The 57423-nt window shown below is 67.8% G+C and carries 45 protein-coding genes, 1 tRNA gene and 3 pseudogenes (1 of these 49 only partly in view); 23 read left to right on the top strand and 26 right to left on the bottom strand.

What is annotated here, in order from left to right:
• The 5 genes from J2W14_RS05525 to J2W14_RS05505 form a co-directional block, all read left to right on the top strand.
• Positions 1–154 carry the final stretch of a DUF202 domain-containing protein gene (locus tag J2W14_RS05525; protein WP_307459579.1) on the top strand. 203 nt of this gene lie to the left of the window's left edge, so 154 of the gene's 357 nt are visible here — the last part of the coding sequence; its start codon lies off the left edge, out of view; it ends in the stop codon at positions 152–154.
• 72 nt (positions 155–226) lie between these two features.
• Complete coding sequence (locus J2W14_RS05520; protein ID WP_307459576.1) at positions 227–1237, top strand: MIP/aquaporin family protein; 1011 nt, start codon at positions 227–229, stop codon at positions 1235–1237.
• 73 nt (positions 1238–1310) lie between these two features.
• Positions 1311–2489, top strand: a complete 1179-nt coding sequence (locus J2W14_RS05515) for an exonuclease SbcCD subunit D (RefSeq protein WP_307459573.1) — start codon at positions 1311–1313, stop codon at positions 2487–2489.
• Positions 2486–5587, top strand: coding sequence for an AAA family ATPase (locus tag J2W14_RS05510; protein ID WP_307459569.1), 3102 nt, complete (start codon positions 2486–2488; stop codon positions 5585–5587). The genes J2W14_RS05515 and J2W14_RS05510 overlap by 4 nt, the downstream gene beginning before the upstream one ends.
• Before the next feature lie 136 nt (positions 5588–5723).
• Positions 5724–7127, top strand: coding sequence for an MFS transporter (locus tag J2W14_RS05505; protein WP_307459567.1), 1404 nt, complete (start codon positions 5724–5726; stop codon positions 7125–7127).
• 80 nt (positions 7128–7207) lie between these two features.
• On the opposite strand, the gene hpaD is transcribed toward J2W14_RS05505, so the two are convergent.
• The 3 genes from hpaD to J2W14_RS05490 form a co-directional block, all read right to left on the bottom strand.
• Complete coding sequence (hpaD, locus tag J2W14_RS05500) at positions 7208–8281, bottom strand: 3,4-dihydroxyphenylacetate 2,3-dioxygenase (protein ID WP_307459565.1); 1074 nt, start codon at positions 8279–8281, stop codon at positions 7208–7210.
• 88 nt (positions 8282–8369) lie between these two features.
• Positions 8370–9875 carry a 5-carboxymethyl-2-hydroxymuconate semialdehyde dehydrogenase gene (gene hpaE, locus J2W14_RS05495; RefSeq protein WP_307459562.1) on the bottom strand — a complete coding sequence of 502 codons (1506 nt, stop codon included), beginning with the start codon at positions 9873–9875 and terminating at the stop codon, positions 8370–8372.
• A gap of 113 nt (positions 9876–9988) precedes the next feature.
• Positions 9989–10705, bottom strand: a complete 717-nt coding sequence (locus J2W14_RS05490) for an IclR family transcriptional regulator (protein WP_307459559.1) — start codon at positions 10703–10705, stop codon at positions 9989–9991.
• A gap of 169 nt (positions 10706–10874) precedes the next feature.
• On the opposite strand from J2W14_RS05490, the gene J2W14_RS05485 reads away from it, so the two are divergent.
• The 3 genes from J2W14_RS05485 to J2W14_RS05475 all read left to right on the top strand — a co-directional run bounded on the left by J2W14_RS05485 (position 10875) and on the right by J2W14_RS05475 (position 14451).
• Entirely contained in the window at positions 10875–11411 is a 537-nt protein-coding gene (locus J2W14_RS05485) for a flavin reductase family protein (protein ID WP_307459556.1), read from the top strand.
• Positions 11412–11447: 36 nt separating this feature from the next.
• Positions 11448–12902, top strand: a complete 1455-nt coding sequence (hpaB, locus tag J2W14_RS05480) for a 4-hydroxyphenylacetate 3-monooxygenase, oxygenase component (RefSeq protein ID WP_307459552.1) — start codon at positions 11448–11450, stop codon at positions 12900–12902.
• A gap of 193 nt (positions 12903–13095) precedes the next feature.
• Positions 13096–14451, top strand: coding sequence for an MFS transporter (locus J2W14_RS05475; RefSeq protein ID WP_307459549.1), 1356 nt, complete (start codon positions 13096–13098; stop codon positions 14449–14451).
• Between the two features lie 134 nt (positions 14452–14585).
• Here the strand turns inward: J2W14_RS05475 and J2W14_RS05470 are convergent, their stop codons facing one another.
• The 6 genes from J2W14_RS05470 to J2W14_RS05445 form a co-directional block, all read right to left on the bottom strand.
• Positions 14586–15242 carry a phosphoribosyltransferase gene (locus tag J2W14_RS05470; protein ID WP_307459546.1) on the bottom strand — a complete coding sequence of 219 codons (657 nt, stop codon included), beginning with the start codon at positions 15240–15242 and terminating at the stop codon, positions 14586–14588.
• 24 nt (positions 15243–15266) lie between these two features.
• A complete protein-coding gene (locus J2W14_RS05465) occupies positions 15267–16094 on the bottom strand; it encodes an alpha/beta fold hydrolase (RefSeq protein WP_307459543.1) in 828 nt (275 codons plus the stop codon).
• Positions 16095–16098: 4 nt separating this feature from the next.
• Positions 16099–16428, bottom strand: a complete 330-nt coding sequence (locus J2W14_RS05460; RefSeq protein ID WP_056426240.1) for a biotin/lipoyl-containing protein — start codon at positions 16426–16428, stop codon at positions 16099–16101.
• A complete protein-coding gene (locus J2W14_RS05455) occupies positions 16421–17464 on the bottom strand; it encodes an alpha-ketoacid dehydrogenase subunit beta (protein ID WP_307459539.1) in 1044 nt (347 codons plus the stop codon). The genes J2W14_RS05460 and J2W14_RS05455 overlap by 8 nt, the downstream gene beginning before the upstream one ends.
• Positions 17457–18491 (bottom strand): thiamine pyrophosphate-dependent enzyme, encoded by a 1035-nt coding sequence (locus tag J2W14_RS05450; RefSeq protein ID WP_307459536.1) that lies wholly within the window; start codon positions 18489–18491, stop codon positions 17457–17459. The genes J2W14_RS05455 and J2W14_RS05450 overlap by 8 nt, the downstream gene beginning before the upstream one ends.
• A gap of 137 nt (positions 18492–18628) precedes the next feature.
• Entirely contained in the window at positions 18629–20041 is a 1413-nt protein-coding gene (locus J2W14_RS05445) for an amino acid permease (protein ID WP_307459533.1), read from the bottom strand.
• A 176-nt stretch (positions 20042–20217) separates the two neighbouring features.
• On the opposite strand from J2W14_RS05445, the gene J2W14_RS05440 reads away from it, so the two are divergent.
• From J2W14_RS05440 to J2W14_RS05415, 6 genes are all read left to right on the top strand, one after another.
• A complete protein-coding gene (locus J2W14_RS05440) occupies positions 20218–20691 on the top strand; it encodes an Lrp/AsnC family transcriptional regulator (RefSeq protein ID WP_307459530.1) in 474 nt (157 codons plus the stop codon).
• 209 nt (positions 20692–20900) lie between these two features.
• Complete coding sequence (locus J2W14_RS05435) at positions 20901–21611, top strand: NUDIX hydrolase (protein WP_307460573.1); 711 nt, start codon at positions 20901–20903, stop codon at positions 21609–21611.
• Positions 21608–22909 (top strand): quinolinate synthase NadA, encoded by a 1302-nt coding sequence (nadA, locus tag J2W14_RS05430; RefSeq protein WP_307459527.1) that lies wholly within the window; start codon positions 21608–21610, stop codon positions 22907–22909. Before J2W14_RS05435 ends, nadA begins: the two co-directional genes overlap by 4 nt.
• Positions 22906–24654 (top strand): L-aspartate oxidase, encoded by a 1749-nt coding sequence (nadB, locus tag J2W14_RS05425; protein WP_307459524.1) that lies wholly within the window; start codon positions 22906–22908, stop codon positions 24652–24654. The genes nadA and nadB overlap by 4 nt, the downstream gene beginning before the upstream one ends.
• Complete coding sequence (nadC, locus tag J2W14_RS05420; RefSeq protein ID WP_307459522.1) at positions 24651–25655, top strand: carboxylating nicotinate-nucleotide diphosphorylase; 1005 nt, start codon at positions 24651–24653, stop codon at positions 25653–25655. Before nadB ends, nadC begins: the two co-directional genes overlap by 4 nt.
• Entirely contained in the window at positions 25652–26809 is a 1158-nt protein-coding gene (locus tag J2W14_RS05415; RefSeq protein ID WP_307459519.1) for a cysteine desulfurase family protein, read from the top strand. Before nadC ends, J2W14_RS05415 begins: the two co-directional genes overlap by 4 nt.
• A gap of 127 nt (positions 26810–26936) precedes the next feature.
• Here J2W14_RS05415 and J2W14_RS05410 read toward each other — a convergent pair whose 3' ends face one another.
• Both J2W14_RS05410 and J2W14_RS05405 read right to left on the bottom strand, forming a co-directional pair.
• Positions 26937–27449: a GtrA family protein gene (locus tag J2W14_RS05410; RefSeq protein ID WP_307459516.1), complete on the bottom strand. Its 513-nt coding sequence runs from the start codon at positions 27447–27449 to the stop codon at positions 26937–26939.
• Positions 27450–27453: 4 nt separating this feature from the next.
• Positions 27454–28128 carry a DUF1684 domain-containing protein gene (locus J2W14_RS05405; RefSeq protein WP_307459514.1) on the bottom strand — a complete coding sequence of 225 codons (675 nt, stop codon included), beginning with the start codon at positions 28126–28128 and terminating at the stop codon, positions 27454–27456.
• A gap of 249 nt (positions 28129–28377) precedes the next feature.
• Between J2W14_RS05405 and J2W14_RS05400 the strand changes: the two genes are divergently transcribed.
• The gene (locus J2W14_RS05400; protein WP_307459512.1) at positions 28378–29250 is read left to right on the top strand and encodes a hypothetical protein; all 873 of its coding nucleotides are present in this window, start codon (positions 28378–28380) and stop codon (positions 29248–29250) included.
• A 74-nt stretch (positions 29251–29324) separates the two neighbouring features.
• Complete coding sequence (locus J2W14_RS05395; protein WP_307459510.1) at positions 29325–30131, top strand: transglutaminase-like domain-containing protein; 807 nt, start codon at positions 29325–29327, stop codon at positions 30129–30131.
• Between the two features lie 20 nt (positions 30132–30151).
• On the opposite strand, the gene J2W14_RS05390 is transcribed toward J2W14_RS05395, so the two are convergent.
• Entirely contained in the window at positions 30152–30610 is a 459-nt protein-coding gene (locus tag J2W14_RS05390) for a MarR family winged helix-turn-helix transcriptional regulator (protein ID WP_307459507.1), read from the bottom strand.
• Positions 30610–31740 carry an LLM class flavin-dependent oxidoreductase gene (locus tag J2W14_RS05385; RefSeq protein WP_307459504.1) on the bottom strand — a complete coding sequence of 377 codons (1131 nt, stop codon included), beginning with the start codon at positions 31738–31740 and terminating at the stop codon, positions 30610–30612. The genes J2W14_RS05390 and J2W14_RS05385 overlap by 1 nt, the downstream gene beginning before the upstream one ends.
• Before the next feature lie 231 nt (positions 31741–31971).
• On the opposite strand from J2W14_RS05385, the gene J2W14_RS05380 reads away from it, so the two are divergent.
• Together J2W14_RS05380 and J2W14_RS05375 are read left to right on the top strand one after the other, a co-directional pair.
• Positions 31972–32991 carry a M20/M25/M40 family metallo-hydrolase gene (locus J2W14_RS05380; protein ID WP_307459501.1) on the top strand — a complete coding sequence of 340 codons (1020 nt, stop codon included), beginning with the start codon at positions 31972–31974 and terminating at the stop codon, positions 32989–32991.
• Between the two features lie 230 nt (positions 32992–33221).
• Positions 33222–33735 (top strand): annotated as a pseudogene (locus tag J2W14_RS05375) (aminotransferase class III-fold pyridoxal phosphate-dependent enzyme); the annotation flags it as partial.
• A gap of 149 nt (positions 33736–33884) precedes the next feature.
• Here the strand turns inward: J2W14_RS05375 and J2W14_RS21200 are convergent.
• The 7 genes and pseudogenes from J2W14_RS21200 to sbnA all read right to left on the bottom strand — a co-directional run.
• Positions 33885–34106 (bottom strand): annotated as a pseudogene (locus tag J2W14_RS21200) (hypothetical protein); the annotation flags it as partial.
• Positions 34027–35151, bottom strand: a complete 1125-nt coding sequence (locus J2W14_RS05370; RefSeq protein WP_307459498.1) for a LuxE/PaaK family acyltransferase — start codon at positions 35149–35151, stop codon at positions 34027–34029. The pseudogene J2W14_RS21200 and the gene J2W14_RS05370, both read right to left, overlap by 80 nt.
• A 51-nt stretch (positions 35152–35202) precedes the next feature.
• Complete coding sequence (sbnB, locus tag J2W14_RS05365) at positions 35203–36273, bottom strand: 2,3-diaminopropionate biosynthesis protein SbnB (protein WP_307459495.1); 1071 nt, start codon at positions 36271–36273, stop codon at positions 35203–35205.
• Positions 36270–37274: a TauD/TfdA family dioxygenase gene (locus tag J2W14_RS05360; RefSeq protein ID WP_307459493.1), complete on the bottom strand. Its 1005-nt coding sequence runs from the start codon at positions 37272–37274 to the stop codon at positions 36270–36272. Before J2W14_RS05360 ends, sbnB begins: the two co-directional genes overlap by 4 nt.
• Positions 37274–39742, bottom strand: a complete 2469-nt coding sequence (locus J2W14_RS05355; protein WP_307459490.1) for a non-ribosomal peptide synthetase — start codon at positions 39740–39742, stop codon at positions 37274–37276. Before J2W14_RS05355 ends, J2W14_RS05360 begins: the two co-directional genes overlap by 1 nt.
• A gap of 143 nt (positions 39743–39885) precedes the next feature.
• On the bottom strand, positions 39886–43011 hold the full coding sequence (locus J2W14_RS05350; protein ID WP_307459487.1) for a Pls/PosA family non-ribosomal peptide synthetase: 3126 nt from the start codon (positions 43009–43011) through the stop codon (positions 39886–39888).
• Between the two features lie 2 nt (positions 43012–43013).
• Entirely contained in the window at positions 43014–44090 is a 1077-nt protein-coding gene (sbnA, locus tag J2W14_RS05345) for a 2,3-diaminopropionate biosynthesis protein SbnA (protein WP_307459484.1), read from the bottom strand.
• Between the two features lie 467 nt (positions 44091–44557).
• Between sbnA and J2W14_RS05340 the strand changes: the two genes are divergently transcribed.
• Both J2W14_RS05340 and J2W14_RS05335 read left to right on the top strand, forming a co-directional pair.
• Positions 44558–44677, top strand: a complete 120-nt coding sequence (locus J2W14_RS05340; RefSeq protein ID WP_307459482.1) for a ParA family protein — start codon at positions 44558–44560, stop codon at positions 44675–44677.
• Between the two features lie 983 nt (positions 44678–45660).
• Positions 45661–46155 (top strand): annotated as a pseudogene (locus tag J2W14_RS05335) (Pls/PosA family non-ribosomal peptide synthetase); the annotation flags it as partial.
• A 279-nt stretch (positions 46156–46434) separates the two neighbouring features.
• Here the strand turns inward: J2W14_RS05335 and J2W14_RS05330 are convergent.
• The 6 genes from J2W14_RS05330 to bcp all read right to left on the bottom strand — a co-directional run bounded on the left by J2W14_RS05330 (position 46435) and on the right by bcp (position 55004).
• Positions 46435–49677 (bottom strand): efflux RND transporter permease subunit, encoded by a 3243-nt coding sequence (locus J2W14_RS05330; protein ID WP_307460570.1) that lies wholly within the window; start codon positions 49675–49677, stop codon positions 46435–46437.
• A 69-nt stretch (positions 49678–49746) separates the two neighbouring features.
• Positions 49747–51252, bottom strand: coding sequence for a malate:quinone oxidoreductase (locus tag J2W14_RS05325; RefSeq protein ID WP_307459480.1), 1506 nt, complete (start codon positions 51250–51252; stop codon positions 49747–49749).
• A 79-nt stretch (positions 51253–51331) separates the two neighbouring features.
• A complete protein-coding gene (locus tag J2W14_RS05320; protein WP_307460566.1) occupies positions 51332–52951 on the bottom strand; it encodes an ABC transporter substrate-binding protein in 1620 nt (539 codons plus the stop codon).
• A gap of 361 nt (positions 52952–53312) precedes the next feature.
• Complete coding sequence (locus tag J2W14_RS05315) at positions 53313–53987, bottom strand: fasciclin domain-containing protein (protein WP_307459477.1); 675 nt, start codon at positions 53985–53987, stop codon at positions 53313–53315.
• A 230-nt stretch (positions 53988–54217) separates the two neighbouring features.
• Positions 54218–54299: transfer RNA gene (locus J2W14_RS05310), tRNA-Leu, on the bottom strand.
• 231 nt (positions 54300–54530) lie between these two features.
• Positions 54531–55004 carry a thioredoxin-dependent thiol peroxidase gene (bcp, locus tag J2W14_RS05305; protein ID WP_307459475.1) on the bottom strand — a complete coding sequence of 158 codons (474 nt, stop codon included), beginning with the start codon at positions 55002–55004 and terminating at the stop codon, positions 54531–54533.
• A 117-nt stretch (positions 55005–55121) separates the two neighbouring features.
• On the opposite strand from bcp, the gene J2W14_RS05300 reads away from it, so the two are divergent.
• The 3 genes from J2W14_RS05300 (at position 55122) to J2W14_RS05290 (ending at position 56565) form a co-directional block, all read left to right on the top strand.
• Entirely contained in the window at positions 55122–55595 is a 474-nt protein-coding gene (locus J2W14_RS05300; RefSeq protein WP_307460564.1) for a MarR family winged helix-turn-helix transcriptional regulator, read from the top strand.
• A 142-nt stretch (positions 55596–55737) separates the two neighbouring features.
• Positions 55738–56343, top strand: a complete 606-nt coding sequence (locus tag J2W14_RS05295) for a cysteine hydrolase (RefSeq protein ID WP_307459472.1) — start codon at positions 55738–55740, stop codon at positions 56341–56343.
• A gap of 81 nt (positions 56344–56424) precedes the next feature.
• A complete protein-coding gene (locus J2W14_RS05290) occupies positions 56425–56565 on the top strand; it encodes a hypothetical protein (protein ID WP_307459469.1) in 141 nt (46 codons plus the stop codon).
• Positions 56566–57423 lie beyond the last annotated feature (858 nt).

Here is a 57423-nt window from a genome sequence, read left to right as displayed (position 1 = left end):
GGCCACCGTGGTGCTGTGCCTCTGTGTCCTGGCCCGGGCACGGCAGCTCCGCCACTCCTCCTACGCCCCGCCGCGCTCGCTCATGCGCTGGGCCGCCGCCGGGGTGGTCGTGCTGGGCGGCACTGCGGTCGCCGCGATTGCGCTGGGACGCTGAGCCCCGGTCCAGCCAACGTCCAGACTCCGCTGGCAGACTGCTCGCTGACTCCAAGCAAAGGAACCCCCGCACATGATCACGCCTGCGTCAGCCCCCGCGTCACCCGACCGGCCGGCCGCCACCTCCGACCCGGCCCGTCCCGGGCTTTTGGGCCGGCTGTCCGCCGAGGCCTTTGGGACCTTCTTCGTGGTGGTCGCCGGCCTGGGCGTTCCGCTGTTCACGATTCCGCAGTCGAACGCGCTCTCCGCCTCGCTGGCTGCGGGGCTGGCGCTGACGGCCGCGATGCTGGCGTTCGGGTACCTCTCCGGCGGGCATTTCAATCCCGTGGTGACGGCCGGAACCGCCATTGCGGGCCGCCTCCGGCCCGCTGACGCCGCGGCGTACGTGGGCGCGCAGCTGGTGGGTGCGCTGCTCGCCGGGGTGACACTCTTCGCGATCCTGAGCACCGTCCCCAACATCGCCGACACCAGGACCGCCTTTGACACGGTGACCGCCGGGTTCGGCGAGAATTCGATCATCCAGGTGCCGCTGGCCGGTGTGCTGCTCATCGAGGTGCTCGGCGCCGCCCTGCTGGTGGCCGTCTACCTGGGCACCACTTCGGCCCGGAACCCGTCGCGGCTCGCGGCACCGTTCGCCGTCGGCCTGACCATGGCGGTGCTCCTGCAGTTCGGCCAGGCGGCCGGCAACACACCCTTCAACCCGGCCCGCGCCACCGCGTCGGCGCTCTTCAGCAGTCCCGACTCGCTCGGGCAGCTGTGGCTCTTCTGGGTTGCCCCGCTGGTGGGCGCGGCCCTGGCCGGACTGGTGTTCCGCGGCTTCGGCCTGCTGGCGCCGGCCGCGGTTCCGGCGCCGGATTCGGCGGGCACACCGGGCACACCGGGCACGGCTGATGCGGTGGACGAGGACGGGGCCCTCCTGGCCGAGTCCGGCGTGGACGAGTCCGAAGCCGTGGCCGCGGCACCGGCGGGCACGACAGCCACGGCAGCACCCGCAGGCCGCACGGCCGGCGACCGCACGGCCGGGGAGGCCCGCAATGCCGGCGAGGACGAGGCCCGAGACTTCTTCGACAAGCGCGGCGACTAGCCCGCACCCCGCGCCGGTTGCTGTCCCGGTGCGGTGGCGCAATCCTGTCGGTGCCAGCCGATACCGTAGGAGCATGCGGTTATTGCACACATCGGACTGGCACCTGGGCCGGTCGTTCCACGGCGTCGGGATGCTCGATGCCCAGCGCGCGTTCATCGACCAGCTCGTCACCTTCGTCCGGGACGAGGCAATCGACGTCGTCCTGATCGCCGGCGACGTCTACGACCGCGCCCTGCCCGGAGTCGACGTCGTCCGCCTGCTCGACGACGCCCTCGTGGGTCTGACCGGCGCCGGCGCCAAGGTGGTGCTGACCAGCGGCAACCACGACTCGGCCATCCGGCTCGGCTTCGCCTCCCGGCTGCTGGAGCGCGGGGGAGTGCACCTGCGCACCCGGCTTACCGAGCTGGACCAGCCCGTGCTGTTCCCGCTCGACGCTGCTGATCCGGACGCCGGAGCGGTACTCGCCGTCTACGGCATTCCCTGGCTGGAACCGCGGCTCGTGGCCGAACAGCTCGGTGTCGACACCGCCAGCCACTTCGAGGTGACCCGGGCCGCCACCGCCCGGATCCGCGCCGACCTTGCGGCCCGGGCCGGAACCCGGACCGTCCATTCCGTGGTGCTCGCGCACACCTTCGCCAGCGGCGGCATCAGTTCCGACAGCGAGCGGGACCTCAGCATCGGCGGCGTCGGCGCCGTCCCGCTGGACCTCTTCGACGGCTTCGGCTACACGGCACTGGGCCACCTGCACGGCCGGCAGGCACTCTCTCCCGCCGTCCGCTACTCCGGTTCGCCGCTCGCGTACTCCTTCTCCGAAGCGAAGCACAAAAAAGGCAGCTGGCTCGTGGACGTCGATGCGGCCGGCGTCGGAGAGGTCCGCGAGGTGCTGTGGGAGGCGCCCCGGACGCTGGCCGTGCTGCGCGGCAAACTGGAGGAACTGCTCGCGGCCGAGGACCATGCCTGGGCCGAATCCGCGTACTGCCAGATCACCCTGACCGACGCCCAGCGCCCGGCGCAGGCGATGGAACGGCTGCGCTCGCGGTTCCCCGACACCCTGGTGCTGGGGTTCGACCCGGAAGGTGCCGGCGCCGCCGCCAAAACCAGCTACAGCAGCAGGCTTGCCGAGGCCGAGGACGACCTGTCCGTCTGCTGCGGTTTCCTGGAACACGTCCGCGGCCGGGCCGCCGACGACGGTGAGGCGGCGGTCCTCGCCGAAGCCCTGGAATCCGTGCGCCTGGAAGGAATTTCGCTGTGAGGATCCACCGTCTCGAGATTTCCGCTTTCGGACCCTTCGCCGCCACCGAACACATCGATTTTGACCGGCTGAGCGCCCACGGGCTGTTCCTGCTGAACGGTCCCACGGGGGCCGGCAAGACCAGCGTCCTGGATGCCATCTGCTTCGCGCTCTACGGTTCCGTGCCCGGGGCGCGGCAGGACGGCAAGCGGCTGCGCAGCGACCACGCCGAGGCCGCGGCCGAGCCCCGCGTCACCTGCGAGTTCTCCGCCCGCGGGCGGCACTTCGAAGTCTCCCGTTCCCCCGCCTGGGACAAGCCGAGTGCCCGGGGCCGGAACGGGTTTACCGTCCAACAGGCCAACACCCTGCTCCGCGAACGCGTCGACGGCGAATGGATAGAAAAGTCCGGACGCAACGACGAAGCCGGCGCCGAGATCACCGACGTCCTGGGCATGAACCGGGACCAGTTCACCCGCGTGGTGATGCTCCCGCAGGGCGACTTCGCCGCCTTCCTGCGCTCCAAGGCCGCCGACCGCCTCGAACTGCTGCAGAGCCTCTTCGGCACCCAGCGTTTCGAGGCCGTGGAACAGGAACTCGGCCGGAAGGCCCAGGCCGCCCGCACCGAGGTCGCCAGCCTCAATAATCAGCTCGAGCTCCTGCTAGCCCAGGCGGAATCCGAAACTGCCACGCTGGAGCTCGATACGGCCGCAGCCCCGGACCGGACCGACCCGGATGCCTTCCTCTCCTGGCTCCAGGTGCAGGCCGGCACCGCCGCGGAGCAGCGCCGCGCCGCCGCGCTGGAGGCCGAGGTGCTGCGGGCCGGCCGCCTGTCGGCCCGGGACGCCGAGACAGCGCGTGCCGCCCGCCAGGCCAAGCTGGCCGCGGCGGAACGCCGTCGCGCCGAGGCTGAGGCCGCCGCCCCCGCAGCAGCCGCAAAGAGCGGACAGTTGAGGCTGCACCGCCAGGCCGAAGTCCTCAGCGGCCAGCTGCACGCGGTGGATAGCGCCGGCGCGGCCGAGGCCCTGGCTGCCGCTGCCATGGCCGCCGCCGCGGAGGACCTGCGCACCGCGGCCCTCACCGACCCCGAACTCGCCGCGCTGCGGAACGGCGCCGCCCTGGGCGGCACCGCGGATCCGGAGCCGGACAGCCCCGGCAAGACCACCTTCGACGGCTCCACTTTCGACGGGGACGCTCTGCGGTCCGCGCTGCGCGGGTTGCGTTCACTGCGCGCGGTGCTGGACGAGCGGCTGCCCGACGAGGCCAGGCTCGCCGGACTAAGGAGCCGCACCGCCCAGCTGCGCCTCAGCCTGGCGCAGCTGGAAGAGGGACGGACCTCCGGGGCTGCGGCCCTGGCCGCCCTGCGCGGGGAGTCCGACGCCCTGGCCGCCGGGTTGCGTCCGCTCGAAGAACTCGCCGCCGAAGTGCAGCTGCGGACGAAAGAGGCCGCCGCCGCGGAGGAACTGGTGGTCCTGGTCCGGCGCTACGCCGCGGCCGGGAAGAACTGCGGAGCCGTCGCCGAACGCCACGGCCGCGCCCGGGAGGCGTACCAGGACCGCCGCCAGCGGTGGCTCGATCTCCGCGAGGAACGGCTGGCCAACGCTGCCGCGGAACTCGCGTCCCAGCTGGAGCCCGGCGTCCCGTGTGCAGTCTGCGGCAGCCCCGAACACCCGGCACCTGCCCCGGCCGCGGCCTCCGCCCTGACCGTGGCCGAGGCCGAGGAAACCGCGCAGCAGGCTTGCGAGGTGGCGGAAGCCGCGCTGGTGGCGCTCGACCGCGAACTCTCCGAGGCCCGGCAGGCCGTCGCCGTGCTGGCGGCCCAGGGAGGCGACACCGAGCCCGAGGACGCCACCTTGGAGGCCAGCCTGGCAAAGGAACGTGCCGCCGAGGCGCGCCGCGCGGCGGCGGAGCTGGCCGCCAGCCGCGCACGGCACACGGAACTGGAGGAGGAGATCGCCGCCGCCGAACAGGACCAGGCAGCCGCGGCGGCAGGCATCGCCCAGACCGAATCCACCCTCACGGAAGTCCGGGACCAGGCCGACTCCCTCGAGCAGGCCCTCGACAAACTCCGGGCGGGCCACCCGGTCCTGGCCAGGCGCATCGCAGCGCTGGACGGTACCGCCGCCGTGCTGGAACGCGCCGATGCGGCGCGGACCCGGCTGGAACAGGCCACGGCCCGTTCCGGCGAAGCCCGGCTGCAGCTGGAGCTGGCGCTTCCGGGCACCGGCTTCGAGTCCGCGGACGCGGCCCGGGCCGTGCTGCTCCCGGCCGCGGACGCCGCGGCACTGGAGGCCACCGTCCGCGCCGGCCAGGACGAAGCGGCCCGGATCGAGGAACTCTTCGCCAGCGAGGAGCTTGTGCTGGCCTCCCGCGAGCTGGAAACGGAGGGACCTCTCGTCGAGGGGCTCGTGGACCAGCTCCGCGCAGACGCCGCTGCGGCGGAACGCTCAGCCCGGGACGCGGACCTTGCAGCCGGCCTGGCGGAAAAATCCGTGCGGACCCTGGGGGCCATCGCCGCCAACTACGCGCAGCTTGCAGAGTCCGGGCGGGAACCGCGCGGACGGGCGCAGCTGCTGACCGCCGTCGCCGACGCGGCCCGCGGCACGGGAGACAACAGCTACCGCATGAGCCTGAACAGCTACGTGCTCGCCGCGAGGCTCGAACAGGTGGCAGTGGCGGCCTCGGAACGGCTGATCAGGATGAGCGACGGGCGCTACACCCTGCAGCACACCGACGCCAAGGCGGCCCGCGGCGCGAAGTCCGGCCTCGGCTTGGAGGTGGTGGACGAGTGGACCGGGCAGCGGCGCGACACCGCAACGTTGTCCGGCGGCGAGTCCTTTATGGCCTCGCTCGCGCTGGCCCTCGGACTGGCGGATGTGGTGCAGCAGGAATCAGGTGGTGTGGACATCGAGACGCTGTTCGTCGACGAGGGCTTCGGCAGCCTCGACGAACAGGCACTCGAGCAGGTCATGGACGCCCTGGAGGGGCTCCGGGACGGCGGTCGCGTCGTCGGCCTGGTGAGCCATGTCGGGGAAATGAAACAGCGTATCGGCACCCAGCTCCAAGTGGTCAAGGGACGCAACGGTTCCACCCTGCACATCTCCGACGACGCCCCGGTCTGATCCGCGCGCGCAGGCCCGGCCGCCGGGGCCGCCGGGCCTGCGCAGGCGGGCACGCTTGCGGCTACAATTGGTGAGTTACCGGGTCGCGCGCATCGGGAGGAGGGACGATGCGCACCATTGAACGAACCCGGAAATCATGACCCTTTCAACGCCCTCCCAGGCGCCCGTTTCGGCGGCGCCCCACTGTCCTGAAGACGCCGCAGCCCTTGCCGGACCCGCCCCCGCGCCGGGACCCGCCCCTTCGCCGCCGGAACCGCGCACACCCGGGCGGTACGCCCGGCTGCCGCTGCTGGCCGGCCGAAGCTTCATCCCCCTTGGGCTCTTCGCCCGACTCCCGCTCGCCATGCTCACCGTCGGAGCCCTCACCCTGGTCACCGCCGTCACCGGCTCCTACGCCGTCGGAGGCATGGCGGCCGGCGCGGTCGGCATCGGCTCGGCGCTGGGTGCCCCGATCCTCGGCGCACTGGCGGACCGCCGTGGCCAGCGCCCCGTCCTCGTGGTCGCCGCAGTATTCAACACCGTCGCCGTCATCACGCTGATCCTCGCCGCCTACCTGATCCCCGGCGGACAGGACCTCGCCGCCGCCGTTCCGGTCCTGATGGCCGCCTTCGTGGCCGGGGCCAGCTGCCCGCAGGTGGGACCGCTGGCCCGCGTCCGGTGGATGGCCCTGACCTCCCGCGGCGGGTGCAACGCCGAGCCCGCGGACCTGGACACGGCGCTGTCCTACGAAAGCACCGCCGACGAACTGACCTTTGTCCTGGGCCCGGCGCTGGTGGGAATCCTGGCCAGCCTGGTCGCGCCATGGCTGCCGCTCGCCCTCGCCGCGGTCCTGACCATCACGCTCGTTCCGGCCTTCGCCGTGCACCCCACCCATCACGCGGTGGTCCGGACGCCTGCGCGGACCGCGGCCGGTGCCGCACGGGAGGGACAGCCCCGGGCGGCCCGGCCGGCCGGCCAGCGCGCGGGCGCCTTCGCGGCCGTCGCCCTGCCCGTGCTGGCCATGGTCTGCATGGGCACGTTCTTCGGTTCCACCCAGACGTCGCTGAGTTCCTTCTCGGCCAGCTTCGCGACCTCCGAACTGGCCGGCCTGCTCTATGCGGTGATGGGGCTGAGCTCCGCCGCAGCGGCCCTGTCGGTGGCGTACTGGCCCCAGCGGTTCACGGCCAATGCCCGCTGGCTGGCCTGCGCGGCGCTGATGGCCGGACTGGCGCTGCTGCTGTTGCTGCCCTCGACGGCGCTGCCCATGATCCTTGTGCTCCTGGTCCTGGGCCTCCCGGTGGGACCGCTGATGGTCACGGTCTTCGCGATCGGCGGGCTCGTCGCCCCGGCGGGAAAACTCGGCACGGTCATGACCGCGCTGGCCAGCGGCATCGTGGCCGGCACCGCGATCGGCTCGTCCATCGCCGGGCAGCTGGCGCAGCACCAGGGCTACGCCACGGCATTCCTGGTGCCGGTGTGCGCCGCCACGGCCCTGTTCCTGCTGGGAGCGGCAGCCGCCGTCGTACTCCACCGGCGGAACGGTACGGCGGCCGCCGGCTGACCCCACGAACCCGCGGATGCCCTGTCACTTGGAGCTGCTCTGAGCGCTGGGAAGGACCCTAAGTGACCGGGCAACCGGGGCTAGAGCTGGGTCCCGAGCTTGAACCCACGCTCCTCGCCGGGTTCCCGGGTGTAGGCGAAACCGTCGGCGCCCACGGTCACGGCCAGCTCGCTGCTGTCGGTGCGGATCACCAGCGGCTGCGGGTTCCCGTCGAGGTCCAGGACCAGGGAGGCCTCGGAGTACCAGCTGGGGACCACGGGGTTGCCCCACCAGTCGCGGCGCTGGTTGTCGTGCACATCCCAGGTGATGGTGGGATTGTCCGGATCACCGGTGTAGTAGTCCTGCGTATAGATCTCCACCCGGTGGCCGTCCGGATCGAGAATGTACAGGTAGAAGGCATTGGACACACCGTGCCGGCCCGGGCCGCGTTCGATCCGGTCGGAGATGCGCAGGGCGCCCATCTTGTCGCAGATCTGGATGATGTTGTGCTTCTCATGGGTGGAGAAGGCGATGTGGTGCATCCGCGGGCCGTCGCCGCCGGTCAGGGCGGTGTCGTGCACGGTCTGCTTGCGGTGCATCCAGACCGCGTACGTCACGCCGTTGGAGTCCTTGATGTCCTCGGAGACGCGGAAGCCAAGGTCCTCGAGGTACTTCCGCCCGCGCGGGACGTCCGGGGTGACCTGGTTGAAGTGGTCCAGGCGGACGAGTTCGCCGGCCGAGTAGAGGTCGTAGCGCTGGGTGAGCCGCTCCACGTGCTCCACCTCGTAGAAGAACTCATAGGGGAAGCCCAGCGGGTCCTCGACGCGGACGGAGTCGCCGATGCCGCGGGCGAAGCCGTCCCCGCGGCGTTCGGTGCGGCAGCCCATCTCGGCGAAATAGGCCTCGGCCTTGTCCACATCCCCGGGGGTGCGGACACGGTAGGCGAACGCCGCGGCGGCGGCCACCGGACCTTTGCGCAGGACCAGGTTGTGGTGGATGAACTCCTCCAGGGACCGCAGATAGATGGCATCCTCGTCCTCGTAGGTCACGTGCAGGCCGAGCAGGTCAACGTAGAACGCGCGGGACTTCGCCAGGTCGGTGACCACGAGGTCCATGTAGGCGCAGCGGACGATATCGGGTGCAGGAACGGTCGCGGTGATGATGTCGGTGGCCATGATCGGGACTCCTCATTGAGTATGGGGGCGCAGACGGGATTGAGTGGTGCGCCGGTGGGGACGCAGGCGGGGTGGCAGGTGGAGGGCGCTACTGCGCCGCCGCGGCGCCGAACTTCGGGGTGTGGACGGTGCCGAGGGTGATGTGGACGGCCTGCTGGTCGGTGTAGAAGTCGATGGAGCGGTAGCCGCCCTCGTGGCCGAGGCCGGAGGACTTGACCCCGCCGAACGGGGTGCGCAGATCCCGGACGTTGTGGCTGTTGAGCCAGACCATGCCGGCCTCGAGGCTCTGTGAGAAGTTGTGCGCGCGGGTCAGGTCGTTGGTCCAGACATAGCCGGCCAGCCCGTACCGCGTGTTGTTCGCCAGGGCCAGCGCCTCGGCGTCGTCCGCGAACGGGGTTATCGCGACGACGGGACCAAAGATCTCCTCCTGGAAGATCCGCGCATCCGGCATGACGTCGGCGAAGACGGTCGGCTCGATGTAGTTGCCGGTCGGAAGCCCCTCGGGCCGCCCGCCGCCGGCCAGCAGCCGGCCCTCGGTCTTGCCGATCTCCACGTACCGGGCCACCTTGTCATAGTGCTCGGGGTGGACCAGGGCGCCCACCTCGGTCTTCGGATCGTGCGGGTCACCGACCACGATGTTCTTCGCCCGGGCGGCGTACTTCTCGCAGAACTCCTTGTAGATGTCCTGGTGGACGAGGATGCGGGAGCCGGCGGTGCAGCGCTCGCCGTTCAGGGAAAAGACGCCGAACAGGGTGGAATCGATCGCGGCGTCGAGGTCCGCGTCCGCGAAGATGATGGCCGGGCTTTTGCCACCAAGTTCCATGGACAGGCCCTTGAGGTTCTCCGCGGCGTTGCGGAAAATCGTCTTGCCGGTTGTGGTTTCGCCGGTGAAGGAGATCAGCGGCACGTCCGGGTGCTTCACCAGCGCGTCGCCGGCTTCCTCGCCGAGGCCGTTGACCAGGTTGAAGACACCGTCGGGCAGGCCCGCGTCCTTGAAGATCTGCGCCCACAGCGAGGCGGACAGCGGCGTGAATTCGGCCGGCTTGAGGACCACTGTGTTGCCGCTGGCCAGCGCGGGGGCCAGCTTCCAGGACTCCAGCATGAACGGGGTGTTCCAGGGGGTGATGAGGCCCGCGACGCCGATCGGCTTGCGGTTGACGTAGTTGATCTGCGCGCCGGGGACCTTCATGGCGTCGTCGAACTGGGCGACGATCAGGTCCGCGAAGAAGCGGAAGTTCTCCGCCGCGCGCAGCGCCTGGCCCTTGGCCTGGGTGATCGGCAGGCCGGTGTCGAACGTCTCCAGCTGCGCCAGCCGGGTCTCCTGGGACTCGACGGCGTCGGCGATCCGGTTCAGGACGCGGGCGCGTTCCCGCGGCTTCATCTTCGGCCACGGCCCGGCGGTGAAGGCCTTGCGGGCGGCCGCGACGGCGAGGTCGATGTCTTCCTTCTGGCCCGCGGCTGCGGTGGCGTAGTTGGTGTTGGAGACCGGGTCCAGGACATCGAAGGTCCGGCCGCTGACGGAGTCAACGAACTCGCCGTCGATGTAGTGGCGGATGCGCGTCGGAAGGTCGTCTGGAATGTAGTGCTCGGCCATCACATCTCCTCATTGAGTATGAAATCGTATACGATACAAACTGCCCGAGACGGGGCTGCTTGTCAAGCATTCCCGGAAGGAGTCCGCGACCGGAGGGGAGTGCCCCGCCGCTTTCAGCCCAGCTGGCTTTCGATGCGCCGGGCGCTCGCAGCCAGGGCCGCGGCGACCTCCCCGGGGTCCTGCGCGGCGCGGATATACACAACGGCGAGAGCCGCCGGACGCCCGCCCGGAACCCGGACCGGTACGGCCAGTGAGGACACGCCGGAGATGACCTCGTCGTGGCTGGCGGCATAACCCCGGCGGCGCGCCTCGGCCGCCTCGGCCCGGTAGGGGATGCCGGGTGCGGCGGCGGCCCATTCCTCTTCAGACAACGCGGACTGGATCGCGATCCCGGGTGCCCCGGCGCTGATCGGATGCCGGGAGCCCGGGTGCTGAACGACGGTGGCGCCGGTGTGCCGCGGATCCACGGTGACCAGCGTGACGCATTCCGCGTGGTCCCAGACGGCGAGGAAGGCGCTCATCATCAGCGTGTTGGCGAGCTGGGTGAGCTCCGGCAGCGCCGCCGTCTGCAGGCTCCGCGAGACACCGCGGGCCAGGACGGCAAGTCCGGGGCCGGGCTGGACCCGTCCGCCGTCGTCGCGCACCAGCAGGGAGTGGTCTTCAAGGGTGCGCAGGATGCGGTAGGCCACGGAGCGGTGCACTCCCATGGCGTCGGCCAGTTCGGCGATGGTGAGCGGGCGCTGGGCGTCGGCCAGGATTTCGAGGGCGCGGATGCCGCGCGACAACGTTTGGGAAGGGGAAGCCTGGGCGCTGCCGGCGGTCGGGGTCATTTGTCCATCCTAGGTGGGGGCGGCGGGGAAGCCTGGATGCGCCGTTCGGCCCTTGTGCTCCGCCTTACAGTGCGTTAGCGTTCTATATGGGAATTACTCGTTCGATTATAGAACTTCTGCCGATGATGCGCACCCCCCATCCAGCCGTCACGCAACGCAAGGATCACTGATGATTGCCAAGCCCCGCACCGGGCCCGTCCCGGTTGAGTCGGGCCGCACGCCCGGCGAGCGGGCCCACCAATTCCGCGGCAGCCTGGGCCGGTTCGCCACCGGGGTGGCGATTGTGACCTTTGACGGCGTCACGAAGCGCCACGGCATCACCGTCAATTCCTTCACCTCCGTGTCCATGGAGCCGCCCCTGGTGCTCGTCAGTATCGCCCGCACCGCGAAGGCCCACGACGAGCTTGCCGGCCGGCCCTTCACGGTCAACATCCTGGGGGCGGAGCAGCGGCACCTGGCGATGCACTTTGCCGGCCGTCCCGGACCCGAGCCGCTCTGGGTGGAGGGCGGAACGGCCCCGCGGCTGTCCCACGTGCTCGCTTACTTTGAGTGCAAGCCCTGGGCGGCATACGACGGCGGCGACCACACGCTGTATGTCGGTGAAGTCGTGGATTTCAATTACCGCAGCGGCGATGCGCTGGCCTACGCGAACAGTACGTTCACCACCATCCCGGAGAGCCAGCTGGGCATGGAAGACCTGCTCTGATTTCGATTCAGCTCAACGACGACTGGAGGAACAACAATGGGTATCCGTACCGGACAGCAGTACCTGGACAAACTCAACGCCATGACGCCCCACGTGGTGATCGACGGTGAGGTTGTCAGCGAAAAGGTCGCCGAGCACCCCGCGTTCCGCAACGTGGCGCGCTCCTACGCCAGGCTCTTCGACATGCAGCATGACCCGAAATACCAAGAGGCGCTGACGTACACCTCGCCCACCAGCGGCGACCTCGTCAACGCCTCCTTCCTGGTGCCGAAGACTGTCGAGGACCTCAAGCGCCGCCGCCGTGCCATTTCGACCTGGGCCGAGTACTCCAATGGCTTCCTGGGACGCTCCGGCGACTACATGAACTCCTCGCTCACCGCCCTCAGCACCGCCGGGAAGTGGTTCTCGCAGGCCGACCCGAAGTTCGGCGAGAACATCCGCAACTACTACGAGTGGGCCCGGGAAAATGACATCCTTGCCACGCACACGCTGATCCCGCCGCAGGCCAACCGCTCCGTCTCCGGCTCCGAGCAGCTCGGCGGCCAGCTGTCGGCCCGGATTGTCGAGGAGCGCGAGGACGGCATCGTTATCCAGGGCGCCAGGATGCTGGCCACCATCGCCCCGATCGCGGACGAGCTGCTCGTCTTCCCCTCCACAGTGCTCCGCGGCACGCCGGAGGATGCCCCGTATTCCTACGCCTTCGCCATCCCCAACGACACGCCGGGCCTGCGCTACCTGTGCCGGACCTCCCTGTACAACGGCGGCAGCACCCACGACGAGCCGCTCGCGTCCCGCTACGAGGAAATGGACGCCGTCGCGGTCTTCGACCATGTCTTCGTTCCCAGCGAGCGCATCTTCATGCTCGGCAACCCGCAGCTGTGCAACGGCTTCTACTCCGAAACCGGCGCCGGCGCCCTGATGACCCACCAGGTGGTCACCCGCACCATCGCCAAGAGCGAGTTCTTCCTGGGCCTGGCCTCCGAACTCGCCGACTCGATCGGCATCGACGGCTTCCAGCACATCCAGGAGGACATCGCCGAACTGATTGTCGACGTCGAAATCGGCCGGGCGCTGGTCCGGGCCTCGGAGGCTGATGCGGAGCTCAACGACGCCGGCGTCATGCTGCCGAAGTGGTCCACGCTGAACGCCGCCCGCAACTGGTACCCGAAGGTCGCCCAGCGCTTCCCGCAGATCATCCGCAAGTTTTCCGCCTCCGGCCTGATGGCGCTCCCCGGCGAGGCGGACGTCAACAGCGACGCCCGGGCCGACATCGAGATGTACTTGCAGGGCAAGTCGCTGACCGGCCCGGAGCGAGTCCGGCTGTTCAAGCTCGCCTTCGACGCCTCGGTCTCCGGCTTCTCCGGCCGGCAGTCGCTCTACGAATACTTCTTCTTCGGGGATCCGGTCCGGATGGCCGGCGCCATGGTGAACAGCTACGACCGCGGGCCCGTCCGGGCCCGGGTGCGGGAGTTCCTGAACCGCACCGACTGACCCCGGAGACAGGCTTTCCCGTCACTTCCAGGGCGCGGCAAAGCTTTTTTCCAGGGATGTGTGCCCTATCACACATTTCATAGTAAGATTCTGAATACTAACTGACCGTTCGATCAGTAAATGCTAGAGGCATTCAGTTATCCGCACCGCACCCACCCCGGGCAGTACCTCTGCCCCCAGCAACGGAGTTCCAATGACCGCAACTTCACGTGTCGATTCTGAGGCGGGCCCCAGCAGCAAGCATGAGGAACGCAAAGTCCTCGCGGGCACCCTGGTCGGGACCACCATCGAGTGGTACGACTTCTTCATCTTCGCCCAGCTGACAGCCACGCTGCTGTCACCGCTGTTCCTGGCGCCGCTGAACGCCTCCAACCCCGGCCTGGCACAGATCCTGTCCTTTGCCCTCATCGGCATCAGCTTCCTGTTCCGCCCGCTCGGCGCCATCGTCGCCGGCCACCTGGGTGACCGCCTCGGCCGCAAGGCCATGCTGGTCTTCACCCTCATCATGATGGGTGCCGCCACGGCCCTGATCGGCATGCTGCCGACCTACGCCCAGATCGGCGTCTGGGCCCCCGTCCTGCTGATCCTGCTCCGCATCATCCAGGGCTTCTCCGCCGGCGGTGAATGGGGCGGCGCCGCCCTGATGGCCGTCGAGCACGCTCCCAAGAGCAAGCGCGGACTGTTCGGCGCGTACCCGCAGATCGGTGTTCCGGTCGGCATGATCCTCGCCACCGGCCTGCTGTACTTCCTCAACACGTCCATGTCCAAGGAAGACTTCGCCTCCTGGGGCTGGCGCGTGCCGTTCCTGCTGTCCATCGTGCTGATCGTCGTCGGCTACCTGATCCGCCGCGCCGTGGCCGAGAGCCCCGTGTTCAAGGAGATGCAGGAACGCAAGGAAGAGAGCAGGGCTCCGCTCGGCGAGCTCATCCGCAAGCACAAGAAGGCCGTCCTCTACTCGACGATGATCTTCATCGGCAACAACGCCGCCGGTTACCTGCTGATCGCCTTCTTCATCTCCTACGCCACCAAGTCCCTGAAGATGCCGGTCGCGCAGATCCTGCTGGCCACCACGCTGGCCTCCTTCGGCTGGCTGATCTTCACCCTGGTCGGCGGCTGGCTGTCGGACAAGATCGGCCGCGTCAAGACCTTCCTCATCGGCTACGGCATTGTCTTCGCCTGGATGATCCCGATGTTCGCCCTGATCGACACCAAGAACATCCTGCTCTACGGCGTCGCGCTGTTCGTCCTGACCATCGGTCTGGGCCTGTCCTACGGCCCGATGTCCGCCATGTACGCCGAGATGTTCCCGGCGAACGTGCGCTACTCGGGCATCTCGATCGGCTACGCCTTCGGCGCCATCCTGGGCGGTGCGTTCGCGGCCACCATCGCGGAGGCCCTGCTGCAGGGCACCGGGTGGACCGGTTCCATCGGCATCTACATCATGATCCTCTGCGTTATCTCCGCAGCCGGCGTCCTGCTGGCCGGGGAAACCAGGGGCCGTCCGCTAGGCGTCAGCCATGGCGCAACGGATGTAGCGGCCAGGCACTAGCAGCAAGCAAGCTAAGCAAGGGAGGGGCACGGGCCAATAGGTCCGTGCCCCTCCCGTCTTTAAACGCCAACGCGGGGTCACCCCGCGCCCATCCGGGAGCTCCGCATGGGCGCGGGGTGACCCAGCGTTGCCGTTCAGGCGGGCCGGGCATCCAGCAGCCGGACGACGTCGTCGTCCCGCACCTGGCCGAAGGCGCGGTAATAGCTGCCGACGGCCCGGAACTGGCCGGGGGTGAACAGGGCGAAGACGGCGTCCGCGTGCTGCTGCAGGGAGGTCTGGGCCTCCAGCGAGGCGACCGGGACTCCGACGACGACGGTCGCCGCGCCGGCCGCCCGCGCAGCCTCGACGGCTGCCCGCATCGTCGCTCCGGTGGCCATTCCGTCGTCGGCCACGATCACGGTTTTGCCGGCCAGCGGCAGCCGCGGCCCCGGATAAGCGCCGGTGCGGCGCTCCAGTTCCGCCTGCTCGAACCTCACAACCTCATCGAGTGCCGGCTGGGTGATCCCCAGTTCCAGAAGCTGGTCCACAAAGGGCCGGTTCAGCACCCGCACCACCCGGCCGCTGACCGCGGCCAGCGCACCGAAGGCCGTTTCCGCGTGCCCGGGAATCCCCAGCTTGCGGACCGGCAGCACATCCCAGGGCAGCCCGAGCGCCGCGGCTGCCTCGGCGGCGACCTGGACACCGCCGCGGGCCAGGCCCAGCACCACTGCGTCCGGGCGCCCGCGGAACTGGGGGAGGGCGGCGGCCAGGAGCCTGCCGGCCTGCCCGCGGTCGGTGAAGCGCATGCCCATGGAGAGCCTCCTCCGGTTCCGGGATCAGACGCCCAGGAAGCTGATGGCCCCCTGCTTGAACGCGCGGCTGGTGATGGCGTTGGTGTGGTTCCGGCCCGGCAGGACCAGCTGCTCGACCATGGCGCCGGCCTTGGCGCCCAGGGCCGCGAGTTCCGGCATCGACGCGGCACGGTCGTCCTTTTCCCCGGCCACCAGCAGCATCGGCATATGCGGCACGGCCTCGGCGGGGTCAAACGGCTCGCTTTTGACGGCTTCCACGAGGGACAGCAGCGAGAAGATGTTGTTGCTGGGCAGCGCCTGCGCCATCTTCAGCAGTCCGGCGGTGGATGCGTCGGCGATCGGCGTGCCGTCGGCCAAGTGGCGCTGCGCGGCGACGAGGTCGAAGTCGGCCAGCGGATCCGAGACATTGGGCCCGCCCAGGACCAGCCGGTGCACCAGCTCGTGCTGGGTGGCGCCGAACTCCCAGGCGAGCCGGGAGCCGAGCGAGTAGCCGATCAGGTCCAGCCCGCTGGACGGGTCGCCGTCGCGCAGGGGCCGGACGCCGGCGTCGAACGCGATCTGCAGCAGATCCGCCCGGATCCTGCTGGGCGTGTAGGAGTCCATGTCCTCAGGGGCTCCGCTGCGGCCGTGGCCGGGCAGGTCAACGGTGATGACGCGGCGGCCGGCCTCCAGCAGCGCGGTCAGCCAGCCGGTGTCCTCCCAGTTGAGCTTGGAGGAGGAGGAGAACCCGTGCAGCAGCAGCACCGGGCGCAGTCCGGCGTCGGACCCGGGCTCGTGCACCCCGACGTACAGCTGGGGGTCGGTGCCCTCGACGGTGTGGGAATGCTGTTCGCCGGTGTGTCTGCCGCTCATGGTGTCAGTCCTCATCAAGTACGGCGCTCAGGCGGACCCGGCGCTTCGGTGCCTCTTCCTTCGGGACCGTGCCCACAATGCCGGCGGTGTTGTCCGGCACCTCAAACACAATCAGGGGCTCGCCGACATTGATCTTGTCGCCGGGCCCGCCGTGGATACGCACCACCTTACCTGCCTGCGGACTGGGCAGTTCAACCGCGGATTTGGTGGTTTCGACCTCGACGAGGGGCTGGTTGCGCTCCACCTGGTCGCCCGGGGCCACAAGCCATTCCAGCACGGTTGCCTCGATCAGGCCCTCGCCGAGGTCCGGCAGCGGGAAGGAAATTTCAGCCACGTTTGTACTCCAATACTCGCTGGATCCCGAAGAGGATCCGGTCAATGTTCGGGATGTATTCGTCTTCCAGGTCGCCCGAGGGATACGGGACGTCGAAGCCGGTGACGCGTTCCACCGGGGCCCTGAGCGTGTCGAAGCAGCTCTGGGTGATCAGCTGGGCCACCTCGGCGCCCAGCCCGGAGGTGAGCGGCGCCTCGTGGACGACGACGGCGCGGCGCGTCTTGCGCACGGAGGCGGCCAGGGCCGCGGCGTCGATCGGCTTGAGCCAGCGCAGGTCCAGGACCTCGATGTCGATCCCGTCCTCGGCGGCGAGTTCGGCCACCTGGAGGCAGCGGGCCACCATGGCGCCCCACGCGACGAGGGTCAGGTGCCGGCCCTCGCGCATGACCTTCGCCCCGGTGGGGGAGCCGCCGGCGGCATCGTGGCGGGCGAGATCCACCTCGCCCTTCTGCCAGTACCGAGACTTCGGCTCCATGAAGATCACCGGGTCCGGCCGCGTCGCGGCGTACTTGAGCAGGTGGTATGCCTCGTGCGGGTTCGACGGCGAGACCACCTTGAGGCCGGGCACGTGCGCGAAGAGCGCCTCGAGGCTTTCGCCGTGGTGTTCGGGGGCGCGGATGCCGCCGAAGCTGGGAACCCGCAAGGTGATGGGCATCGGCAGGGTGCCGCGGCTGCGGTAGTTCATCCGGGCGATCTGGCAGACGATCTGGTTGATGGCGGGGTAGGCGAACCCGTCGAACTGGACCTCGGGGATGGGGTGGAACCCGGCCATGGCCAGGCCCACGGACATGCCGAGGATGCCGGATTCGGCCAGCGGTGTGTCGAAGACCCGCTGTTCGCCGTGTTTGGCCTGCAGCCCGTCGGTGATGCGGAAGACCCCGCCGAGCCGGCCGCAGTCCTCGCCGAAGATCAGGGTCTTCGGGTTTTCCGCGAGCACCTCGTCGAGGGCCCGGTTGAGGGCCTGCTGCATGGACATCACGGTGGTGGCTGCCGGGCTTTCCACAATAAGTGCGCCTTCGAGTATCGAGTTAGACATGTTCGGACTCCTCGCGCCAGTTGGCGGCCTGGGCCTGCAGGGCAGGGGTGGTTTCCTGGAAGACCAGGTCAAACATTTCGGTGCCGGGGCGGGAGCCGAGCGCCTGGATGCCGGTGCGGATCTGGTCCTCCTCCGCCTTCGCCGCGGCGAGGGCCCCGGCGAAGAAGGCCTCGTCGGCGATGCCGTCGGCGAGCAGCCGCTGCCGGAAGCGCTCCAGCGGGTCGGTGCCGGCGCCGTCGCGCTCCTCGTCGAGCGAGCGGTAGCGTCCCGGGTCATCCGAGGTCGAGTGCGGGCCGCGGCGGTAGGTCATGGCCTCGATGAGCACGGGGCCGTTCCCGGCCCGGGCGTGCGCGAAGGCGCGGCGGGTGGCCTCGACGACGGCGACCACGTCGTCGCCGTCGATCTGCAGCGCCGGCATGCCGTAGCCGGCGGCGCGGGCGGCGACGGAGCCGCCGGCGACCTGGCGTTCGGTGGGAACCGAGATCGCCCAGCCGTTGTTCTGGACGAAGAACACCACGGGGGCCTTCAGCACCGCGGCGAAGTTCAGGGCTTCGTGGATATCACCCTGGGAGGAGGCGCCGTCGCCGAAGTAGGTCAGCGCGACGCCGTCTGTGCCGTCCAGCGTCTGGCCGTGGGCCCAGCCGACGGCGTGCAGCACGGAGCCGGCCACAACGGCCTGGATCGGGGCGAGCCGGGATTCCAGCGGGTCGTAGAGGCCGCCATGCCAGGTGGCCTTGTGGGTGGACATGTAGGCCACCATGTCCACGCCCATGGTGCGGGCCACGCCCATCTCCCGGTAGGTGGGGAAGACGAAGTCCCGGGTGGTGTCCACGGCGTAGCCGCTGCCCACCTGGGCCGCCTCCTGGCCGAGTTCGGGCGCGTAGCCGGGGATGATGCCCTGGCGCTGCCAGGCGATGGCCGAGGTGTCGAGGTGGCGGACCGCCACCATCAGCGAATAGAGCTCGCGGAGCTGGGCGGGAGTGAGCGGTTCGGCGGCATCGCCGGAAGCCACGGGAAGTGTGTCCATGCCTGTGACCCTAGTCACCAGGCCAGTGCTGTGCAATCAGCGGCTAAATCACTGACCAGACTGCACAAGAGTGCCAGCCGGATGTACTTTCGGCTTTGCAGTTTGTGCAGTCTGGTCAGGTGCGCGGCCTGGGCCTGTTACTTCCCGGCGTCGGCGTGTTCAGCCTGCTCGGCCGGTGCCGTGCCGCGGTTGCGCGTGAGCCGGGCGCCGATCCAGCAGGCCGCGGCGATGCCGGCGACCAGGATGATGGTGCTGACGAGCTGCTTGCTGCTCGCCGGGCTGCTGAAGCCGACGGCGAAGATCAGGGCCAGGAGCACCAGGCCGAAGATCGTCAGGCCCGGGAAGCCCTTCATCCGCAGCGGCAGGACGGTGCCGTCGCGGTCCGCGCGGCGGCGCAGGATCAGCTGGGACACCAGCGCGGAGCCCCAGACCATCAGGCAGGTCGAGCCGACCAGCTGGAACAGCGCGGGGAGGATTTTCTCCGGGAAGAGCAGCTCCAACACGGCGGCCAGGAACCCGAACGCCACGGACACGCCGACGGCGAGCATCGGCACCCGTGCCTTGTTGATCCTCGACAGGAAGCGGGGGGCCTCGCCTCGTTCGGACAGCGAGAAGACCATCCGGGACGCGCCATAGAGGTTCGCGTTCAGCGCCGAGAGGAGCGCGACGACGGCCACCAGCGTGATGGCGGCGCCGGCGCCGGGGATGCCCGCGATGTCCAGGACGCCGGCGAACGGCGAGGCGAGGGCCTCCGAGGTGGAGGGAAGGACCGCGGCGATGACGAACACCGAGCCGATGTAGAAGACCAGGATCCGCCACACGACGGTGCGGATCGCCTGGCCCACGCTGTGCTGGGGGTTCTCGGTCTCGGCGGCGGCCACGCTGACAATCTCGGTGCCGCCGAACGCGAAGATCACCACGAAGAGCGCGGAGGCGATGCCGCCCAGGCCGGCGGGGGCGAAATCGGTCGTGAAGTTGCTGAGGCCGGGGGACTCGACGTCCGGCAGCCAGCCCAGCAGCAGGGCCGTGCCGATGCCCAGGAACAGCAGGATGGCGGCCACCTTGAGGATGGCGAACCAGAATTCGAATTCGCCGAAGTTCTTCACCCCGGCGAGGTTGATCACCGTGAACACGACCATAAAGATCAGTGACAGGGCCCAGACGGGAATGACCGGCCAGACGGTGAACAGCAGGGCGGCGGCACCGAGGGCCTCGGCGGCGATCACCACCACCAGCTGGAGCCACCAGAGCCAGCCCACGGTGGCTCCGGCGGTCCTGCCCATGGCCTTGGCGGCGTAGACGGAAAATGCGCCGCTGTTGGGGTTCGCCGCGGCCATTTCGCCCAGGGCCCACATCACGAGGATGATCAGCGTTCCGGCGACGACGTAGGAGATGAGGACGGCGGGGCCGGCGGCCTGGACTCCGGCCCCCGAACCGAGGAACAGGCCGGCGCCGATGGCGCTGCCGAGTCCCATCATGGTGAGTTGGCGTGGCTTCATGCTGTGGCCGAGTTTCAGGCCGGGGCGCTCCGCGGTGGACTTCATTGTCATGCTTGCGAACCTTCGTGTGGTTTGGATCTCTGGGTCCTTATGGGACCTATTGAATTTACCGCTCCGGAGCGGATTCCGGGCACTGCGGCCGTGAGAGCATGGTGACAGTTTGTTAGTCCGGAGCGATGTTTCCGGAACGGTTTGTGATGCGAATGCGTCGGCAGGAGGAATATTCGATGGACGTTGATGTCTTGGATGCGAAGATTGTCCGATTCTTCACCGATTCGCCCCGGGCCTCGGTTCTGGAGGCCTCCCGCGTGCTCAACGTGGCCCGCGCCACCGTGCAGTCACGGCTGGACCGGATGCAGGACAGCGGAGTCATCGGCTCCTGGGTGCCCCAGCCGGACCCGGCCCACTTCGGGTTTCCCGTCGTCGCGTTCTGCTCCCTCACGATCAACCAGGACCTGGGGCACGACGCGGTGGTCGAGGCCCTCGCGGCGATCCCGGAACTGATCGAAATCCACACCGTCTCCGGCAGCTCGGACCTGATGGCCCGCATTGCGGCCCGCTCCAACCCGGACCTGCAGCGCGTGCTGGATGCCATGATCGCCACCCGGACGGTGCTGCGCTCGTCCTCGGTCATTGTGCTCAACACCCACTTCCAGGGCCGCACCCTGCCGCTGCTGGAAGCCGCCGCCGCGGGGCGGTGAGCCCGGGCCGCTTCCGGCCGGCGCACGCCGCGGCCCGAACGCCGGAACGCCCGGACGGCCGGTGCGGGCTGAAACATTTTGCGCCCGGCTGCCGACGTCGTATTATTAGTTCTAGTCAATCTGACTATAACTACTCCGGCAGTCGGGCCGGACCGTCCGGGCAGTCCCAGGGGACCGCCCGGAGCCCGGAAACGCGGGGGTGAATCGCCATCTACACCACAGCTGCCAACGTCGCCGAGCGCCAGCTCGCGCCGCCGTCGCTGGCCATCTCCACGGTGATCTTCGCCCTCCGCCCCAGTGAGCGTTCCGGACGCCCCACTCTCTGGATCCCGCTGGTGCGCCGGATCCGCGAACCCTTCAAGGGGATGTGGGCCCTGCCCGGGGGGCCGCTGACCCACTCCGAGTCCCTGCAGGACGCCGCCTCGCGGAACCTGCAGGAGACCACCGGACTGGCGCCCAGCTACCTCGAACAGCTCTACGCCTTCGGCGGCCTGCACCGCTCGCCCACCCAGCGCGTCGTCTCGATTGTGTACTGGGCGCTGGTGCAGCCCACCGAGGCCGCGCTCGCCGACGAATCCGAAAACGTCCGGTGGTTCCGCGCGGACCGGCTCGGCGAACTGGCCTTCGACCACAACGCGATCATCGACTACGCGCTCTGGCGGCTGCGCAACAAGATGGCCTACGGCTCCATTGCCTACCACCTGCTCGGCGAGTACTTCACGCTGGCCCAGGTCCGGGAGGTCTACGAGGCCGTCCTGGACCGCGAACTGGACCCGGCTAACTTCCGCCGCCAGGTCAAGGCCACGCCCGAAATCGAAGAAACCGACCAGTACCTGCAGGGCGGCAAACACCGCCCGCCCCGCCTCTACCGCTTCACCGGCCGCCCAGGCCTTGACCCAGACAACAGGAGCACACCATGAGCAGCGTCAACACGGCCATTCAGCTGATTATGCGCGAACAGGCCGCCAGCAGCAGGGCAACAGCCTCCACCTGCAGCCCGGCGCTCGCCCGCGGGCCCTGGGACTATGACCTCGCCGAGGCCCTCGCCGGTGTGCCCGCCTACGGCCCCGGCGCCTCCGTCGCGGATCTCGCCCCGGCGTCGACCCCCCGGCAGGGCCAGCTGCCCGAGGAGTACAAGCGTGCGGGCGACGCCGAGCTCGACGCGCGGATCCGGGCCGCCAAGGCAGCGCTCGGGGACCGCGCCGTGGTGCTGGGCCACTTCTACCAGCGCGACGAGGTGGTGGAGTACGCCGACTTCGTGGGGGACTCGTTCCAGCTGGCCAACGCCGCGCTGACCCGCCCGGATGCCGAGGCCATCATCTTCTGCGGCGTGCACTTCATGGCCGAGACCGCGGACATCCTGTCCCGGCCGGACCAGGCCGTGATCCTGCCCAACCTCGCCGCGGGCTGCTCAATGGCGGACATGGCGGACATCGACTCCGTGACCGAGTGCTGGGAACAGCTTGAGGAACTGTTCGGCACCGAGCCCGACGCCGACGGGCGGGTCCCGGTCATCCCGGTCACTTACATGAACTCCTCGGCAGCCCTCAAGGGCTTCTGCGGCGAGCACGGCGGCATCGTCTGCACGTCCTCCAACGCCGCCACGGTCCTGGAGTGGGCCTTCGAGCGCGGCCAGCGCGTGCTGTTCTTCCCGGACCAGCACCTGGGCCGCAACACCGCCAAGGCCATGGGGGTGCCGCTGGAGCAGATGCCGATGTGGAACCCGCGCAAGGACCTCGGCGGCAACGACGAACAGGCCCTGCTCGATTCCCGGGTGATCCTCTGGCACGGCTTCTGCTCGGTCCACAAGCGCTTCAACGTGGGACAGATCGAGAAGGCCCGCGCCGAGTTCCCGGGCGTCCAGGTGATTGTGCACCCGGAATGCCCGATGGAAGTGGTGGACGCGGCTGACTCCGCAGGCTCCACGGACTTCATCCGCAAGGCCATCGCCGCCGCGACCGAGCCCACCACGTTCGCCGTCGGCACCGAGATCAACCTCGTCAACCGGCTGGCCGCGGAGAATCCGCAGCACACCATCTTCTGCCTGGACCCGGTGATCTGCCCGTGCTCCACGATGTACCGCATCCACCCCGGCTATCTTGCCTGGGTCCTGGAGGCGCTGGTCCGGGGCGAGGTGGTCAACCGCATCACGGTGGAGGACGCCGTCGCCGCCCCGGCAAGGGTCGCCCTCGAGCGGATGCTGGCGGCGCGGCCGTGACCAGGCCCCCGCGAGTCGTGGTGGTGGGCAGTGGTATTGCCGGGCTGTACGCCGCGCTGCTCGCCTCCGACGCGGTGGTGGACGGCGGGCCGGCCTGCGAGGTGGTGCTCCTGAGCAAGGGAAGCCTCGAGCAGAGCAACACCTTCTACGCCCAGGGCGGCATCTCGGCCGTGCTCACGCCGGGCGAGGCGGCGCCGGGCGACTCCGTGGCGGCCCACGTCGCCGACACCCTCGCCGCCGGCGCAGGCCTCAACGACCCGGGGGCCGTCCGGGTCCTGTGCACCGAGGCCGTCCGGGACATCGCCGGCCTGGGCCGCTACGGCGTGCACTTCGACGCCGGACCCGGCGGGGGCCCGGCGCTCGGCCTCGAGGCGGCACACTCCGCCGCCCGCATCCTGCACGCCGGCGGCGACGCGACAGGTGCCTGCATCGCCCGCGCCCTCGTTGCCGCCGTCCTGGACCGCGCCGTCCACGGCCTGTTGCGGGTCGAGACCGGCGCCTTCGTCACGGACCTGCTCACCGACCACCCCCGTCAGGGCCCGGCGGGCGCCGCCCGGGTCACCGGCGTCGCCTACCTGGCCAACAACGGACAGCCCCGGCGGCTGGACGCCGACGCGGTGCTGCTGGCCACCGGCGGGGCCGGACGGCTCTTCGCCCGGACCAGCAACCCCTCCGTCGCCACTGCCGATGGCCTGGCCCTGGCCTGGCGTGCGGGGGCGGCCGTCCGGGACCTGGAATTCTTCCAGTTCCACCCCACCACGCTCGCGGCGGACGAGATCCCCGGGGGGCCGCCGGCGCTGCTCATTTCCGAGGCGGTCCGCGGCGAAGGCGCTGTCCTGCTCGACGCCGGCGGCTACCGCTTCATGCCGGACTACCACCCGGCCGCCGAACTTGCCCCGCGCGACGTCGTCTCCCGCAGCATTGCCCTGCACCTCGCCGCGACCGGTGCACCGGCGGACAGCCCCGTCTTCCTGGATGCACGGGGGGTCGAGGCCGCCCGCGGGCCCGGATTCCTGGCCCGGCGTTTCCCCACCATCACCGCGGCCACCCGCGCCGCCGGCTACGACTGGACCACGCAGACGCTCCCGGTATCCCCGGCGGCGCACTACTGGATGGGAGGCGTGTCCACCGACCTCTGGGGGCGCACCTCCGTGCCGGGACTGTACGCGGCCGGTGAAGTCGCGTGCACGGGCGCGCAGGGCGCCAACCGGCTGGCGAGCAATTCACTGCTCGAAGGGCTGGTCTTCGGCCGCCGCGCGGTGGAGGCGATCCTCGGCGCGGCGGGCACGGAACCCGCTCCGGCGGCATCGGCCGCAGGTGTCAGGGACGAACTTCCTGCTGCGGAGACGGGGCAGCGACGTGTCCCGTTCAGCCGGGACGCCCTGCGGCGCCTCATGACCGGTGCGGCCGGGGTGCTGCGGACCGGAGCCGACCTCGACGACGCCGCCGTCCGCCTCGCGGAGTGGGCTGCGGCCTTCACCGCGGCGTCCGGTAATCCGGACCGGGGGGAGGGTCTTGACCGGCCGGGCCACGAGGACCGGAACCTGCTGCTGGCCGCCCGGCTGCTCGTGGCAGCGGCGCGGAAGCGGGCCGGTTCGGTGGGTGCCCACTACCGCGCCGACCCTGACCCCGCTGCCGCCTGCCCCGCCCTGCTCGCGGCCCCCGCCCGCTCCGCGCCGCAGGCAGGCGCGCACGGCCACCGGCATGCCACCGGCACCCGAACAAAACAAAGGATCTCCTCATGACAGCAGCACCCGCCGCCGCCCGCCAGGGCGCCCTCCCGGCGACCGCGCTCGCCGGCACGCTGGCCGCCGCCGCCGTCGACGCCGTGCTGCGCGCGGCCCTGCTCGAGGATGCACCGTACGGTGACATCACGTCGCAGACGCTGATCCCGGCGGATGCGCGGGCGACGGCGGTCCTGGCCGCCCGGGTGCCCGGCGTGCTCAGCGGCGGGGAGGTGTTCGCTGCGGCGATGAGACTCACCGACCCGGCCGCCGCCGTCGAACTCCTGGTGGCCGACGGTGCCGCCTTCGCCGCCGGCACGGCGCTCGCAAGGGTCAGCGGGAACGCCCGGGCCGTGCTGCTCGCCGAACGTGTGGCACTGAACCTGGTCCAGCGGATGAGCGCCATCGCCACCAGGACGGCGGAGTTCGTCGCCCTGGTGGACGGTACCGGGGCGCGCATCACCGACACCCGCAAGACGACGCCGGGGCTGCGGGTGCTGGAGCGGTACGCCGTCCGCTGCGGCGGCGGAGCCAACCACCGCTTTGGCCTCTCGGACGCGGTGCTGGCCAAGGACAACCACCTGGCCGTCCTGACCGGGGGAGACCCGTCGAAGCTCACCGCGGTGCTGCGGGAGGCCAGGGCAAGGCTCGGGCACACCACGCACTTCGAGGTGGAGGTGGACAGCATGGACCAGATCGGACCGGTGCTGGCCGCCGGGGTGGACACCATCATGCTGGACAACTTCAGCCTGGCCGAGCTGGCTGCCGGGGTGGCGCTGGTGGCCGGCCGCGCCCGGGTCGAGGCCAGCGGCAACGTCAACCTCGCCACGGTGGCGGGCATCGCCGGCACCGGGGTGGACGTCATCTCGATCGGCGGACTCACCCACAGCGTCGCCGCCCTGGACCTGGGGCTCGACATTGAGCTGGGGCTCGGCGCGGAGCCGGTGCACGGCGCCGGACAGGGCCGTGCATCCGGTACCGGACAGACGGTCGAACAGGCGGCCGGCCAGGCGGCGCCATGATCTTCCTCGATGCCGCGGCCACCACCCCGGTCCGCCGCGAGGTCCTCGAAGCCATGTGGCCGTTCCTGTCCGGGGAGTTCGGGAACCCCTCGAGCCACCATTCGCTCGGCGACGCGGCCGCCACGGCGCTCGCCGGGGCACGGGCAGCGACGGCCCGGGCCCTGGGCTGCCGCCCGGGCGAGGTGGTGTTCACCTCCGGGGGAACGGAAGCGGACAACCTGGCCGTCAAGGGCATCGCCCTGGCCCGCCGGGCGGCGGACCCGCGGCTGGACCGGGTGGTGATCAGCGCCGTCGAACATCCCGCTGTGGAGGAGTCGGCCCGCTACCTGGAGCGGGTGCACGGCTTCGCCGTCGACGTGGTGCCGGTGGATGCCTGCGGCCGCGTCACCGGGGAGGCCCTCGCCGCCGTGCTCCGGCCGGAGACCGCCCTGGTCAGCATTATGTACGCCAACAACGAGGTGGGCACGGTGCAGCCGATTGCCCGGCTGGCCGCGCTGGCCCGCGCGCGGGGAATCCCGTTCCACACCGACGCCGTCCAGGCCGCCGGCTGGCTCCCGCTCGACACCGCCACACTGGGTGTGGATGCCCTGAGCATCTCCGGACACAAACTGGGGGCGCCCAAAGGCAGCGGGGCCCTGTTCGTGCGCAGCCGGACCCGGCTGGAACCGGTGATCCACGGCGGCGGGCAGGAACGCGGGCGCCGGTCGGGGACCGAGAACGTGGCCGGGGCCGTAGCCCTCGCGACGGCGCTCACCCTCGCCCGGAACTCACAGGAGGAGCGGGCGGCACACGTCGCCGCCCTGCGCGATGACTTCATCCACTCGGTGCAGGCCCAGGTCCCGGGTGCCCTCCTCACCGGCCATCCGAGCGAACGGCTGCCCTCGGTCGCCTCGTTCTGCTTCCCGGGGACCAGCGGCGAATCCGTGCTGCTGGAGCTCGAACGGCTGGGAGTCATCTGCTCCAGCGGCTCGGCCTGCGCGGCGGGTTCGGACGAGCCGTCCCCGGTGCTGCGGGCGATGGGCATCGGCGCCGAGGTTGCCCAGACCGCGGTCCGCTTCAGCTTCGACTCCAGCATCACGGCCGCGGAGCTGCAGGAGGCGGCGGCCGCGGTCCGCACCGCCGTCGGCAGCGTCCAGGCCCTCGGCGCCCCCTGACCTGGTTGCCCTGTCACTTGGCGCCCCCTGACCCGGTTGCCCTGTCACATAATGCTGTTCAGAGTCCCTCCAAGGCACGATATCTGACAGGGCAAGTGGGATGTTTCGGGGGCGGGGTGCGGGGTGCCTAGCGGTGCCGGGCGCGGCGGAAGATCCAGTGCCGCAGCAGGGTGAAGCGCACGGCCGTGGCCGCGAAGCCGGAGAGTGTGGTGGTCCACAGCTCGTCGGCGACGGTGGCAGCGGGGTTGATCCAGTGCAGGACGCCGAGGCTTCCGCCGGTGATCAGCAGCGCCACGAGGATCACGATCAGGCCGTTGAGGTGGTCGCGCTTCATCCGGTGGCGTTCGGTGATCTTGAAGGTCAGCCGCCGGTTCAGGGCCGTGTTCATCAGCGACGTGAGGATGAGGGCCGTGGCGTTGGCCGGCTGCGAGCCGAGGTGCGGACGCAGGAACGCATAGAGCGCCAGCGATGTGGCGGTGCAGACAATGCCGACGGCGGTGAACCGCAGCAGCTGCCGGACCAGCGGGTAGCGGAGGACGCCGCGGTGGCGGCGCGAAGACGACACGCCAGTGGCAGGTGCAGGTGCAGGTGCAGAGGCGGGAGCGGGGGCAGGGGAGTGCTGCTCGAGCTGGGCATCCATCCGCTCAGTACAGCTCGCCTACAGGGATCTCCACGGCGAGGCGGTTGGAGGGGCCGGGGAGGGGGCATGCCCACGCCTCGTTGTAGGCGCAGGACGGGTTGTAGGCGAAGTTGAAGTCCACCACGAACTCTGCCTCCGGGCCGGACCCCTGCACGCCGTGGAAGGCGCCCTTGATCGTGTCCAGCAGGTAGCGGCCCGCGCCGTAGCTGCCTCCGGGCTGCCCGGCGGTGGCATCACGGAACGGCACGAAGATGCCGCCGCCGTAGCCATGAAGCTTCCACACTGCGAGCTGGCCCAGTTCCGGCAGGTCGAAGGTGCCCAGCCGGACAAACCGGACCACGCCGTCGGTGCCGGTCTCGACGTTCATTTCCCGCCCCGCGCCCTCGCTCGTCAGCGGGATGTGGAAGCGGTAGATCGGATCGTAGTCGGCTGTCTTCAGCCCGGCGAAGCTGGACTTGGCGGCCGCCGTGAGCGGCGACGCGGGGTGCGTGCCGAACATCCGGTCCCGCTCCTGGCGCCAGTAGGAATGCGCCTCGGCCGGGTCCTCGGCCGCGATCTTCCGCACGTTGGCGTACAGCGCAAAGGTCCTGAGCCGCCAGTCCGCGATGTCGACGGCAGAGATGTCCGCCTCTCCGCCCTGGGCTCCGAAATCCGTCGAGCCTAAATCCTGATCCGCCATGTCCCCAGCGTATCCCGCTTTCCCTGTGGCGAACCGCGCTTCCCGCGGCGGGTCCCGGCCCCGCCCGAAGTGGACTTCACCGCCGTTCCGGGCACAACGATGGCACCTGCCCGCAGGGCAGCGGCCCCGGATCAAAGGGTCCGGCTGGTCGCCGTTACGGTGGCAGCGGAATCCCTGCCCGGAGCAGTGTTTCTACGAAACGCTGATCCGGGAACCAGGGGCGCACCGAAGTCCCGCTACGCTGGCATCATGACTGGGACGGATACCCTCCGGCGGGCGTCGGCCCGCGGCGTCAGCATTGCCGCTGCCCTCTTGCTCGCCGTCGCCGCACTCTCCGGCTGCAGCAGCGAAGGCAAGGGCGCCCCCGCCTGGACGGCCGGCGGCACCCCGAGCGCCAGCGCCGGCGGGACTGGGTCCCCGACCGATCCGCCCGCGGGCAGCGCGACGCCGGGCTCGTCACCGGGGTCCACCGGCTCCGGCGCTGCAGAACCCGGCTCGGCACCCGAGTCCACCGGCTCCGGCGCTGCGAAACCCGACTCGACGGCGGCGGCCTGGAAAGTGTTCACCGACCCGGCGAAGACCGTCAGTTTCGAGCTCCCGCAGGAGTGGATCGCCCAGTCGGTAACCCCGGACCAGGGAACCCTGCCCGGCGCCCTCAAGATCGAGGTCAAGGACGCCGAGGGCGGCTACCTCGCCACCCTGCAGACCGGGCTGCCGCCCCGGCCCGCCCCGGCGTGCGCGGACGACGCCGCGAAACCGTACGTCGTCGTCAGCAGTGTCCCGGTGGACCTGCCGCACCGCGGCGGCGAAGGCACCATCGACCCGCGGGCGGTGTACCGGGTGATCCAGGGCTACAAGTACTTCGGCTCCTACGGCATCACCAACGTCGTCGGCGGCACGGAAGGAAAGTCCTGCGCGCTGCAGAACCTGGTCCGCGGGCCCGAGGGCAAGGGGGACTACTCGTTCGCGGACCTGACGGAGCTGAAGGCGTTCGCCCCGGACGAGAAGGTTGCACCGGCCAAGGCATTTGACACCCTCGACCAGGCGGCCCAATACGTCAACGAAGGCCAGGAATTCGCCAACGTCCAGCGGATGCTAATGTCTCTGGAGATCAAAAACTAGTCCCGCACCGCCCGCACACACCAGGGCCGGGAGCGGTGACGTCACCCGCCGTTACCCTCACACCCCGGAGATACATGGAACGCTCTGTAGCCGCCCGCCTGGCCTTCAAGACCGTGGCCGACACGAAGGTCGCCCTGGCGGTGTCCGTGGCACGCAATGCCGGTTACAGCGGGTTCATGGAGTCCCTGTCCGTGACCTCCGGCGGCGAGGATGTCCCGCTCACCGAACTCTCGGACCACCACGGCGGGCGCTTCCACTACATGGAATTCGCCGACCCCACCGAGGTGCTTGTGGAGTACACGGCCACCGTCACCGGCGTCGCGCTGCCGGAGGAACCCCGGCTGATGGAACTCATCCGCTACGTCCGGCCGAGCCGCTATGCCGAGTCCGACCGGCTCCTGCCGACGGCCTACGCGGAATTCGGCGGCCTGCAGGGTGCTGAACTGGTGCTCGCGGTGCGCAACTGGGTGTTCAGCGAGCTGCGCTACATCAGCGGATCCTCCCGGGGGACCGACGGGGCCGTCGAGACCCTGCTGCACCGCCGCGGGGTCTGCCGCGACTTCGCCCACCTTGCGGTCTCGCTGCTGCGCGCCAAGGATGTTCCCGCCCGGCTGGCGGCGGTGTACGCACCCGGACTGAGCCCCATGGATTTCCACGCGGTGGCCGAGGCCCACATCAACGGTGCCTGGTACGTCATCGACCCCACGGGCCTGGCACCGCGCGAGAGCATGCTGCGGATCACCGCCGGCCGGGATTCCTCGGACACCGCATTCCTGTCGACCGTGGGCGGCAGCCTGTCGCTGACGCAGTTCAGCGTCACCGCCATTGTCGACGGCGACCTGCCGGACGAGGACCCGGAGAAGCTGGTCACCCTGCACTGACGGCCGGCGAGGCGCGCGGCTTAGCGCGCCGCCACCGAGGCCCGCAGCTTCTCTGTCAGACGCAGCAGCTCCTGCTGCTCGGCCGCCGTCAGCGCCGGAACCACCAGGGCGGCGATGTCGCGGACGTGCTCCCGGCCGATCTGCTTCTGGAGTTCCCAGCCGGCCTCGGTGAGCTTGACCAGGACGCCGCGGCCGTCGTCGGGGGCCGGCATCCGCTCCACCAGGCCGCGCTTTTCGAGCCGCTCCACGAGCCGGCTTAGGCTGGACTGGCTCAGCAACACGTGGTCGTTCAGTTCGTTCTGCCGGAGCCAACCGGACGGGCATCGGGAAAGCGTGAACAGCACGTCGTACTCGTTGATGGCGAGGCCCTTGAATGCCGGGCCGGCCTGCAGCCTGCGCATCACCGCCACCTGGGCGCGGAACAGGGATTCCCAGGTTTCCGCGGCCAGGCGCACCGGTGATTCGGTCTTTGCGGACATCACGCGCCCTTGTTGCCTGTGGGGCCGGCGGACTCGCTGACGGACTGCGCGGCTGCGGCAACTGACGCTGCCACGCGTCCGGCGTGGGTGGGCGGTTCGGGGACATGGGCGGGGGTCTTGTCGGCGTATTCCTTGCGCAGGACCGGCAGGACTTCTTCGCCGAACAGGTCCAGCTGCTCCAGCACGGTCTTCAGCGGCAGACCGGCGTGGTCGATGAGGAAGAGCTGGCGCTGGTAGTCGCCAAAGTATTCACGGAAGGTCAGTGTCTTTTCGATGACTTCCTGCGGGCTGCCGACGGTCAGCGGCGTCTGCGAAGTGAAGTCCTCGAGCGACGGGCCGTGGCCGTAGACCGGGGCGTTGTCGAAGTAAGGGCGGAACTCCTTGACGGCGTCCTGCGAGTTCTTCCGCATGAAGAACTGTCCGCCGAGGCCCACGATGGCCTGGTCGGCCTTGCCGTGGCCGTAGTGCTCGTAGCGCTCGCGGTAGAGGCCGATCAGCTGCTGGTAGTGCTCCTTTGGCCAGAAGATGTTGTTCGCGAAGAACCCGTCACCGTAGTATGCGGCCACCTCGGCGATCTGCGGCGTGCGGATGGAGCCGTGCCACACAAAGGGGGCGACGCCGTCGAGCGGTCGCGGGGTGGACGTGAAGTTCTGCAGCGGGGTGCGGTGCTTGCCGGACCAGTTGACGGTGTCCTCGTCCCAGAGGCGGCGCAGCAGGGAGTAGTTTTCGATCGCCAGTTCGACCCCGTCCTGGATGTTCTTGCCGAACCAGGGATAAACGGGGGCAGTGTTCCCGCGTCCCAGCACCAGGTCCACGCGGCCGTCGGCCAGGTGCTGGAGCATAGCGAAGTCCTCGGCGATTTTTACCGGGTCATTCGTGGTGATCAGCGTGGTGGCCGTTGACAGGATGATGCGCTCTGTCTGGGCGGCGATGTAGGCCAGGGTGGTGGTGGGGGAGGAGGAAAAGAAGGGCCGGTTGTGGTGCTCACCGATCGCATAGACATCCATGCCGATTTCCTCGACTTTTTTGGCGATCGCCACGGACGCCTTGATGCGCTCGTGCTCCGTGGGAGTACGGCCCGTGGTGGGGTCGGTGGTGATATCGCTGACGCTGAATACGCCGATCTGCATGATGTGCCTTTCCGTGGCCGGAGACTTCCGGGAACTGTTTCCACTATAACCGATTTACATGCATTTGCATCTATCGACCGGTATAACCCCCGCCGCGTTGGAGTATTCCCCAGGCTGTGCGGGGGGCGGGCCGGAGGCCACCACAATGAGGGACGGGAGCCGTCGCCACCCGGGCAGAGTCTTCCTCTGGAACGGTCTGGGCGTTATCTTCGTGGGATGGAGGATGTCCACATGATGAAAAGGCCCGGAACGGCTGCGGCCGCAGCCATCTTGCTTGCAATCAGTCTTGTGCTCTCTGGCTGCACTGCCTCGCGGCTGAATCCTGCCGGTGGCGTGGATCCGAGGGCGTTGCTGGCGGAGTTCAGCGGCCGGGGCATGGTGGGCCATCTGGAGGCGTTGCAGCGGATTGCTGATGACAATGGTGGCAACCGCGCGTCGGGGACCTCCGGGTATGAGGCCTCCGCGCGCTATGTCGAGGAGCAGCTGCGTGCCGCGGGGTACACCCCGGTCCGGCAGACCTTCAGCTTCCGCGGCGAGGGCAGGAACCGCAAGCAGGTGGAGAGCTTCAACATCCTGGCCGACACCGCAGGCGACGCCGGGAACACGGTGGTGGTGGGCGGGCACCTGGACTCCGTGCGGGAGGGGCCCGGGATCAACGACAACGGCAGCGGGGTCGCGGCGATGCTGGAGATCGCCCGGTGGATGAAGGACAGCGGGTTCAGCCCGGCGAACCGGGTCCGGTTTGCGTTCTGGGGCGCCGAGGAGGATGACCTCGATGGTTCGCGGCACTACGTTGACGAGCTGAGCGCGGACGAAGTCCGCCGGACGGCGCTTTACCTGAATGTGGACATGGCAGCCTCGCCGAACGGGGTGCGGTCCTTTCACGACGGCGACGGATCGGATTTCGGGGAGGCCGGGCCGAAGGGCTCCCAGGAGATCGAGGAGGTCTTTTTCCGGTTCTTCGAAAGCAACTCGCTGCCGGCGGAAACAACGCCCTTTGTCGACGGCGACTCCGATTACGAACCGTTCCTCAGGGCAGGCATTCCCGGCGGCGGGCTGTTCACCGGCGAGGTGGAGTCAAAGACCAAAGCCCAGGTGCAGGCCTACGGCGGCGTGGCCGGCAAGAAACTCGATCCCTGCTACCACAAGGCCTGCGACACCATCAGCAACATCAACGCGGACCTGCTCAAGGAGATGTCCGCGGCCCTGGCCTACGCCACCGCCACCTACGCCCTGGCCTCACGCGGCTGACATCCAGCTCCAGAAGAACGGTTACAGCACCACGCCGCTTCGGCAGATTCCCCGAGGGCGCTGTGCGTTGATGCGGATCCTGGACTACTTTATTCGGACTACTTGATTCGGACGACTTGCCGTGTGAGTGCAGCTAAATAGACCCGGCCGGATATTGATCGAGGATTCGGGTACGGCCTACGGATCCGTAACTTAGCCGGATTCCATAGCTTGGAATCATTACCGGGCACGGCGCCGGCGCCCTGAACTACGGTCACAACAATTCTGAGTTGCTCCGACCGCTCGTCGAATATCTGCTCTCCGGAGCAATCGTCCGCTCCCTCGACATGAAAACAGTTGCCAAGCGGCGCTTTCTGGAAGCGTTCCACGAGCTGATCCTGAAGCCCCGGAAGTTTGACTACAAAGTCATGTTTCCAGGGCCCACCGGGACAAACTCAGTCGAAGCGGCCCTGAAGCTGGCTCGAAAAGTCACCGGCAGGACCCACATCCTCGGCTTCACGAATGCATTCCAACGGGATGACTCTTGGATCCCTCGCAGTGACAGGCAATTCCATGAAGCGGACGGGCGCCGGGGTTCCGCTAACGAACGCATCCAGCATGCCCTATGACGGATTCCTGGACGGCCAGACGGCGGACTTCCTGTGGCTTCGCCATGCCCTGGAGGATAGCGGCTCAGGCGTCGACACGCCCGCCGCCGTCATCGTGGAGGCCGCCGTCATCGTGGAGACCGTCCAGGGGGAGGGGTCTCAGCCTTGATCCACCGACGGGCTCGTTGAGGACCGCGGGATTTGGTGTGGCCGGGCGGGGCGGGATCTGGGCAGGCCGGATTGTCCGGCCCCGCTGCCGGTGGTGTTCCACTGTGGTCCTAGGTTGTCTTGGTGCGGGGCGGCCGGTCAGGTCTTTGCCGGCCGTGGGAAGGTCCGGTTGAACAGGTCCGTCCAGGCGGTTTCCCAGGGCCAATCCGCGAGCAGGTGGCGTATTAGCTTCCGGGCGGAGGAGGCGATTCTGGCCGGGACGCTGTAATCGATGTCTCCATCAAACCCGGTGCGATTCAGTAGTGCCCGAACCGAGGTAGCGCTCGATGCTGACTGGGCAGTGGCCAAGCCCGCCGCCCTGCCCCCGGCGGCGGAAGTTGATGACCTGGCCGGTTCTGCCGCACCCGCAGGTGCCGGTCTCGACGTCGCCCATGTCGTCGGTGAGGAGGAAACCGGGGTAGCTGGTGCTGAGGGCGTCCAGTACGGCGATGGTGCCGGTCTCTCCGGGGGCGATCTCCTTGGCGCTTTGGCCAGGGTCCCGGATGGAGATGTAGCACCATGGCGGAACGTGCTTGCGATGCAGGTGGCATTCGACAGCGAGCATGTTCGACTCGATCATCCCGTACATGTCGCGCACGTTCACCGCAAGCACGCCGAGCAAGTCGTGGCACCGTTCCCGAAAACTCTCATTAGGGATGGCCTCGGCTGTGTGCCGCTTCCAGCCCCCGAGAGTGATGATCATGCTGAACGGGTCCAAGTGCACACTGATATTCTCCCGCTCAAGGAACCGGAGGAGCCGGTCGATGAGGAACGGCGGACTGACGATGTGGCGTGTCATATGTCCCTCCCACCGTCGCAGGTGCTCCAGGGCCTCCCCGGCGTCGAACGCCTGGTCGGCAACGAGATATGCGTGGTGGTCGAAGACGCTGTTCAGGATGTTTAAGTCTTTGAGCAGTCCCATCTCCGAGGCTTCCGGGTCCGACGGGTTCAAGAAAAGTCCCGCGCCCCCGGACAGGCTGAAGAACTCCCGGTAGGTGCCGAGCACGGCGACCAGCGCCAAGGTCATTGTCTCGCTGTTGCGGGGGATGACGGAAGGGACACCGCGGGTTCCGCTGGAGCGGGTTTCGGTCTCGACGTCGGCCAGGGAGCAAGTAAGCAGCACCTTGGTGTCGGGACGCTTGAACATGCCGACCGGCAACAGTGGCAGGAATTGCAGGTCGTTGATGTCCTTGATCGTGGCGGGGTCGACTCCCAGGGCGTCACACTGGGCGCGGTAGAAGCCGTTTGCGGCCTGGTGGTAGATCGCGGCGTCCCGCAGGACGTCGGTGACCGACCGGGCCCAGTCCTCAGGGGACTGGACGTAGGCCTTGGACACATTCCCCAGCATCTGCGGTAGGGAGAGCATTGCGTCACTCCTCGGTGAGTGCGAATCATGAATGCGGTTTGCGCTGCAGGGTCAGCCGTACCGACGCAACTCGGAAAAGAAATCCTCGACCACCCGGAGCTGGCCACTGCCGGCAAGTTCGTCGTAGACGTACTTGCCGACTGCCAGGTCGAGCACGCCCAGTCCGAACGGCGAGAACACAATAGGGCGGTCGTCCGTCAGCGAGACCCTGCCTTCCATGACGTCGGCCAAGGTGCCGTCCACGAAGTCCCTGTTGCCGACCTTCTGCTCCGCGAGGTGGGCCGACGTCCCGGCTTTCAGGCAGTGGTCGACGTCGTCGAGGATGTTGGTGGACGCCAGCAGGATCTCAGGGGCCAGATCGCGCAGGGACACGTGCAGTACCAGCGGCTTGTGCGCGAACCACGTCGTATCGTGCACGTGCGGCTGCCCCGCCACCGTGGCGAACACGACGAGGTCGCTGCTTCTGATCAGCTGCTCGGGGCCGTCGTGCACGGTCACCCGGGCACCTGTACCGCTGCGCTCGAGATAGCCCTTGAAACCCTCCTCACTCTCACCCGAGAGGTCGAACACCCCAATCTCGTCGAAGGACCAGTCGGTGGCCTTCAGGAAGGTGTGGATGTAGCGGGCAATGAGGCCAACGCCCAAGAACCCTATCCGCCGGGGACGCCCGCGTCCCCGGCTGAGCCAGTCGGCAGCAGCGGCGGCAGATGCAGCGGTCCTGGAGGCGCTGATGATGGAGCCCTCCATGCAAGCCAAGGGGTACCCCGTTGCCTGGTCGTTGAGGATCAACACCGCAGAGGCGCGCGGAATTCCCGATGCCACATTGTCCGGGAAGCTGGAGACCCATTTGATGCCGTCAACCTCTACTTGTCCGCCGACCGAGGCCGGCAGGGCGATGATGCGCGAGGTAGGCCGGTCCGGGAAGCGCAGGAAGTAAGACGGGGGGTTCACCGTATCTCCGGCTGCATGCACGCGGTAGGTCTGCTCGACCAGCTCGATGACCTCCTTTTCCCGTCCCTGAAGCACCTGCTGCACCTGGGTCCCTGAGATGACGGCGAAGGGCGGAACCGTCTTCGGCTCTGCGGCCGCTGCGGCAGGGGAACTGGCAAGCTCTGTCATCATGCACCGTCCTGGATGTGGTTGTCGAGATCGAAAATGTTGCGCGGCTCGGCCATGCCGACAAGAATCTCCCGAGGCCCCTCATAGGCCTCGCGGCTATGCGCCATGCGGATGTTGTCGACCAGCATGAGGTCCCCCGTCTCCCAGGGGGTGCGGAGGGTGTGGGCCTCATAGACCTCGTTCAGGAGGGCAATGATTTCCTCACCGATCGGCTCTCCGTTGCCGAAGCGGGTGTTGAACGGCAGCCCATCAGGACCGTAGACGTCCACCAGGTATTCCCGCACCTCGGGTGCGATCGTCCATTCGCTCAGGAACGCAACCTGGTTGAACCAACAGCGTTGGCCAGTCGCCGGGTGCCGAACCACGGCAGGGCGCCGTTGCCGGGTGCGCAGCTCTCCATCGGGCTGCCACTCGAGCTCGATCTCGTGCGCCCGGCAGTAGCTCTCGACATCCGCGCGGTCCGAGACCCCGAACGCCTCCTCATAGGAGGCACCGATGTCCCCGTTGTAGCTGCGGGCGAGCAGCCACCCCTGGCTTTCGAACCGACGGACGATGTCCGGCGGCAGGGCATCGAGCACGGCACTGGCGTCCGCCACACCGGTCACCCCACCCACACTGGGTGCCTGCAGGCAGGCGAAGAGCATCAGGCCGGGGAACTCGAGCGCGTAGCTGAGCTCGTGGTGCATGCACATCGGCTGGTTTGCGGGCCATGTCAGGGATGAGTACACGCCGTCCAAGTAGGGCTGCCTGGCGGCGAAAGCCTCCCGGTCCGGCATGAGGCCGCCTGAAACCAGCCGCTGGAAGGTATCGGCCACTTCGGCTGGGTCACGGAGGCCCAGACCGCGGACCAGGACGGCGCCGTGCTCATCCACCGCCGCACGCAGCCCCTCTCGGTTCTCTTCGGCCCACAGCACGGGGTCGTGGCCGTTCTCGACGATGAGCAGCGGCATCCGGCCGGCTTGGCGTTCCACGTCGAACTGGATCCTGGGGGTAGGAGACGACATCAGAGGTCCTTTCGTTTCATGGGTAGCGGGTGGGAGAGGCCAACCGGTCCTCCTGCCGGGGCCATGGAGTCGGGCTCCGCGACGGCTCCCGCCGTCCGCGGGTCCGGCGGAACGGCTGTGTCCGCGGGGGACGAGGCTTCGAGCAGGGTCGCCAGGTCTGCCAGGATGGGCGTCTGCATGATGTCCTTGATCGACACTGCCCGCTTGAGCAGTACCGCCAGCTTCACTGCGGACAACGAGGTCCCGCCGAGTGCAAAGAACGAGTCCTGCCCGCCGATCCGGCCCATCGGCAGGCCGAGCACCGTCGCCCATGCCTCCGCAAGCCGCTGCTCGGCCGCCGAGAGGGCTTCCGTGGCGGTGCCGGCCTCGGGAATAACCTCGCGCGCCATGCGGGTCAAAGCCTTCCGGTCGATCTTCCCGTTGCCGGTCAGGGGCAGGCTCTCCTGCCACCTGTACGTCGAAGGAACCATGTAGCCTGGTACCCGGGCAGCCATCTCGCTGCGGATTTCGTCGACCTCGAGCGGCCGGTTGCCGGAGTAGAACGCCACCAGGAACTTGGACTGCCCGGCGCCCTCACCGACGACGACGGCGCCGTCGCGGACGGCGGGAACCCGCAGCAGCGCGTTTTCGATGTCGCCGATCTCGATGCGGAACCCGGAGATCTTGACTTGGTTGTCCCGCCGCCCCAGGTACTCCAGCTTGCCGTCCGGGGACCAACGGCCGTAGTCGCCGGCCCGATAGAGTCGCGCGCCGTCCACGTAGGGGTCGGTGGAGTACGCCTGCGCCGTCCGCTCCGGATCGTTGATGTAGCCGCGGCCCACACATACTCCGGAGAAGGCGATCTCGCCCGGCGCCCCGAGCGGCACGAGCCGCTGCCGCTCGTCGAGGATGTGGATCCGGACGTTCGGGATCGGCGGGCCCAGTGGCACGGAGCCGCCCGCGGGCGCTGCGCTCATCACCTCGTGGTTCGTGTCGTCCGAGGTCTCCGTCAGTCCATAGGCGTTGACCAGCTTGACGTTCGGCAGCACGTCGAACCAGCGGCGGACCAGCTCGCGCTTTAGAGCCTCCCCTGTGGCCGAGACGCAGCGGAGGTGCGGCAAGGCGCGAGGCCTGCCGCCCAGGTACGCCACCACGGCGTCCAGATACGACGGAACGACCTGGAAGACCGCCACCGCGCCCCGTTCTACCGTGTCGACGAACCGCTCGACGTCGAGGATCCGGTCCTGCTCGACGATGAGTGTGCGGCCGCCGACGAGCAGGGCCGAGACCAGTTGCCACAGCGAGATGTCGAAGCATTGGGGGGCGCTCTGGGCGACGACGTCTTCGGGGCCGATCCCCAGGTCCTCAATCTTGGCGTACAGGTGGTTCACCATCCCCTCGTGCTCGCACATTGCACCCTTCGGTTCGCCCGTGGAGCCCGAGGTGAAGTAGACGTAGGCGAGTTGGTCTGGCCGCACCTCCAGGCCGAGGTCGTCGACGGCGTGCGCCTCGGCCTCGACGTCCTCGAAGAGAAGCTTCGTCAATTCAGGCATCCCGTCGAGTGCCTCGTCGAGCGTGGTGGTGCTGCCGCCTTCGGTCAGCACCACCCGGCACCCCGCCCGCGTGAGCGTCCTGGCGATTCGGTCGGCCGGGAAATGCGGTTCGATCGGCAGGTACGCGCCTCCGGCCTTGAAGATGCCGATGACGGCGGCCATCCACTCCAGGTCCCTTTCGGCGACGACTGCCACGATGTCCTCCGCCCGCAGACCACGCCCGTGCAGGGCGCGGGCGATCCGGTTGGCGCGGGCGTTCAGCTCCGAATACGTCCACTCGCGCGCGTCCTGGACGGCCGCGATGCGCTCAGGATGCTGCCGGACACGCACCTCGAAAAGTTCGTGGAAGCGCCGCTGGGGCCGGGGCCGCTCGGGTCCGGCAAGCTGTTCTAGTTGCAGCTGCCGCTCCTCGGGGTCGACGAGGTCGGCGTCGGCGGGTTCCGCCTCGGGGTCGCCGACCAGATGGCGGAGTGCGCTCAGATGATAGCCAGCGATCCGCCTGGCTGCGTCCTCGTCGAGGACGTCGCGCCGGTAGCGCAGGCGCAACGCTTCGCCTGCGCTACCGGCGCGGAGGGACAGGCTGAGGACGAGGCCTTCCGCGAGTTCGGGATCGTCGTCCTGATCGGTGCTGAATAGCACCTCGTAGGCCGCGGAAGCCGGCGGCTGCCCCGCCTGTCGTCCACCGGTTCGATCGGCGCGGGCCTGGACCTCCCGGACGTGCGCCTCTGAGACCAGCGCCCGCCATGACCCTTGTCCCAGGTCGAGTTCGCAAGGCCAAGTCCCCGACGCGTCCCTGCAACCGGTGGTGACCTCCGTTTCGCCGGACAGCGCTTGGAGCACCCTTGCATGAGCCGCCAGCCAGATCGAGCCGGGAGCCACCTGCAGGCTCTGGGCCAGCGTCCGCACGGCCTGGCACAGGTCCTGTGGCACAGCCACTTCGACTCGTCCCTGGCCCGGCCGGCGGTCCTGTGTCCATCTGGGAACCGCCGTCGGCGCGGCACCCGCGGGGGCGGTCCGGTCGTTGCCCGGGCCCGACGAGTGGTCGGCGACGGTTCGGCAGGTCAGCGCAGACGTGGTTGTCATGACACGGGCCTTTCCAGCGCGACGGGGGACGTGGAGGGGGCTCGGACCTCTTCGGCCGGGTTACCACCCCACAGCGTTCCCCGAGGGAGAGTCGTCCCCTTCATAACGAAGGAGTCGGCGGCGACAACGGCGCCGTCTTCAACAGTGACGCCATAGTGGACAAAGGCGGCGACGCCGAGCGTGACGTCGTTCCCGACGACGTTGTAGTCGCACTTAAACATCCCGTCCTCTTGGGAATGGGACTGGATCGTCGTGCCGTTGTTCAGCGTGCAGCGGGAGCCGACCGTCACCAGGGTCCGCTCGATGATCCCGCAGCCGTCGTCGAAGACCCGGGAGCCCATCCGCACGCCCAACAACCGCCAGATCAGTGGCTTGAACGGCGTTCCGTTGAAGAGCGCCAAGTACCTGCTCTGGGCCTGCAGCTTCCAGTACCGCTCGTGCCACCAGAAGTAAGGGTCGTAGATGGAGCACAACTGAGGCCGGAGCTTCCGGAACCCTGTTGCCAGGTGCTGGATGCCGACGGGGATCAGCACGCCGAGCAGGAGCATCACGACGAACGACGCGCTGATTGCGAGGAATCCGAATTGGTCGGACAGTTCGACGCCGGCGAACATCGCGACGAGGGCCACCGAGGCGTTGAACCACCGCGCCAGCATCCACAGGGCAATGGTGCGCAGGTTGTGGCCGTTCTTGGCCGCCAGGTCCCGGCGGAACCGGGCACGGCCCCTGTGCTCCTCGGGTCGGGTGTCCCGCAGCACGGAGCGGGGGATCTCGAACGCCGGCGATCCGAGCAGGCCCACGTCGTGGCGCACCGGCCCGTCGATGGGGACCATGACCTTGGTCGCGAGCAGGCAATTGTCCCCGGCCCTGGTTTCGGCGGGGTAGAGAACGGCGTTGCCCAGATAGTTGTGAGCACCGATCGCGACCTCGCTGAGCTTGAACGACGTAGCCGAATAGTCGGTGTTCATGAAGGACACCCCGTCAGCAATCATCGTGCCGGTGCCGATGGTCGAAAGGAACGGGTTGTCGTGCTTGAACCCCGTGCCGAAATTCGAGCCGGACTGTTGGACCTGCGGCTGCTTGTACCCGATGGCCCGGACGTAGTTCACGACGTAGGAGCTGTCGCCGAACAACATCCCGAGCATGGGACTGTTGGTCATCTTTGCCACCGCCCGTGCCGCCGCATCACGCAGCCCGAACAGCGGATACACCGTCTCGGGCTTCAACGCGAGTTGGAGTAGCGCCGGCAGTGTCGTGACGAGGGCCAACGCAACGATAGTTCCGCCGAAGACGGCCAGGCCGGCGTAGACGGCGGCGTCGGCATAGAAGACCCAGTCGGTCAACGCCAGCTCCTGTGGCTCCAGAAGGGCCGCGACGTTCGGGTTCGACAGGATGAGCAGCGCGATCGCGAGCGACCACATGATGCGGCCCAATCCGATCGTGCTCAGGAGCTGGGAAACGGCGAACCAGCCCCGGCGCCACGGCCGGTAGGGCGTCGGCGCGACCGTTGCGTAGTCCGCACCCCCGGGTCTGCCCGGCGAACCGTGCCACCGCTCGCCCACGGGCACTGCTTGGCCGGTGTAGAGAGTGGACCGGTGGCCCAGCTGCGAGCGGTCGCCCATCGACGTGTTGATGTCCAGGACGCTGCCCTCGCCGACGGTCACTTCCTTGCCCAGCGTGACCCCGCCCACCTGGATGACGCCGCCATGGGCGCGGTAGCCGTTGAGCATGACGTCCTTGCGGATTACCGTCCCCTCACCGATCGTCAGCAGGTCGGTGCAGATCGGCAACCGATTCGTCATGATCATCACGTTGCGGCCGACCTTCGCGCCCATGGCCCTCAGGTAGAAGGTCGTAAGCGGTGAACCGGTCATCAACGAGAGGGGAGAAGTGCGCATCAACGTCTTCACCAGCCAGAAGCGGAAGTAGGCCAGACTCCAGATGCGGATCTCCCGGGGCCGGAAGCGCCCGATTAAAATCCACTTGCCGGCTACCGGCAGGATGCACAGCAGCACGAACGCCGCAGCGCCATAGGCGATCGCTCGCAGGTAGAGCTCCCAGAAGGGCGTCCCATGGCTCACCCAGTGGTGGTTGCCAGGCCCCGCGGCCGGGAACAACCACTGGTAACCCACGACCATGATGAGGCCCGCAAGCAGGCAGTAGCCGATGTAGACGAGCACCTGCAGGGCGCCACAGGCGATATACTCCCACGTCCGCGCGTCCATGGGCGGCGGCGTCTCCGGCACGGAGGCCATGGTTGGCGACGGCTCCGCCTCCTTTTCCTGCTCCGGGGGAACCTGCAGGGCCGCTGCCAGAGCGGAGATATTCGGGTTGCTGTAGATCTCCTTCATGGACATTTGGGGCAGATCCGGCTGCTTGCGCACCCTGGCGCAGAACTTCGCCATGACCAGCGAGTCCGCGCCCAGCTCCTGGAAGAAGTCGGCGTCCATCGGGACCTGTTGCATGCCGAGTACGTCGGCGAGCACCTCGGCCAGCCGCTCCTGCACCTGAACCGTCGCCGCCGCCTCCTCCGCCGGTGCCAGGGCCGCGGCCAGCGCGGAGATTGTTGGGTTCTGGTAGATGTCCTTGATGGACACGGCAGGCAGGTCCGGCTGCTTGCGCACGCGGGCGCAGAACTGCGCCATGACCAGCGAGTCCGCGCCCAGCTCCTGGAAGAAGTCGGCGTCCACTGGCACATGCTCAATGTCCAGCACGCCGGACAGCACCTCTGCCAACCGGTCCTGCACCTGGATCTGAACCGTCACCGACGCCACTTCCGCCGGTGCCAGCGCCGCGGCCAGCGCCGAGATCGTTGGATTCTGGTAGATGTCCTTGATGGAAACCGCTGGCAAGTCCGGCTGCTTGCGCACGCGGGCGCAGAACTGTGCCATCAGCAACGAATCCGCGCCCAGGTCGTAGAAGAAGTTGGCGTCCACGGGGACGTCGTCCTTCTGTACCACCGACGCCAGAAGATCCGCCAGCCGGCGCTCCAAGGCAACGGCAGTACCCGTGGCCGGAGCGGCCGGAGGGCCGTTCCCGGCCGGAGCCGCGGTTGCATCAGGAATGGGGAGATCGATAGAAGGTGTGGAACGCGGAGCGCCCTGCAGGTTATCGAGACGCATTTTCACTGCCGGAAATTCCCTGAGGCGGCGGTGGCGGCGTAACCGGCCACCGCTTCACGTGCCGGGTGCTGTGGCTCCGGCACCGGCTCGGACCGTCGGCCCGGAGCCCCTGCCAAAACGTCGGCGGTTGCCAGCGCTTCGGCGCCGAAATGATCGTGCACCCAGTCAGGGTTGTAGACAGTGTCCAGGTAGGGTCGGCCCATGTCCGGGGAAATGGCAACCGCCGTCAGGTCCTGGGCGTCGTGTTCGGTGAGCCAAGACGCGGCGCCGTGGACCACGGTCCCGGTGGAGCCACCGAGCGTGAAGCCGGCAGCGGCGAGGCGGTGGCAGGCGCGCACCGTGTCCAGTTCTTCGACCATCACCACGTCATCGATCAAGGCCTCGTCGAGCTGCGGCGGCCGCACGCTCATGCCGAGTCCCGGGATCAGGCGGGTGGCGGGCTGGCCGCCGAACGAGACCGATCCTGCGGCATCGACCGCGACAATCCGGACATCCGGCCGGTGCTCACGGAAGTACCGCGCGCAACCCATCAAGGTCCCCGTTGTCCCTGCTCCCACGAACAGCACGTCCAGGTCGGGGAACTGATTGGAGATCTCGGGGGCAGTCCAGCGGTAGTGCGCTCCCCAATTGCCGGGATTGGTGTACTGGTTGAGCCAGATGTACCGCTCGTCGGACGCACACAGGTCCCGCACGTGGTTGAGCCGGGCTCCGAGGAAGCCGTCGACGGGATCCGGTTCGGTGACCAGGTCCACCTGTGCCCCGAGCGACTCCATGAGTTGCCGGGTTGGCGGGTTACAGCGCGGATCGATCACACACACGAAGCGGTACCCCTTGCTGGCAGCGATCATGCTGAGCGCGACGCCGAGGTTGCCCGATGAGGACTCCACGAGGATGGAGCCAGGGCCGATCAACCCCTCCCGCTCGGCGCGCTCGACCATCTCCCGCGCGGGCTTTAGCTTGATTGAGCCCGCCAAATTGAACCCCTCAATCTTCAGAAAGAGGCGGCAGCCCAGCACCCCCTCCAGGTCGACGAACAGGCTCTGCTCGTTAAACAGGTGCGGATCCCTGATAATCGGCATGATCTCCCTCGTTCCCTGCTATGAGCGTGGTCAGGGTTGGGGAAGGCTCCTGCCAGCTTGTGTGTGAAGGGTGGCGTTTTTCGTCCGGACCCTTCTACTTTTCAAGAAATGCCGCGCAGAGCGGAGCAAGCGTAATACTGCGGCCGCCGCTATTTCCCCCAGCAGCAATACCTGGCTTCCCCACCGCGGATACTCCGAAATGCAGTGGAGGCTTCAAACCTCTGATTCGACAGTAGCCAAGTTTCGTGGCCAACCGCAATGACATCGAGTACCTGTATCCAACCCCCCGAGTACCTGCTTCCCCGCACTCGCGGCCCCGATGATACTTAGTGTTGGCGCCCGCTCCTCGTCCTCAGATGGCGAACCTCCCAGTCTGCCGCCCGCCTTCTCTGTGAGCCCTACCAGCGCTAAACCGGGAGAAGCAGTAACGGTTACATCTTGATGGAACCATAAGCATCAGGAGCATCGTGAGAGTAACCGCCATAGGTAATCGAAAGGGCGGCGTGGGGAAGACGTCTGTCATCCTCGGGCTGGCCACTGGGCTTCGCTTGATCGGGAAGAAGGTCCTGGTCGGCGATCTAGCCTAGCTCCCCAAGCAAATGCAACTGATGCCCTGGAGGGGGGGAGTTCAATGTCTTCGACGTTCTCTACGTTGGTGAGGCAGGAACCCTCGGCCAGGCCATTACTTCGACCACGTGCGGAGGAACTGAAAGACTACGACCAGATCCTTATTGACCTCCCGCCGGCGTTGGGAAGGCTAACGCTCAATGGATTGACCTCGCGGATCGGGTAGTTGCAGTAACGGAACCAGCAGCTTTCTCCGCGAAGGGAGTGACAGAGTTCCTTAAAACCGTCAAAAAAATGCAGTCCCTGCCACATCTTAACCCTGCCCTGGAATGTCTTGGCATCATCATCAATGTAACCAGTTCACCCCTGAGCACAATTCCAGATCGGTGAGTTGGAATCCGAATATGAAACAGACGCCCGTGCTCCGCATTTGCCGCTTAGAACCGCGATGCAGGACTCAATAAGCAGCAAATCCCCCTTGAAAAATGAACATTAGGGGAGCGGTGGTCCTATCCGAGAAGTTCGTTTCCCACGCTCGCTACGTGGACGCAGCTAAGTGATGGCAGTTGAGAGAGAATCATCTGTCCATGCGCCAACGTCAAGACGTCGTCGACGTCTTGACCTCCAGAGCCCCGGAGGCGGTTCCTCCGACTTCTGCCGCTGACACTACGCGTTCTGAATTACGCCAGGCCGACGTGAACCCTGTGGCCGCTGCCAGGGGACCAGGGCCGGGTCGCCCCAAGGAGCAAGAAAAGCATGGCGCCCTTCTCATCGAAAATTGAAATTGCGCCCCGTGACGAACTGCACTCCTACATAGAGCCACGTTATTCAGCGAGACAGGTAACCCGGCGTTCCGACCCCAATCCACAAACTACCCGGTGGGCACATACCTTGCCGCCATCAAAGTGATGCGGACATCGGCAAGGTGGTGCAGACGGGATCAAACTTCGGTCCGGCCGTGGGCCACGAGTCACCGTTCCTGAGCAACGTCGGATCGGGAACCATGGCCTCTGACGGTCTGAACATGGTGAACGCCGAATTCACCAGTGCTTCGTTCCGCCTTTCACGTGGCAGCGTCGCCGGCCGCAACGTCCTCGGGAACAACATCAACTTCCCGATCGGAGCCCACGTGGGGGAGAACTGCCTGCTCGGTACCAAGGTGATGGTGCCGATCGACGGCCCGGTCCGGTCCGACGTGGGCCGGCTGGGATATTTCTGGCAGCACAAACGGCTCTGGACACTGTTGACCGGTGCGCCCTTGGGAGGAACACCGTTTAAGTCGATGTTCTGGAGAATGTTGGGCGTCAAAGTCGGCAAGCGGCTCTACTACCCCGGCGCCGGCATAATAGAAAAAACACTCGTGACCATCGGTGATGACTGCGCACTCAACGAGGGATCGCTCATCCAGGGCCATTCCCTGGAAGACGGAACCTTCAAATCCGGCCGGATTGTCCTCGGCGACCGCTGCACGGTGGGCGTGGAAGCCTTCGTCCACTACGGCGTGACGATGGGCGACGGCTCGACCGTCGAGGCTGACGCGTTCCTGATGAAAGGCGAGGACGTCCCGTACAACGCGACGTACGTCGGCAACCCGGCGCGAGATCATCTCCCCGCAGGGTGGCCAGCGCCCGGCCCCTCTCCCCAGCGGCCCCCGCCACCGGGCATTGACGGCAGGGGTCAGCAGGCCGCTGACGCCGGCGCGGGCGGCCCACAGCACCCACGCCCCGCGCCGCCGCAGGGCGGTCCGGATCTGACGGGTGCCGCGGACCGGCGGTCGCTAATGCGAGCCCGAGGGGACCCGTGCGTCGTCGGGTACGTCATCCGGAAAGTCGTCGGGGACGGCCCCGGGGGCGGCCCGGCGGCCCCGGCCACGGGAACGGGCCGCACCCGCCGCGTCATCCGCACCCGTACCGGCACGCGGCCCGGCCTTGGCCAGGGTTCTCCGCTCGCGCCGTCCCTCGACGAGGCGGTACAGCACCGGCACCAGCACCAGGGTGAGCGCGGTGGAGGAAATCAGGCCGCCGATCACCACGATGGCGAGCGGCTGCGAGATGAAGCCCCCGCCGCCGGTCAGGCCCAGGGCCATCGGTGTCAGCGCGAAGACGGTGGCCAGCGCGGTCATAAGGATCGGCCGGAGGCGCTGGCGGGCGCCGTGGGTGATCGCGTCCGCCACGCTCATCCCGGGTTCGCCGTTCTGCGGCTGGCGGTACTGGTTGATGAGGTCGATGAGCACAATCGCGTTCGTCACCACGATGCCCACCAGCATCAGCATGCCAATCAGTGACGGCAGGCCCAGCGGCACGCCGGTGATGAGCAGCAGCCCGATGGCACCCGTGGCCGCAAACGGCACCGAGACGAGCAGGATCAGCGGCTGGATCAGCGACTTGAACGCGGCCACCATGATCACGTAGACGATCGCAATGGCGGCGAGCAGGGCGAGGCCGAGCTGGGCGAAGGATTCCGCCTGCTGGGTCGTGGCGCCGCCGATCTCTGCCGTGACGCCGGGCGGCAGCTGGACGGTCTTGAGCCGGGCCTGCACCTCGGTGCTGACCGCCCCGAGGTTGGCGCCCGACGGCGTGATGGACACGCGCGCGGTCCGCTGGCCGTTGCTGGCGGTGATGGAGACGGGGACGTCGACCTGTTCCACGGAGGCAATGCTCACCAGCGGCACGGGACCGGCCGCCGTCGGCAGCGGGGTCTGGCGGACGGCGTCGATGCTGGTGAAGCGGGTGCCTTCGCCGATGCGGACCGGGTAGTCGTCGGTGTCGATCCGCACGGTTCCGGCCGGGATGGGGCTGATGGTCGAGGCGAGCACTCCGGCCACCTGTTCCTCGCTCAGGCCCGCGGCGACGGCTTTCGCCCGGTCCACTTTGACCTGCACCACGGGCTGGCTGGCGGCCAGGTTGGTGGCCACCTCGGAGGAGCCGGGGACGCCGTCCATGGCCTGGACCATGGCATCGCTCGCGGTCCGGAGATCCGCGGTGGTGGCAGCTTTGAGGGTGATGTCCACGGTCGAGGACGTGCCGAAGCCGCCCTGCTGCGAGCCGACCGTGAGCTTGCCGGCCTCAGGGATGCCGGAAAGCTCACTGCGGACGGTGTCCTTGAGTTTTTTCTGGTTCGCCTTTTCCTCCGTCACCACGGTGAAGCTGGAGTTCGAGGCCCCGGCCGACAGCAGCGCGGAGAAGCCGGTCTGGGCGTTGCCGGTGGTGACCTGGACGTCCTTGACGCCGTCGATCTCCCGCAGGACTTCCTCGACCTTGACGGCCGAGGCGTTGGCCTCGGCCAGGCTGGTGCCGGCGGGGAGCGCCTGCCGGACGGTCATGCTGTTTTCCCCGGAGTTGCCCAGCAGATCGGTCGCCAGCAGCGGGGTCATGGCGGCGGTGCCGCCCAGGACCAGGACGGCCGCGATCAGGGTCACCACCGGGTGCTTCTGCGTCTTGGTCAGGACCGGGAGGTAGCCGCGCTGCAGGACGGTGCGCTGCTCCGCCTCGTGGGCCTTCGCCGCGATCTCCCGGGACGAGGATCCCACAGCGGTGCCCGCCTGGTCGGCGGGGTTCCGCAGGAACCAGTACGCCAGCACCGGCACGATGGTCAGGGAGACCAGCAGCGAGGACAGCAGTGCAATGGTGACGGTCAGCGCGAACGGCCGGAACAGCTCACCGGCCAGGCCGGCCACGAAGGCGATCGGCAGGAAGACGGCCACGGTGGTGAGGGTCGATGCCGTGATGGCACCCGCGACCTCCCGGATGGAGGTCTGGATCGCGGTGATCTTCGCCTCGCCATAGCTCAGGTGCCGCTTGATGTTCTCGATCACCACAATCGAGTCGTCCACCACCCGGCCGATCGCGATGGTGAGCGCTCCGAGGGTCAGGATGTTCAGCGAGTAGCCGGTGGCCGAAAGCCCGATAAAGGTGATCAGCAGGGACAGCGGGATGGAGACGGCCGTGACCAGTGTGGCGCGGACGGACATCAGGAACACCAGGATCACCGCGACGGCGAAGCCCAGCCCCAGCAGGCCCTCCGTGGTGAGGTCCTTGATGGACTTCTCGATGAACGGCGCCTGGTCGAAGATTGGTGTGAACCGGGCATTGGAGCCGAGCTCGGCCTCCAGCTCGGGGATGGAGTCCTTCACCGCGTTGGAGATGCCCACGGTGTCACCTTCGGGCTTCTTGGTGACGGACAGGGCCAGGGTTTCCTCGCCGTTCGTCCGGGTGATCGAGGTGCGCGCGTCCTCGGCGATGCTGACATCGGCCACGCTGCCAACGGTCGCGGCGTTCCTCGTGCCGCCCAGCGGCAGCGTCTTGATGGCGTCGAGCGAATCGACCGGGCTCCCGATCTGCAGCGACAGCGTCTTGCCCTGGTCCTCGATGGTGCCGGCCGGAACAAGCGCCCCGTTGTTGCTGAGAGCCTCGCTGATCGACTGGATGCCCGCGCCGGAGGCCGCCATGGCCTCGGGACGGGGAAGGATCTTGATGTGCTGCGTGGCGCCGCCGGTCACCTCGGCGCCGCGGACGCCGTCGAGCTTCTGCAGCCGCGGGACCGTGAGTCGGGCCAGATCGGCGTTCAATTCACTGAGCGGCTTGTCCGAGGAGACGGCGAGGAACACGATCGGGAAATCGCTGATGCTTCCGGCGATCGCCTGGGGCTGGACGTCGTCCGGCAGCGACCGTTTGGCATTGGAGATGGCACGGTCGATCTGGTTCCGGGCACGGTCCAGGTTCGAACCATAGGTGAACACCATGCTGATCTGGGAGACGCCGTTGCGCGAGGTGGACGACGTCGTCTCCAGGCCTTCCACGCCCTTGAGCGCCGTCTCCAGCGGGCTGCTGATCTGCTTGTCCACGACTTCGGGGGACGCGCCCGGCATCGACGTGAGGACCGTGATCTGCGGGAACTCGATGGACGGGATGAGCTCCTGCTTGAGCGAGGACATCGTGATCACGCCGAAGACCGACGCGAAGACGGTCACCAGTGCGATCAGGGCCCGGTTGGCCAGTGACAGCTTTGCGAGCCGGAACATCTCAAGGTCTCCTGATGGGTTGACGGACATGCTTCCAAGGGATTAAACCGGCCGCAACCCGGAGGGGCGTCAGTTGCGCTTGGCGCTGACCGGTTCCAGCTGCAGTGCCTTGGCCGTGTCGGCTTCGAGCTGGGCGGCAAGGTCCGGGTTCTCGTTGAGCTTGATGCCATAGCCGGGCATCATCTCCTTGAACCGGGGCTGCCAGCCCTTGAACTGCTTCGGGAAGGACTTCTGGAGCAGTTCAATCATGATCGGCACCGCCGTGGACGCGCCGGGGGACGCGCCTAGCAGGGCGCCGATGGATCCGTCGCGGCCGGCGATGACTTCGGTGCCGAACTGCAGCACGCCGCCCTTCTTCGGGTCCTTCTTGATGATCTGTACACGCTGGCCGGCGGTGATGAGTTCCCAGTCGCCGTCCTGGGCGGCGGGGTAGTACTCGCGCAGGGCCTCGACCTTGGCGCCATGCCGCTTGGCGACTTCCTTGATGAGGTAGGCGGTGAGGTCCATGTTGTCCTTGCCCACCGCCAGCATCGGGATGATGTTGGAGGGTCGGATGGAACGCGGCAGGTCCAGGTAGGAGCCGTTCTTCAGGAAGTTTGTGGAGAAGCCGGCGTAGGGGCCGAACAGCAGGGAGCGCTTGCCGTTGACGAAGCGGGTGTCCAAGTGCGGGACGGACATGGGCGGGGCGCCAACGGAGGCCTGGCCGTAGACCTTGGCGCTGTGCTGGACCGCGAGCGTCTCGTCGGTACAGCGGAAGAACTGGCCGGAGACCGGGAAACCGCCGTAGCCCTTGCTTTCTGGAATCCCGGAGGCCTGCAGCAGGTGCAGGGCTCCGCCGCCGGCGCCCACAAAGACGAACTTCGCGTGGATGGAGCCGTGCTCGCCGGACTGGGGGTGCTTGAGCGAAAGGTCCCAGCCGCCGTCGGACGCGCGCTTGATACCGGAAACGTTGTGGCCGTAGTTGACCTCGACGCCGTTGTTCCCGAGGTAGGTGGTCAGCTCCCGCGTCAGGGCCCCGAAGTCGACGTCGGTGCCTTCCGCGGCGCGGGTGGCGGCGATCCGCTGCTTCGGGTCGCGGCCCTTGACGATCAGCGGGGCCCACTTGGCGATCTGGGCGTGGTCCTCGGAGTATTCCATCGAGCGGAACAGCGGGTTCGGCTTGAGCGCCTCGTAGCGCGTGCGCAGGAACTTGGTGTTGTCCTCGCCGATCACAAAGCTCATGTGCGGAACGGTGTTGATGAAGCCCTTGGGGGAGCCGATCATGCCGTTTGTGACGAGGTGGGACCAGAACTGGCGGGACAGCTGGAACTGCTCGTTGATGAGGATTGCCTTGGCGGGGTCCACCGAGCCGTCTTTGGCTGCGGGGGAGTAATTCAGCTCACACAGCGCGGCGTGTCCGGTGCCGGCGTTGTTCCAGGGGCCGGAACTCTCCAGACCCGGCTCGTCGAGCTTCTCGAACAGGGAAATCGTCCAGTTCGGCTCAAGCTGCTTCAGGAAAGCACCGAGCGTGGCGCTCATGATGCCGCCGCCAATCAGGACGACGTCGGCATGTTGGGTCTTGGAAATGAAAGTCACAATCAGTCTCCGATAGCAGCGGGTCTGGCTGTCACAGAATATCCCCGGACCCGCTTCATACTGAAATTGGCTCCGTCCGTCAAGGCTTTAGCTCCACCTTCGTGAAAACTTCATTCAGAACGGGCGACGCCGGGTACTTCAGCACACGGTCCGACAGGGCCAGGGCAGAGATCGGGTAGGCGATCGGCACGGCAGGTACCGTGGCGGCGATCTGCGCGTTGATGGTCTGGTACTGCTCCGTCCGGTCCTTGCCGTCCGGCAGGCCGCGGGCCCGGGCGATCTTGGAAAAGACCTGCGGGTCCTGGTAGCCGAACTCGCCGGTGTTCTCGCCGAAGAGCGGCCCGACGAAATTGTCCGGGTCGGAGTAGGAGCCGTTCCAGCCCAGCAGATGGAGGGCGTGGTCGCCGGGGGAAGTGACCTGCTGGAGGTAGCCTTCGGACCATTCGACCGGCACCGGCTTGATGTTCAGCCCGACGGCGGTCAGCTGCTTGCTGATTTCCGCATAGACCTTTTCCGGCGTCGGGAGGTAGGGCCGGGTGACGTTCAGCGGATAGTAGAACTTCAGCTCCTCGCCCTGGTAGCCGGCCTCGGTGAGCAGTTCCTTGGCCTTGGCCGGATTGTGGCCCAGGGACGGGGCATTGTTGTTGAAGCCGCTGAGCTTGGGCGGGACGAACTGTGTCGCCTGTGCGGTGTTGTCAATGAAGAACCTGCGGATCAGGGTGTCCTTGTCCAGGGCCATTTCGATGGCCTGGCGGACCTTGAGGTTCTGCAGGATGGGCACCTCCTGGTTCATGCCCAGGTACATGACGGAGAAGGGATCCCGCTGGATGATCTGCTTGCCGCGCTTCACGAGCTGGTCGAAGTTGCCAACGGTCACGGCGTCGTAGGCGTCGATCTTGCCGTCGAGCAGGGCCTGCATCCGGGTCTGGGTGTGATCGTAGGTGACGAAGTTGATCGTGCCGATCTGGCCCTTGTCCCCCCAGTAGTCCTTGTTGCTGGCGAGCGTGATGCTGTCCGGGTCCCAGGAGCTGAAGACGTACGGGCCGGTTCCCACCGGGTGGAGCCCGTAGGCGGAGACGGGCTGGCCGTCACGGTTCTGGTCCAGCTGGTCGGCGTTCCGGGCCGCGAGGGCCTGGGGCGAGGAGATGGCGAAGGCCGGAAGCGTGAGGGCCTGCAGGAACCCGGTGAAGGGCTGGGTCAGCTCGATCGTCACGTTGTCCGGCGCCACGGCGGTGCAGCCCTTGTAGATGGAGAGCGACGCCTGATCGGCGTGGGCCTTGAAGACGCCCTTGAACGTCGTCCCCGGCGCCTGCTGGCGCAGCGTGTCGGGGAAGTTGAACCAGCGGTTGAAGTTGCTGCAGACGGCCGCGGCGTCGAAGGCGGTGCCGTCCTGGAAGGTCACCTGCTCCCGGAGCTTAAAGGTGTAGGCGCGGCCATCGTCGCTGGACGTCCACTCGGTGGCCAGCAGCGGCGTGGGCTCTCCGGTGGTCTGGTCGACACCGACGAGTCCCTCCAGGACCTGGCGGGTGATCCGGTAGGACTCGATGTCGGAAACGACGGCGGGATCCAGCCCGAGCGGCTGCGAGGCGGTGCCGAAGGTGAACACGGCGCTGGGCGCGGCGGCGGTGGAGCTGGGCGCGGCGGAGGCCGAGACGGGGCCCGGTCCGGGGGTGCCCGTGCAGGCGGCGAGCGGCAGCATCAGCAGCACCGCACCGACGCCGGCCGCGAAGCGGCGCGCTGCACGGGTCCGCGCTCCGTTGGTCCGCGCTGGACTGGCACTGCTGGGGCGCGCGGTACGGCTGGACACTGTACGTTTGGGCACTCGGGTATCACCTCGGTGGACTGGATGGACCGCCGGCTGCGGAACACGGCCATTGTAGTAGACCGGCCCGGACGCTCGCTGTGAGCCAGCCAGGGCCCCGGCCCAGCCGTCCGCGGGCGCCACCAGCAGGTTGCCCCGGGAGGACAAACGAAGGCCCGCACCACGGGTGCGGGCCTTCGATTCTCCCAGTTGGTCCAGTGAGTCAGGCTGGAACCGCAGCAGGAGTGCTTGGTGCTGCCTACTTGGGCATCAGGACGGAGTCGACCATGTAGACAGTGGCGTTGGCGGTCATGACGCCGCCGCAGACGACGTTGGCGTCGTCGACCATGAGGGCGTCCTTGGTGCCGGTGACCGTGACGGAACCACCCTGGACCGTGGCGTGTGTGCCGACGATCTCGTCCGGGCTGATCTTGCCCGGAACAACGTGGTAGGTCAGGATCTTGCTGAGCAGGGCATCGTCCGTCTTCAGCGTTTCGATGGTGGCGGCGTCGATCTTGGCGAAGGCGTCATCCGTCGGTGCGAAGACCGTGAACTCGCTGCCGTTCAGGGTGTCCACGAGGTCAACCTTCGGGTTGAGCTTGCCGGACACGGCAGCGGTCAGGGTGGTGAGGATCGGGTTGTTGGACGCCGCGACCGCTACCGGGTCGAGGGCCATTCCGGAGACGGAGCCGGCGCCGCTGGGGACCTGGGCGGCGTAGCCTGCACAGCCTGCCCCGACGAGGTTGGCCGCCGGGTCCATGGCTGCTGCCGAGCTGGTGGACGGCGACGGTGCCATGCTTGATTCCATCGGCGTGGCGGCGGGAGCCGAGGAGGCGGGTGCCGTGGTGGCTGCTCCGCCACAGGCCGTGAGGCTGAGCATGGCTGCAGCAGCGATTCCTGCAACGGAAAGAGTCGTGCGCTTGATGGTCTGCATTTCGGGTTCTCCTTTGTTGTGCCGATCATTGCCAGCGGCGACTGTTGCCGCTTTGGCCCTTTTCCGACTTGTTGGGCACCGACCCTTGGTTGGTGTCTCAATGGGTATTCGCGGGGTCCGGGGAAACGGATGGGTGCAGGATGAAATTTCTTTTTTGTGCGCAGGATTTAGCCGCCGATCAGGCGCTTAAAAGGAATGAGCCCCGGTCCGAAGACCGGGGCTCATTAGTGTGCGCAAGGGGGGATTTGAACCCCCACGCCCGAAGGCACAGGAACCTAAATCCTGCGTGTCTGCCAATTTCACCACTCGCGCGCGGCGCCCGTCATCTGTCGGGTCGTTAGACCGTCGAGGGCGGATGCCAGCCTCCATTGTACATTTCGCGGGACAGGGAGCGTCCGCCCGCGCACTACGAAGAACGGGCGTCCGCGCTGGTAATGCCCGCATCACCCGCAGCGGGTGAACGCGGCACACGGGAACTGCGGCGCCGTGAAGGTGGCCCCGCTGACCCTTGCTGATGGGCGCCGGGCAACGAAACGAGCGGGTCTACACGTCGATTTTGAGGTCCCGGCGGAGTTTGGCGACATGCCCGGTGGCTCGGACGTTATATTGCGCGACGGCGACCCGCCCGTCGGGGTCGACGACCACCGTGGACCGGATCAGTCCTTCATAGGTCTTGCCGTAGTTCTTCTTCTCACCCCAGGCCCCGTAGGCCGCGGCGACGGTGTGGTCCGGGTCGGACAGCAGGGGGAAGGTGAGTCCTTCCGTGGCTGCGAACTTGGCGAGCTTGTCCACGGGGTCGGGGGAAATTCCCACCACCTCGTAGCCGGCCTGCTGCAGCGACGCCAGGGAATCCCGGAAATCGCAGGCCTGCTTCGTGCACCCCGGGGTGGAAGCAGCCGGGTAGAAGTAGACGACGGTGCTCCGGCCGCGGAAGTCTCCGAGGGAGACGTCCCGCCCTTCCGGGTTCCGCAGCGTGAATGCCGGCGCCGTGTCACCGGGGATCAGTCGTTCAGACAAGTTGTGCTCCTTCTCGGGGTGGACACCGGGTGGTCCCAGGGTGGCGAAATACCAGCCTAATGAGCGTCGGTGGCAGCGCCGAATCCTATGCTCGCTATACTCTTGGGTATGCCTGATATGGATCGCTGGCCCACTGGGCGCCTATTGTCCACGGCAGCACGCCTTGTTGAACACTCCTGGAACGAAAAATTGGGGGCCATTGGCCTGACCCATGCCGGGGTCATCGCCATGGAAGTGCTCTCCGTCAACGGACCCATGACCCAGGCGCAACTTGCCCAATTGGTGCGCGTGCAGGCGCAGACCATGGGCAAAACCCTCAGTCGGTTGGAAGCCCACGGCCACATCTCCCGACAGCGGAGCACATCCGATCGCCGCAGCCATGTCGTGTCCCTGACCGACCGGGGCCGCGAGGCAGTTGCTGAAGCCGCGGACATGGAACGATCCGTCCTCGCGGCCGCCTCCATCGACCCCGATGTCTTGCGGCAGGAACTCCAGGCTGTTGTCAGGGAACTGGCAACCAGGATCTCCTCGACTGACGTGAAGACGATTGTCCCCGCCGGTGAACCCAGCCTGCCGGTCGAGGCCAACTAATACGGAGCACCTGATCGGCGGGCCGACCAGCGGAACATTCCGGTCACCGTCCTGGGCCTTGTGGGGCGCGGGAGGCGGGGTTAGTCTGACGGCGGCTGGCGCGCACGACCGGGTGCGGCCCAGGACCGACCAGGAGGCTTTCGTGCAGATCGACCCGACCACCACCGCCGTTGTACTCATCGAATACCAGAATGACTTCGCGACCGAGGGCGGGGGACTGCACGACGCCGTCCGGCCCGTCATGGAAAAGACTGACATGCTGGCCAACACGGCCCGGATCGTCGAGGCAGCGCGGGCCGCTGGTGCCACCATCATGCATGCACCGATCACCTTCGCGGAGGGCTACAACGAGCTCGGCCCGCACCCGTACGGCATCCTCAAGGGTGTGGTCGACGGCAAGGTGTTCGTTAAGGGAACCTGGGGGGCCCAGATCATCGACGACCTGGCCCCGGCGGAGGGGGATATCCTGATCGAAGGCAAGCGGGGCCTGGACACCTTCGCCAGCACGAATCTGGACTTCATCTTGCGCAGCAAGGGAATCACGACGATTGCGCTCGGCGGCTTCCTGACCAACTGCTGCGTGGAATCGACCATGCGGTCAGGGTATGAGAATGGCTACAAGGTGATCACCCTCAGTGACTGCGTGGCGGCCACGTCCGTTGAAGAGCACCAGAACGCCATCACCTACGACTACCCGATGTTTTCCACGCCCATGAATTCTGAGGAATTCGTCAGCGCCCTGGGCTAGCCCCCTGACGGCGGGGGAGCAGCTTTCTTCCCCGCCGTGTCCCTCAGCGGACCCTGGGCCCGTTGCGCATAGGCTCATGACATGGACTCGAACTTGACTGTGGAACTGGAAGGGCAGACCTCGATCAACGAGCTGCTTGACGAGCCTGTCGGTGTGTCGCCGGTCCAGCTGCCGTTGCCTATCCACTTTCAATTGGCCGCCGCGGCCCGGCGGGAATCCTGACGCAGCTGAATTCCCCTGTACCGGATCGGACCTTTGTTACGAGGTCGATTAGTATCCTCACGGTCCGTTCGGGCGGATATGATTCTGTCGCGCGTCTGTAGTGCACGCGCAGCTAATTCACGCGCAGGCTCGGCCCGCCGAGGCGTGCCTGGCGCAGTGGCTGCGCTTCGTCGAAATGGAACAAGCCCAGCCTGGCACCAGTTTGATCGACAAGGCCCGCGGGTTCGGGGGATGCCTTCTGGAGCTGGTTGAAGCTCCACTTCGACGGCCCACTGCAGGGCAGTCTGTTGCGCGGCCTGTTCACATGGGCATCAGCCAATGGCTGGGCGTGCGAGGGTGCCTTCGATGTCCTCTCGCCCCGGCGGGTTCAGTCCTGCCCCAGGGACTCACCGTTAGCGAAGTCGCGGCATTGGTCGCGGCCTTGAAGGATGCAGTGGAGCCTGGAAAGCCCGCCAGGCGGGCGCGGCATGGCGGTCATCCTCATGCTGGCCCGTCTTGGAGCGCGCGCAGGGCAAGTCTCCGGCTTGACCCTCGATGACATCCATTGGCGGGAGGTCCCCTTTCTTGCCGACCGAGTAGGCTGCCCCGTGGACCCAAGTAGGGCCGCGGGAGTGGTGTAACGAATTGAACAGACAATCAGGTACTAGCCACTCGTGACAGAACTTTTGGTGAACTTTAGGCTCTAGGCAGCGCCACCATCCAGTGGTAGCTGGGGCATGGGGGTTGTGCACAATCTTCGGCGGATTTCTATGAATTAGTCTTCGGGTTCTCATTCGCTGATGGTTATGCCGCCGGCGCCGGAAATGTCGTGAAGTGGTGAGGCTTTTGTCCATTCCAAATTTAGTCCCTAATTCGCCG

The sequence above is a fragment of the Pseudarthrobacter oxydans genome (genome assembly GCF_030812335.1).
Taxonomy (GTDB): domain Bacteria; phylum Actinomycetota; class Actinomycetes; order Actinomycetales; family Micrococcaceae; genus Arthrobacter; species Arthrobacter oxydans_B.
This window is presented reverse-complemented; position numbering and strand designations above follow the sequence as displayed.

What these genes read in the sequence shown, in the direction of transcription:
- J2W14_RS05470 (WP_307459546.1), bottom strand. Translation starts at nt 15,242, where the DNA reads ATGGGCATGCGCTTCACCGACCGCGGGCAGGCCGGCAGGCTCCTGGCC.
- J2W14_RS05400 (WP_307459512.1), top strand. Translation starts at nt 28,378, where the DNA reads ATGACTGGGACGGATACCCTCCGGCGGGCGTCGGCCCGCGGCGTCAGC.
- J2W14_RS05445 (WP_307459533.1), bottom strand. Translation starts at nt 20,041, where the DNA reads ATGACAATGAAGTCCACCGCGGAGCGCCCCGGCCTGAAACTCGGCCAC.
- J2W14_RS05370 (WP_307459498.1), bottom strand. Translation starts at nt 35,151, where the DNA reads ATGCTCTCCCTACCGCAGATGCTGGGGAATGTGTCCAAGGCCTACGTC.
- hpaB (WP_307459552.1), top strand. Translation starts at nt 11,448, where the DNA reads ATGGGTATCCGTACCGGACAGCAGTACCTGGACAAACTCAACGCCATG.
- J2W14_RS05485 (WP_307459556.1), top strand. Translation starts at nt 10,875, where the DNA reads ATGATTGCCAAGCCCCGCACCGGGCCCGTCCCGGTTGAGTCGGGCCGC.
- J2W14_RS05490 (WP_307459559.1), bottom strand. Translation starts at nt 10,705, where the DNA reads ATGACCCCGACCGCCGGCAGCGCCCAGGCTTCCCCTTCCCAAACGTTG.
- J2W14_RS05465 (WP_307459543.1), bottom strand. Translation starts at nt 16,094, where the DNA reads ATGAGCGGCAGACACACCGGCGAACAGCATTCCCACACCGTCGAGGGC.
- J2W14_RS05315 (WP_307459477.1), bottom strand. Translation starts at nt 53,987, where the DNA reads ATGCAGACCATCAAGCGCACGACTCTTTCCGTTGCAGGAATCGCTGCT.
- J2W14_RS05415 (WP_307459519.1), top strand. Translation starts at nt 25,652, where the DNA reads ATGATCTTCCTCGATGCCGCGGCCACCACCCCGGTCCGCCGCGAGGTC.
- J2W14_RS05330 (WP_307460570.1), bottom strand. Translation starts at nt 49,677, where the DNA reads ATGTTCCGGCTCGCAAAGCTGTCACTGGCCAACCGGGCCCTGATCGCA.
- J2W14_RS05475 (WP_307459549.1), top strand. Translation starts at nt 13,096, where the DNA reads ATGACCGCAACTTCACGTGTCGATTCTGAGGCGGGCCCCAGCAGCAAG.
- nadC (WP_307459522.1), top strand. Translation starts at nt 24,651, where the DNA reads ATGACAGCAGCACCCGCCGCCGCCCGCCAGGGCGCCCTCCCGGCGACC.
- J2W14_RS05515 (WP_307459573.1), top strand. Translation starts at nt 1,311, where the DNA reads ATGCGGTTATTGCACACATCGGACTGGCACCTGGGCCGGTCGTTCCAC.
- sbnA (WP_307459484.1), bottom strand. Translation starts at nt 44,090, where the DNA reads ATGCCGATTATCAGGGATCCGCACCTGTTTAACGAGCAGAGCCTGTTC.
- J2W14_RS05380 (WP_307459501.1), top strand. Translation starts at nt 31,972, where the DNA reads ATGATGAAAAGGCCCGGAACGGCTGCGGCCGCAGCCATCTTGCTTGCA.
- J2W14_RS05455 (WP_307459539.1), bottom strand. Translation starts at nt 17,464, where the DNA reads ATGTCTAACTCGATACTCGAAGGCGCACTTATTGTGGAAAGCCCGGCA.
- J2W14_RS05410 (WP_307459516.1), bottom strand. Translation starts at nt 27,449, where the DNA reads ATGGATGCCCAGCTCGAGCAGCACTCCCCTGCCCCCGCTCCCGCCTCT.
- J2W14_RS05360 (WP_307459493.1), bottom strand. Translation starts at nt 37,274, where the DNA reads ATGTCGTCTCCTACCCCCAGGATCCAGTTCGACGTGGAACGCCAAGCC.
- nadA (WP_307459527.1), top strand. Translation starts at nt 21,608, where the DNA reads ATGAGCAGCGTCAACACGGCCATTCAGCTGATTATGCGCGAACAGGCC.
- hpaE (WP_307459562.1), bottom strand. Translation starts at nt 9,875, where the DNA reads ATGGCCGAGCACTACATTCCAGACGACCTTCCGACGCGCATCCGCCAC.
- J2W14_RS05505 (WP_307459567.1), top strand. Translation starts at nt 5,724, where the DNA reads ATGACCCTTTCAACGCCCTCCCAGGCGCCCGTTTCGGCGGCGCCCCAC.
- J2W14_RS05450 (WP_307459536.1), bottom strand. Translation starts at nt 18,491, where the DNA reads ATGGACACACTTCCCGTGGCTTCCGGCGATGCCGCCGAACCGCTCACT.
- J2W14_RS05520 (WP_307459576.1), top strand. Translation starts at nt 227, where the DNA reads ATGATCACGCCTGCGTCAGCCCCCGCGTCACCCGACCGGCCGGCCGCC.
- J2W14_RS05440 (WP_307459530.1), top strand. Translation starts at nt 20,218, where the DNA reads ATGGACGTTGATGTCTTGGATGCGAAGATTGTCCGATTCTTCACCGAT.
- hpaD (WP_307459565.1), bottom strand. Translation starts at nt 8,281, where the DNA reads ATGGCCACCGACATCATCACCGCGACCGTTCCTGCACCCGATATCGTC.
- sbnB (WP_307459495.1), bottom strand. Translation starts at nt 36,273, where the DNA reads ATGATGACAGAGCTTGCCAGTTCCCCTGCCGCAGCGGCCGCAGAGCCG.
- J2W14_RS05405 (WP_307459514.1), bottom strand. Translation starts at nt 28,128, where the DNA reads ATGGCGGATCAGGATTTAGGCTCGACGGATTTCGGAGCCCAGGGCGGA.
- J2W14_RS05290 (WP_307459469.1), top strand. Translation starts at nt 56,425, where the DNA reads ATGGACTCGAACTTGACTGTGGAACTGGAAGGGCAGACCTCGATCAAC.
- J2W14_RS05320 (WP_307460566.1), bottom strand. Translation starts at nt 52,951, where the DNA reads ATGCTGCCGCTCGCCGCCTGCACGGGCACCCCCGGACCGGGCCCCGTC.
- J2W14_RS05395 (WP_307459510.1), top strand. Translation starts at nt 29,325, where the DNA reads ATGGAACGCTCTGTAGCCGCCCGCCTGGCCTTCAAGACCGTGGCCGAC.
- J2W14_RS05385 (WP_307459504.1), bottom strand. Translation starts at nt 31,740, where the DNA reads ATGCAGATCGGCGTATTCAGCGTCAGCGATATCACCACCGACCCCACC.
- J2W14_RS05300 (WP_307460564.1), top strand. Translation starts at nt 55,122, where the DNA reads ATGGATCGCTGGCCCACTGGGCGCCTATTGTCCACGGCAGCACGCCTT.
- J2W14_RS05390 (WP_307459507.1), bottom strand. Translation starts at nt 30,610, where the DNA reads ATGTCCGCAAAGACCGAATCACCGGTGCGCCTGGCCGCGGAAACCTGG.
- J2W14_RS05350 (WP_307459487.1), bottom strand. Translation starts at nt 43,011, where the DNA reads ATGCGTCTCGATAACCTGCAGGGCGCTCCGCGTTCCACACCTTCTATC.